We start from the raw sequence: 57,671 nt of genomic DNA on the forward strand, positions 1-57,671 counted from the left end.
GCTGGTTACCCGTCCGATCGGCTCAGGGGAGTTGGGAGCGTAGATGGCATAGCCGCTGCGGGGGATGGCCGGATGCAGCATGCGGAACCCCACCAGGTGGCGAGGGATCCCTTGCTGCCGTTGGCTTTCGATGGCGGGCTTGCCGATGTAGTCCCCTGGGTTGTTCACCAACCAGCCCAAGCCGGCTTCTAAGGGAGTGGTGCTCTCGTCCATGTCCTGCCCGTAAAGATGGAAGGCAGCCTCCAGGCGCAGGGTATCGCGGCAGCCCAGCCCACAGGGTTGTACGCCGGCCTGAATCAGTTGCTCCCAAAGGCGGATGCCGTCTTCGGGGCTGAGCATGACTTCAAAGCCATCTTCTCCGGTGTAGCCAGTGCGGGCCACGAAGATAGACTCTCCCAAGGCTCCCGCCGCTCCGGCAAACTGACCGTGCTGAAACCGGCGCAAAGCCTTCAGGGATCCCTCTAAAAAGGGCTGGAGAACCTCCTCGGCTGCCGGCCCCTGCACCGCCAACAGAACCTGAGCATCGGAGTGATCCTGCAGGTTAACTCCGGGGATCCCTTGGAAGTGGTGGTTGAGCCAATCCCAATCCTTCTGCCGGGTAGCTGCATTGACGATCACGCTCCAGTGCTCCAGCTCACCCTCCGGTGGATGCCGGTAGAAGATGACATCATCCAAAATGCCCCCCAGTGGATTGAGCAGGACGGTGTAGCGACCGGATCCCACAGGAACGGCGCTCAGATCGCTGGGAACCAGACGGCTGAGGTGGGATCCCAGCTCCGGCCCCCAGAGGGTGAACTTGCCCATGTGGGAAATGTCGAATGTCCCCACCCTCTCCCGCACTGCCCGATGTTCTGCTATCACTCCCAGATACTGCAGCGGCATTTCCCAGCCGGCAAAAGAGACAAATCGCGCCCCCAAAGCTTGATGAAGGGAGAACAAGGGGGTGCGTTGCAGAGGCGTTTGGCTCATCAAGGGATCCTCAGCGGTCTAAAGACTAAAAGGTCAAAGACTAAAATAAGTGCAGCATCGCCCATTTCTCGGAGCTTGTGCCATGCGCCTTCTCCACACCATGATCCGCGTCGGCAACCTGGAGCGCTCCCTGCGGTTTTACCGAAAAAACGCCGTAAAGCCCTGCCCTTGAGGGTAGGGATGTAAGGCGCAGACCGTTTTATCCCTTCAGGAACGCTGTTCGCGGTAGCGGTGCGTAGCACTTTAAAATAGCAATATGTTGGTCAGAGAAGCCAAGCTGCTCAACGGCACAGCAGAGCAGTACCAAGCTCTGGATGAAGCCATTCGCACTGCGCAGTTTGTGCAAAACAAGTGTCTACGGTACTGGATGGATAACCGGGGCGCGACCAAAGCGGTTCTGTATTCCCTCTGCAAGGACTTGGCCAAAGAGTTCCCCTTCGCCCGCCAGCTCAACTCTGCCGCCCGTCAAGCTAGTGCCGAAAGAGCTTGGTCTGCCCTCTCCAACTTCTACCGCCGTTGCAAGAACAAAGAGCCAAGGAAAGGCTATCCGCAGTTCAAGAAGAACTGTCGGTCGGTCGAGTACAAGCTGTCCGGCTGGAAGCTGTCTCCTGAGGGCATGTCCATCACGTTCACCGACGGCTTCAACGCAGGAACATTTGCCTTGTACTGCAATGGTGAGGCAAGACACCATATCCTAAACTCCAAAATCAATCGGGTGCGGGTGATACGCAGGGCAGATGGGTACTATGCCCAGTTCTGCTTGGATGTGGAGCGCAAGGAGCAGGGAGAATACACAGGCAATGTTATTGGCATTGACTTGGGCTGGAAGGCTTTCTACACCGACCAGAACGGCAACTCTGTAGAGTGTCCAAAGTTTCTCAGACGCAGCGAAAGGAGGTTAAAGCAGCACCAGCGCAGATTAAGTCAGTATCGGGAGGAATACACAACTTCACTTGCCTTGTGATACAATAATAACACTGCGGACACCAGAAACGGTTGTTTAAGGCACTGGTAACGGTCGATTGGGGGTGTCGTAAACCATCCCAGAGGTCCGTGGTTAGTTTACTAACTGCAGGGCTACTAAAAGCCTACTCTGTACCGCGAAGCAGTCAGGGTCGGGTAGTTTACTTGGCGGATCCCCCTACAGTCAACTGGCCCAGCACGTTGATATCAAAGGTGAAATTAATTGTCACCGAGTTGCCCTCGTAAGCCTCAGGCAGCGGCAGGAAGGGAGCTGCCCTCTGGATAGCCGTCAGCGCTGCATCGTCTGTTTGTTGGCTGCCAGACGTGCGCCCCAGGCGAATGCTCTGCAGATCGCCAGCTCGACCCACTGTAAAGATCACCACTGTGCGGCGCGAGGTACCGGTCTGCCCAGGGATCCAATTTTGCTCCACTTTCCGCTGCAAAGCGGCCAGCCAGGGGCCCCAATCCACATCGGCCCGCGCTGCCACACGGGGGGGATTGGGAGCGGATTGGGTGGGGTTGGCCAATCCACTGGCTCCACTGCCCTGGATCCCGGCTCCATTGCTGGGAGCAGAAGCACTGACCGGAGGCCCCAACTGGGAAGAGTCAGAGGGCCGCTGGGCGGGAAGAACCTCTGTCACCGGTTGCGGAGCGGGCGGAACGGGAGCCAATTGGCTGGGATCCGAAACCCGCTCGCTTGGCTGTATGGGCAAGGGCTCCGCAGTTGGCGGGGGAGTGGGCCTTGGGGAGGGAGCAGCCGCCACAGGCGGTGGAGTTTGGGTCGGAGTAGGTCTGGGGACAGGCGTGGAAGGTGGCGGGGCCGCAGTCGGGGTCGCGGTGGGCTGAGGGGGGGGGGGTGGGGGGGGGCTTGGGTGGAGGGGTTGGAGTTGGGGTTGCCAGGGCAACTGCAGCCGGGGCAGGTGGTGGTGGAACAGGGGCAGGCGGTGGCGGTGGTTGGGGTCTTGGCGGCGGCGGCGGAGGGGCCTCCTGGGGAGGGGCGGCCTGAGATTGAGGTGGACTGCCTTGAGACGGAGGGGCTTCTACCCGCTCACCCCCATCGCGGGAATCAACTTCTGAAACCAGATCTGCTTCCTCTGGGGGCTGCAGATCTTCTGGATCCAGAAGGATAAACTCAATGGCTTCTTGTTCTGGCTCGCGAGTGAGCCAAAGCCGCCCCAAGTGGAGCAATCCCAGCAGCACCAGCACATGCAGCAGCAGCGATAGCGCCACCATCCAAAAAAAGTTGCGAGATTCATCCTCGCGGCGGCGCTGCTCAATCCAGATGCTGGTCATAGCCAAGATTGCCCTTTCCTTTCTTCAACGCTCTCAACACACCGAGTTGTCTGTTGCAGACTGGGCCACGGGGGTAACACCCCAGCTAGTGTTATAGCATCCGAGCAGTTGGCACTCCTGCGCAAAGGCGTATAGTCTATCTCGGGCTCGGGAAGGGATCCCACCTTGCAGCAGCTCTAAGATCGCCTACCTTGAAAAGAGCGGGGATCCCATTAGCCGGGGAAAAGCCCCACAGCTCGGGGTGCTGGCTCTGATGTTGGCTGGTGGGGCACTTTTGGTGGCTTTTTAGGAGCGACGTTATGGAACCCATCCGCTTTCATCTGGCCTTTCCAGTTGCCGATATTGCCTTGGCCAAGGCCTACTACGGCGATGGCTTGGGCTGTGAGATCGGTCGAGAAACCTCTGCTGCCGTTATTTTTAACCTGTACGGCCATCAACTGGTGGCCCACCTCACCCACGAAGAGCTGACGCCCCAGCGGGGCATCTACCCTCGTCATTTTGGCTTGATCTTCCCTACCCAAGGGGATTGGCAGGCGCTGGCCGACCGTGCCTTGGCGCGGGCCTTGCCCTTTTATCAAGAGCCGCGCTGGCGCTTTGTTGGCACCCCCTTGGAGCATGGCACCTTCTTTTTGCAGGATCCCTTCCATAACCTGCTGGAGTTTAAGTACTACCGCAACGCTTCCGCCATTTTCGGGGAGCGGGAATTGGCCTTGGTCGGGGACAGTGCTTCCCACCGCTCGCGCGAACGATCCCCGGCCCGCTCAAGTGGCATGTAGTGCAAACAGGAGGAACCTTTGGCCACTCAACCCCTGCGTTCTGGCCCTGCGCGCGGCCCTATCTGGCAGATGGATTTCAACGCCGTCCCCCTGCGGGATGAGCAGAACCGAAGGGTTTGGGAGCTGTTGGTATGCGATCCCACCGGCCGGTTTCGCCAAGCGCAGTATTGCAGTAACCAAGAGGTGAATAGCACCTGGGTGGCACGACAGTTGCGGAGCTACCTCGAAGCGGCTCCCCAGCCTCCCTCGGCCATTCGTGTGTTTCGAGCCCGCATGAGTTCCATCCTGCAACGGGCCTGCGATGCGGTTGGGATCCCGATGCTGCCCAGTCGTCGCGTTTACACCCTCAAAGCTTGGATGCGAGAACGGGCAGAGCAGGTTTACCCTCAAGAGACTCAGTTTACCTACAGCCCCGAACCTCCTGTGGATCCGGATCCGCCGGATCCCATCCGTCTGCCGGACAAGTTGCAGGGAGAACGCTGGGCCTTCGTGACCTTGCGAGCTGAGGATCTGCGGGAAGCCGACGCCTGGCCGATAGAATTTGGCGAGCTTTTTCCGGTTGCCTGGGACACTTTGACGCCCGACACATTGGCACCAGTGGTGCGGAGCACCCTCATTCCCGGCTTGGTGATTACCTCGCAGCGGGCTTTGCCGATGGCAGCCTGGATGAGCGGTATGGAACCCGCCTACTTGAGTGTGGCAGACGGACGGCTACTGCTCGAGGCGGGCCTCAACGATTGTTATCTGTTTGCACAATTGAGAGATGAAACACTGCGAACAGAGGCAGAAGTCTTTGCCCAGCGCCAGCAGCAGGCCCAGGGGCTCCACTTTCTTGCCATTCAAACCGATCTTAGGGCCCAGTCTTTCGCCGGCTTCTGGCTGATGCAACATCCGCTGTAAGTAGCAGCCGTTACAGCCTGTTTGTAAATTACAGTCATTTCAAACTAGATTGAGACACTCCCCAAACGCTCCGCGCCGCTGCCGCGACCACCCCCAGCTCCTCTCCCAGAGGGAGAGGGGAGTTAGAGACCAATGCGACAGAAATGTTTCATTACCTGTTTAAAAAATGACTACACTACTTGAAATGACTGCGTTTTCGATTCAAACTAGGGCCCTGCATCTGCACCCAAAACCTTGAATGCGCAGGGCCAGAAGGCTTTTCAAGGACTCCGTCCCGCTGGCGCGATCAGTGGCCTAGGCGTCTCACCCTAACTTGAAACCACCATATCGCCAAAGTCGCCAAAGAGAGAAGGGATCCTCACTAGGAAAACACAGCCTCCAGCGCCTGCAAGGTCTTTTTCACCTTGGCCTGGGCTGCCTCCACCTCGGGTTGGTCATAGGCTTTGGCGGCAAAGTCTAGTTGTTCTAAGCTGCGGCCCATCTCCTTAGCCAGGCGCAGCACTTCCCGCTTTTGTTTATCTGGCAGGGTAGCCGCCAGGCCGGTCAAGGTCTTACGAGTGAGTCCCATCGGCCCGTGGATGTAGGAGCGGATCTCCAACCAGTCCTCCGCCTCCACCAGGCTTTGCAGCCGCTCTACCTGTTGCTCCAGTTGTTGCAGCTCTCGGGGCAGGCCAGCAGCCGCTTGCACAGAAAGGGATCCCAGCCACAGCCCCAATGTCAGGATGGCAACCAGCAACACACTCCGCCAGCGACAGATCATCACATACCTCCCACATGCCTGCAACAGGCTTGACTTCTTGGCCATGATTGCCATCAGCTTTTTGGCAATCATTTGGTAATCAAATGAATAGTTTACCCGCTGGCTGCACCTCAGCCCTTTGGCTGCCTCTCGAAGAGCACAGCAAATCGGTTAGGCTAGGGATGTAAAAGAATGTAAATGGCACTCTCATGCAACGCATCATCCTCATGACCGGCAAGGGTGGAGTCGGCAAAACCTCGATGGCGGCGGCGACCGGCTGGCGTTGTGCCGAGATTGGCCTGAAAACTTTGGTGCTGAGCACAGATCCGGCCCACTCTTTGGCCGATAGCTTCGATCAGCCCTTGGGCCATGAGCCGGTCGAGGTCAAACCTAACCTTTGGGGGGCGGAGCTGGACGCCCTCAACGAACTGGAGCTGAATTGGGGATCCGTCAAAACCTACATTACCCAGGTGTTGCAGGCGCGAGGGCTAGATGGGGTGCAGGCACAGGAGCTGGCGATTTTGCCAGGGATGGATGAGATCTTTGCACTAGTGCGGGTGAATCGCCATTACGACGAAGGCAAGTTCGATGTGTTGATCATCGACTCGGCCCCTACAGGCACGGCCCTGCGCCTCTTGAGCCTGCCGGATGTTTCTGGCTGGTACATGCGCAGGTTCTACAAACCCCTGCAGGGGCTGGCGCAAATGCTGCGTCCTATTGCCGAGCCGATTGTGAAGGGGCTGACCGGGATCCCGCTGCCGAATGACCAAGTGCTGGATGCTCCTTATGAGTTCTATCAGAAGATTGAGCGGCTGGAGCGCATCCTCACCAACAACCGCATCACCTCAGTGCGGCTGGTCACTAACCCCGAAAAGATGGTGATCAAAGAATCGCTGCGGGCCCACGCCTACCTCAGCCTTTACGGGGTGGCCACCGATTTGGTGATTGCCAACCGCATCTTGCCCGATGGAGTGGTGGATCCCTACTTTGCCGCCTGGAAGGCAGCCCAACAGAAATATCGCCAGGAAATCCACGAAAACTTTGCCCCCCTGCCGGTCTTCGAGATCCCGCTGTACTCCGAGGAGTTGGTGGGATGGGACGCCCTAGCCTGCCTGAAAAAAGACCTCTGGGGGGATCGCAACCCGGCGGACGTGCTCTATGCCGAGCAAACCCTGAATGTGGTAACCGACAACGGCCAGTACCGGCTGGATCTTTACTTGCCCGGGATCCCGAAAGAGCAGGTGGAATTGACCAAAACCGGGGATGAGCTGAACATCCGCATCGGCAACCACCGCCGCAACTTGGTTCTGCCCCAGACTTTAGCGGCCATGACCCCGGCCCGCGCCAAGATGGAAGAAGACTACCTGCGCATTCATTTTGCTGCTTGAGGCTGTAGCTGCTCTTGGTGGCGTCAGCTAGAAATCGCAGGAGCCCCGCACTGTACCCGTAGGGTCAGTGTCGGGAGGAATGCGGAAGTTATGATAGAACCATGACCCAAGTCCTGACCGTCTCCTGCAAGCTCAAGGTGTCCCAGTCGCAAGCCGCAAAGTTGGATGCGACAATGGATGCCTTTGTGCAGGCGTTGAACTGGGTCAACCAAAACACACCAGAAAAAGTAGTCAACGCGGTCAAACTCCAATCCCTTTGCTACTACGAGACTCGAGCCCGGTTTGGCTTGTCCAGTAACTTGGCAAGGACTACGTCCCGCTTACGCGACCAACAGGTGTGCAGACGGGTAGCGGGTTCCCGCAAAGTGGCTAAGCAGAAAAAGCGTCCCGTCAAGGAGTTTAAGAGCGGCTTTGTTACCTACGACGCTCGCATCTTTTCGTTCCGTCAAAAAGACTGGACGGTGTCGCTGACCACGGTGGAAGGGAGAGAACGCTTTGAACTGGCCATTGGCAACTACCAGCGTGGGATGCTGGCTGGTTCCAACCCCAAATCCGCCACTCTGGTCAAGCGTAAAGACGGCTCCTACTCCATTCAAATCTGTGTGGAAGCGGAGCCATCCCCACCGCAACGCACGGGCAGAGTGCTGGGGGTGGACTTGGGGAGGACGGATATTGCCCATACGTCAGAGGGGGACAACTGGAATGGACAGCAGTTGAACAAAGTCCGAGACCACTACTCCAAGCTGAGGGCGGCACTCCAACGTAAAGCCAGTAAGGGCACACGCAGTTCGCGGCGCAGATGCCGTCAACTGCTGCAACGGCTGTCTGGCAAGGAGAGGCGCTTTCAAGTGTGGGTCAATCATCGCATCTCCAAAGCCATTGTCTCTAGGGCAAAAGCTACCAACAGCGCTATCGCCCTGGAAGACCTGACAGGGATCCGGGAAAGAGTCAATCAACAACCCCGCAGCAAAGCCGAACGGCGCAGGGCCAACAGTTGGGCGTTTTATCAACTCCGTCAATTTTTGGAGTACAAGGCGAGGGTTGCAGGGGTTTCTCTGATTCTTGTGCCGCCCGCCTACACGTCGCAGGCCTGCCACAAGTGTTTACACATCCATCCCGATCCTGCGCAATCCTACCGCAGTGGAAAGAAGTTTAAGTGTGGACACTGTGGATGGGAAGGGGATGCGGATTTGAATGGTGCGAATGTGATTGCGCTTTTGGGGGCTGCCGTAAACCAGCCTAGAGGTTCGGGCCTGTTTTGTTCTCTGGTAGAGCAGAGCAGGCTCAGGGCTACTGAAAGCCCGCTCCGTACCGCTTTAGCGGTCGGAGTCGGGTAGTTTACAAGAGGATGAGATCATGCTGTTGCTTCGTATCTTCCTGGTGGCTCTGCTCATCGCTTTGACAGGTTGGTTTTCCCCTCCCGCCAGCGCCCTGCTCAACGACGACCGTTACGATGGCAACATCTTTGCCCTCTACGGGGCCAATGGCGGCATGATCCCCCCCCGCGTTTCCTTGAAGCAGGCGAAAGAGCAAGGGATCCCGGCCCTCCTCGTGTATTACATCGATGACAGTAGCGATTGCAAAAAATACGCCGCCACCATTGCCAACCTGCAGGTTCGCTACGGGCTGGGGGTCTATTTCATCCCCTATTCCGTCGATTCCCTCCTGCCCGGCGACGAGCGCGGCCAATACTACACCGGACAAGTGCCTCAAACCCTCCTCTTCGACCCAGAGGGAAATGTCGTCTATCAATCCGTCGGCAACCGCCCCATCACCGAGGTGGAAAACGCTATTCGCGCCCTCTTCAAGTTGGATCCCGTTCCCCCAGGGCTGATCAAAGCCAAACCCTTCAACGAGATCCAAACCGGATTTGCCGGATCCCGTTCTCCCCAAGCCTACCCCCCCACAAAAGCCCAGCCGTGACGGCCAATCCCGATCCCTTTGATCCTCTCGAGGCTCTGCAGGAAAAACTCCAGAGTCTCCAGGCTCGTCTTGCCGACCTCAGAGAATTGGAGCGCATAGCCCAGCTTTCCCCTGAACAATGGGCCGAAATCCAAGCTGAAGCCAGTCAACTGGAGCAACGCCTGCAGGCTTATGTGCTAGAGGTGTTTAATCCTGTCCCCGCTACCTTTTGGCAGGTGGTACGCTTCGGCGGCCTTGGCCTGCTGCTGGGCATTGCCCTGCAGCGCTGGGTGCTGAGCTAGCCAGCACACCCCTTAAGATAAAAAAGCTCTTGGATCCCGGAGCCCTTGCCCATGCGCATGCGACGCCCTAGACCATTTAGTCTTGACCGCAAGACTTCGCGCTTTCTGCCTCTGCTGGGCCTGCTTTTGGCGCTGCTGACCCTCCTGCCCCGTTGTCTGCTGGTTGTCCAACCCGGCTACGAAGCCGTCATCTTCAACCGCCTCACGGGAGTGGAAATGACTCCCCGCCGCGAGGGGATCCATCTGCTGATTCCGGTGCTGCAGTTCCCCACCCTTTACGATGTGCGCACCCAAACCTACAACATGACCAGCCGAAGTGAAGAGCGCAGCGTCAAAGCCGACGATACCCTCACTGCTCTCACTGCCGATGGGCAACGGGTGGATCTGGATGTTTCGGTGCGCTATCGCCTGGATCCGGATCGGGTTCCCGAAATCCATCGCAATGTAGGCCCCGATTACCTGAACAAAATTATTCGCCCCGCCTCCCAAGCCGTGGTGCGCAATGTTATCGCCCGCTATTCGGCCATTGGCGTTTATTCTGAGCAACGAGCTGAAATCCAAGAACAAATTGCCGCTGAGCTCTCTCGCCTAATGCAGCCAGAAGGGCTGGTGCTGCAGAGCTTGCTCTTGCGCAATGTGGAATTTTCCAAAGAGTTTCAGTCGGCCATCGAAGCCAAACAAATTGCCGAGCAAGAGAAGCAAAGAGAAGTGTTTCGCGTAGAGCAGGCTCAACTCATCAAACAACGAATGATTGTCAAAGCCAGCGGTGAGGCCCAAGCCATCGCCCTCAAAGAGGAAGCGCTGCGCAGCAACCCGAACGTCATCCAGCTCGAGTATGTCCGCAACTTGCCCGACGACATCCAAGCCATCGTCAGCGAGCAAAACACCATCCTCAATCTGGGGGACTTTCTCAACAAGTAATCGATTCGAGAGTCCCAAGTTAGGATTGGATCCATCCAGTTCAGGTGCATCCACTCCAAGCCCGTTCTCAACAGACCATCAGCCCCAGCCCCTCTCCCAGAGAAGTGTTGCTGCTGTGCCCCTTAATTTCTTGATGGGCCGTAATTCTCGGCCTTTGCATTCATTTTGCATTCATAGAGAACCCAGCACTCTCCGGTACTCCGGGGGCCAAATACCGGGCCCGACACTCAACTGGCAAGCTGACGTAGGAGCCTGGGGAGTTGACTGGGGCATCCACTCTCCGGAGCATCTGTATCAGACTAAACAGAAGGAGGCTGCCAGGATATCTAGGCTTTGTACAATTGCTCACAAAGCCCTGGGTTGATGGGAGAAAACCCTTCCCTTTCCCGGAGCAGCTCAGTGTAAAGCCTGATGCTCTTTTTTCTCTGATGGGATTACCGTAGAGGTGTTGCTACTGGGATCCTGCAGTGACCAGCTTTTCCTGTGCCCAACTCGCCAAACTCGAGATGCCCAAGATGCCCGTGACAGTTGGGATCCCTGTCACACCTTCTGCGGATGAGGCGGATGAGACAGAGATCGGTCATCTTTTGATCGTCGATGATCAGCCCAACAGCCGCCTGCTGCTGGGGGATCTGCTGCAGAGCATTGGCTATCGGGTCAGCGAGGCCGAAAGCGGCAATCAAGCCCTGCAAATGTTGAAAACCTTCCAGCCGGATCTGATCTTGCTGGATGTCATGATGCCGGGGTTAGATGGGTTCGAGGTCTGTCGACGCATCAAAGCGAATGATGAGACACGCTTGATCCCGGTGGTATTGGTTACAGCGGCCAGCGATCACAAAAATCGCGTGCGCGGTATTGAAGCTGGGGCAGATGATTTCTTGAGCAAGCCCTTTGACGAGTCGGAATTGTTGGCGCGGGTGCGTTCCCTCGTTCGCCAAAAGCACCTCAATGAAGACTTGGATCATGCTGCTCAGGTTCTGCTCGCCATTGCCCGCAGTGTGGAAAGCCGGGATCCCACCACCGGGGATCACTGTGAGCGCCTGGCACAAATGGCCAAGAGCTTCGGCGAGTTTTTGCATCTGCCCCGTCCCCTGATCAAGGTGCTGATGTGGGGAGGTTACCTGCACGACATCGGCAAAGTGGGCATACCCGATGCCATTTTGGGTAAAACAGGCAAGCATACGCCGGAAGAGTGGGAGGTGATGAAATCCCATGTCTTGATCGGGGAGCAAATCTGCCGCCCACTACGCACCATGAAAGAGGTGTTGCCCCTCATCCGTCACCACCACGAGCGTTGGGATGGCAGCGGTTATCCCGACGGCCTCAAGGGGGAAGAGATCCCTCTGGTGGCCCGTATCTTCCAGATCATCGACATCTACGACGCCCTCACCTCAGAGCGACCTTACAAGCGAGCGTTCACCGTTCAAGAGGCCATAAGCATCTTGCGGGAAGAAACAGACAGGGGTTGGCGGGATCCCCAGTTGGTGGAGTATTTCTTTGAGTTTCTGCGATCGCGGGCGCTGGATTTGGAGTAGGCTAGATAGGGCTTGCTTGTAGTGTACCAGCAGGATAGAGTCTCTTGCCGGGTGCCGATCCGCTGCGTCGTTGTGTAGGGTGTCGCCAGTTGTTTCCTCGCTCACAACTGTGGCGGCTGGTCAGACAATTTGATTCCCACCAAGTGCTTTTGGGCGGGGGTATGGGGCGCTCTGCCTATGTCTGTCGGCGGCTGGAATGTCTGCAAGCAGCCCGGCGCAAGCAACAGATAAACCGAGCCCTCAAGGCACCTGTGCCTGACTCGTTGTTCCAACGGCTGCTGGATTCTCTTGAGCAAGATTCCCAGGGACATCTCCTCCAAAAGCCTGAGCCTTAGAGGTATTCCCAATGTAGGTAAGATATTCAAAGCGCCTCTTCAGGTTCGCTAAGTTGCGAACCACACGGCAGCCCCTCTCAACTGTCAGAATGGGAGTTGGCTGGAAAACTGAGGCCAAGTGGGATGAACTGCAGAGAGGTTATTCTGGAGGCGCTGTTGACATTTGCTCGTTCTTCCTCGGTTGCTTTACTGGATGTCCCCTGTGGATGTTGCCAGAGCAGCTTCAGACCTGGGTTCCCTTCAGGCCGGATCCCCGGAGGATTGCCGAGCTGTTCTCGATGCGCCGGAGGAAGCCCCCGCAAGCCCGAAAGGTTCGGCTCAACCCAATAACTTGGTTCCCATTGAGTTTGGATAGTAAAACTGACGAGAAGTAAAGGAGCAGAGGCTAGCAGACGAATGACCGATAAAGTTCGAATTTATGATATTGCCCGTGAGATGGGGCGTGACAGTCGGGATGTGCTGGAGGTTTGTGAGCAACTGGGGATCCCTTTCAAAACCCACAGCAGCACCATTTCTCCGGAGCAAGCTGAGTTGGTGCGCAGCAAGCTGGGCGCCCCCCACATTGTGAAACCTCCTCGACCCCGGCCCAAACCCCCATCTGAAAGCCTGCCGCCGGAGCCTCCTGCTGAAGCTAAAGCCAGTGAGCGCCCTCAGCAGAAAGTTCCCGGCACCGCTAGCGCGATCGTCGGCATTCGTCGGCCCACGCCCGTTCAGCGGCAAGCCCCAGTTGGCGAGGCCAAGACGGCTGAAACTCCGCCGGCTGCCAAGCCCTCGCCATCTCGACCTGAGCGAGTCTCCCCCGAAAAGGGATCGGCTGGTGGTGCTCAGCTCATAGGCCCACCGCGGCGGCAGGTTACCCCTCTTGTCCGCTCGTCTGAGGCCACCCAAAAGCCGGAGACTGTTTCTCAACCGGCAACCCCTCCCACTCCCTCTGAGTCTGCCGCGGCCAAAGCCAGCGGCTCGGAGCCCAGTCCTGTGGCCAAGCGCCCAATCGTACTCTCGCCCCCTCAACGCGCTACCTCCGGGACAAAACCGCCGGCAGAGCGGCCTGAACCGCCGCAAAAAGCTCCCGAGCTCAGTCGCCCCAGCCCCTCAGAAGCACCATCCCCCAGCCACGCCCGCGTTCCTCAGCCTGCGGAAGAAAAAGCTCCTTCTCCTCCACCTGCGCAGCGCCCCCGTCCACAACTGGTGAGCGCACCCGTTCGCCCTGGCACGCGCTCCTCGGCAACCAAAGAAGACAGTGTCAGCAGCAGCAAAGTCGGTGAAGCTCCTCGTCCGCAGCGGCGGATGGAACTGGTGGGGCCCCCTACCCGTCCTGTGGCCAAGCCGGCTCCCCCTGAGCCAGATGCCGCCTCTCCCTTGCCAGAGAGGATCCCTGGGGAACGTCCCAGCCCAGTGTTGGCGGAGGCTCCCGTAAGACCTACCCCACCCAAGGTCAAGCGCAAAACGGAAGAAGAAGAGGACGACGAGCTACAAGCTCTCAGTCGGCGGGCTGCCCGCGTCCAAGCCAAACGCAAACGCAGTCGGAGACGGGGGGAAGGAGATGGAGATGGTTTGGATTTGGATCCCATGACCATCATTTCAGCGGTCAAGCAGGCTGAGCTAAACGCCCTCAAGCCCTTGGCTCGCCCCACCGCCAAGCCTCCTTCCTATCGCCCACCCGTGGCAACGGCTGCTCCCACCGCCCGCTCCCGCCCTGCTGCTCGTTCGCAGCAGCAACCCACCTCCGCTGAAGCTGATGCTGCCGATCGCGCCAGCGGGACAGAGCCCTTGCCCGAAGAGAAGGTGTTGCTCTTGGATGGCAGCCTCACCGTTCAGGAATTGGCCCACCGCCTGCGTGTGGCCGAAACCGAGATCATCAAAACCCTCTTTTTCAAAGGGGTGATGGTGACCATCAACCAAGTCCTGGATGAATCGCTGGCCGAGTCGGTGGCCAAAGAGTTGGGCTATGAGATTCGCCGACCCGAGGCAGAACCCAAGGCCAAAAAAACCGAAATGCTGGATGTGGAGGACATCGACCATCTGGTCTCGCGTCCGCCGGTGGTGACCATCATGGGCCATGTGGATCACGGCAAAACCACCCTCCTCGATGCCATCCGCGACACCAAAGTGGCGCAGGGAGAGGCTGGCGGGATCACCCAGCGTATCGGTGCCTACCATGTGGATGTGAACTTTGAAGGCCAGAAGCGGCGCATCGTTTTCCTGGATACTCCTGGCCACCAGGCTTTTACCGCCATGCGCGCCCGGGGAGCCCGCGTCACCGACATTGCGGTTTTGGTGGTGGCCGCCGACGATGGGGTACAACCGCAAACTCTGGAAGCGATCAGCCATGCGCGGGCGGCTCAGGTGCCGATCATCGTGGCCATCAACAAGATCGACAAGCCCGGCAGCCAGCCAGAGCGCATCAAGCAGCAGTTGGCGGAGCACGGCCTATTGCCAGAGGAGTGGGGTGGCGACACGCCCATGGTGGAGGTGAGCGCTCTCACCCGCCGTAACCTGGATGCTCTGCTGGAGATGATCCTATTGGTGGCCGATGTGGCGGAGCTGCAGGCCAACCCCAATCGTCCCGCTCGCGGCACGGTGATCGAGGCCCACCTGGACAAAGCTCGCGGGCCGGTGGCTACCCTCTTGGTGCAAAATGGCACTCTGCGGGTCGGAGACACCCTGGTGGCCGGGGCCGTTCTGGGTCGGGTCAAGGCGATGATGGACGATCGCGGCCAGCGGTTGCAAGAAGCCGGGCCGTCTTCGGCGGTACAACTGCTGGGCTTGGATGAAGTCCCGGCAGCCGGGGATGAGTTTCAGGTTTACACCGACGAAAAAGAGGCCCGTCGCATTGCCCAAGAGCGGGCGGAGGTGCTGCGGCAAACCCGTCTACAACAGGCGCTGCTGTCTCGTCGCGTGAGCTTGGGTAGCGTTTCCGCCAAAGCCCAAGAAGGCCAGCTCAAGGAGTTGAACTTGATCATCAAGACGGATGTCCAGGGATCCGCCGAGGCCATTCAGACAGCGCTGCGGGATTTGCCCCAAGAGGAAGTCCAGTTGCGGGTTCTGCTGGCGGCCCCTGGCGAGATCACGGAAACCGACGTGGATTTGGCTGCGGCCAGCGACGCCATCATCCTCGGCTTCAACACTACCCTGGCCCCCGGCGCCCGTCAGGCTGCCGATGACAAGGGTGTGGACGTGCGGGAGTACGACATCATCTACAACCTGCTGGACGATCTGCGGGCGGCCATGGAGGGCTTGCTGGAGCCGGAAGAAGTGGAGGAGCCGCTGGGTCAGGCGGAGGTGCGCATGGTGATCCCCATCGGGCGCGGTGCGGTTGCCGGCAGCTATGTGCTCTCGGGCAAGGTGCAGCGCAATGCTCTGGTGCGAGTTCGCCGCAGAGGGGAGGTAGTTTACGAGGGACGTCTAGACTCCCTGAAGCGCTTCAAGGACGATGTGCGGGAAGTGGCTGCGGGCTTCGAGTGTGGGATCGGCATCGACAAGTTCCAATCCTGGCAGGAAGGCGACATCATCGAGGTGTACCAGATGGTCACCAAGCGGCGGACGCTGGCCTCTGTCTAGCTTCATCAAGGCACTTCAGGTTGGCCTGCCGGTCAGGCCTGTGTTCTCGGGCAGAGGATCCCAAACAGGGCGGGAAAGTTTGAGCTGATCGTGCGAGCGGGAGGAGTCCTCAGAGGGAGGGAAGGGATGCAACAGAGCCAGAGACTGAGCCAGATGCTGTTTGTAACGCTGCGGGAGGATCCCGTTGAGGCCGAGCTGCCCAGCCACAAATTGCTGCTGCGGGGCTGCTTTATCCGGCGGCTCTCCCCAGGGATCTACACCTATCTGCCGCTCCTCTGGCGGGTGCTGCAAAAGATCTCGGAGATTGTCCGGGAGGAGATGAACGCCATCGGCGCTCAGGAGTGTCTTTTGCCCCAGCTGCAGCCGGCAGAGATCTGGCGGGAGTCGGGGCGATGGGATGTGTACACCCAAGCCGAGGGGATCATGTTTGCCCTTAAGGATCACCAGGGACGTGAGCAGGCCCTAGGCCCCACCCATGAGGAGGTGATCACCTTGCTGGCCCGGGATCTCATCCGCTCCTATCGCCAGTTGCCGCAGACGCTCTACCAGATCCAGACCAAGTTCCGGGATGAGATTCGACCCCGCTTTGGCCTAATGCGAGGGCGGGAATTCATCATGAAAGACGCCTACTCCTTCCATGCCAACGAGGAAAGCCTGCGCCAGACCTACCAGGATATGTACCGAGCCTATAGCCGCATCCTCAGGCGCTGTGGGCTGGAGTTTCGCGTGGTGGATGCTGATGCCGGGGCGATCGGGGGGCCATCGGCGGCCTCGCAGGAGTTTATGGTGCTGGCCTCTGCCGGAGAAGATGAGATTCTCTACACGCCCGATGGCTCCTATGCTGCCAATGTGGAGAAGGCCGTCTCCATCCCGCCGCCAGCGGCAGAGTCTCCCTACACCGCCTTCCAGGTTCTGGATACGCCGGGAACCGAAACCATCGAGAAGCTGGCCGCTTTCCTAAAAATCTCCTCTACCCTGATCGTTAAAAACGTCCTCTACCAAGCCCTCTACGACAACGGCCTGCGGGTGGCAGTGCTACTGAGCATCCGTGGGGATCAAGAAGTCAATGAGGTCAAACTGGCCAACCACCTCAGCCGCCTGGCAGAGCGCTACCAAGCCAGCAAATTGCTCAAGCTCGCCTTGGCCGATGCCGAGATCCAAAACAGTTGGCAGGGGGATCCCATCCCGGTGGGCTACATTGCCCCCGACTTGCCGGATAGCTGTCTGGGCCGGCAAAAAAACCTTGCCCCCCAGATCCTGCGCTTGGCCGACCAGACGGCAGCCCTGCTGCAGAACTTTGTGACCGGCAGCAACCAGGTGGGGCAGCACGTGGTGGGGGCCAACTGGGGCGAGCAATATCCCCTGCCGGAAGTGGTGGATGTGCGCAAGGCACAGGCGGGGGATCGGTGTTTGCTCAACCCCGACCAGATCCTGGAAACGGCCCGTGGCATCGAGATCGGCCATATCTTTCAGCTAGGCCTCAAGTTCTCGCTGCCAATGCGGGCCACCTTTACCGACGAACAGGGATCCGAGCAGCCCCTCTGGATGGGCTGTTATGGCATTGGGGTATCCCGCTTGGCCCAGGCGGCGGTGGAACAGTCCCACGATGCCAACGGGATCATCTGGCCCGTGGCCATTGCCCCCTATCACGTAGTGGTGGTGGTGCCCAACATCTCCGACCCCGAGCAGATGAGCGTGGCAGAGAAACTGGTGCAGGATCTCGCTACTGCCGGCATCGAGACCCTCTGGGATGACCGGGACGAGCGGGCCGGGGTGAAATTCAAAGATGCGGATCTGATCGGGATCCCTTACCGCATCACCACAGGGCGCAGCCTCAAACAGGGCAAGGTGGAACTCACCGAGCGGGCCAGCGGCCAAGCCACGGAAATTCCCATTGAAGAAGTGGTGACTACCCTGAAAGAGCGGATTGAAGCAGCCCTAGCTGTGCCGGACTGAGCGTGGCTTCTCCTGAACCCGATGCTGAACATCTCCATTCTTAAAGAAGACGAATCCTATACTTTTCGCTCTTATTTTGAGATGCCCTACGAGCCAGATGAAATCTTGGCTCAGTTCGGCTATCAACTGGAAATTGGGGAGTGGACATGGCCTGTTGCCCCTGCGCCGCCGCAAACCCCAGTTTTGAAAGATCGGATCCGACAATTGTTACCTTTGGTTAGCCTCACCAGCGAAACAGCGCGGCGGGAATTGCTGGTGGCTCCTGTGCTGACCGAAGTGGCTCTCCATTGTCGAGTTCCTTTGCGGCTGGAGTATCCCCTGATGGTCAACAATTGGTTGAAAGGCAGCCTCGATTATCTGTTGCGAGGGAAGAACATCCTGCTGGTGGTTGAAGCCAAAAAGGACGATCTAACGCGAGCCTTTGTGCAAATGGCTGTAGAAATGATTGCCCTGGCGCAGGTGGAGCAGCAGGCTCAGATCTACGGTGCAGTGACGATTGGGTCTATCTGGCAGTTCGGACAAATTCTTGCCGATCAGCAGGTGATCAAACAAGACTTAACGCTGTATCGGGTACCTGAGGAGCTAGAAACCATTGCCGGCATTCTCACTGCCATGGTCAGCAACCCCAGCCCATCGTGAATTTAGTGACCATAAGTCATGAATCAAAAAACAGTCTGGTTTGCCCTGAAGTTGATGCTGGCTGCCGCCGGAATCAGCATAGCCATCAAATATGGTGGCCCTTACTTGGCCTTGCCGGAGCAAATACCGGTGGTGATCGGGATGATCGTTTTGCCCACCCTGATCGTGGCCGGGCTCCTGTGGCGCTGGCAAATGCCGTCTCCTCTATCCAAAACTCCCCTGCCAGCCGACAAGGGATCCCTGGCAATGGAAAACGATAAGGCCCTCACCCCCAGCCCCTCTCCCGGAGAAGAGAGGGAAGTTTGAACTGCTGGACATGCCAGGATTTCCAGATCCCCTGATGGGTGGGGGGAAGGCTATCGGGATGGATTGGGATCCCTTGAACCCCTACTGCTGGGTAAGGCGCAGGGTTACCGTTGGGCTGGTTTGGTTGCCGGAAGTGGCCGTGAGATTCACCTGATACACCGTGCCAGAGGCCGGAATGGGAGGTCGAACGGTGATTGTGAAACGGCCCTGGGCATCTGCCTGCACAGTTTGGTTGGTCACGGTCTGTTGGGCGCTGATGATGCCGCCCAGAGAAGTAGAAGCCGTTACATTCACCCGCACCGAAGCATTGGGAGCTGTAGTGCCCTGCAGCGTAAACGAAGAGCCGGAAACCCGATCCCCATCCCGCAGGTTGGTGATCTGAGGCAAGAGTGGGCCGGGGGCGCTGACTGTAGCGGAAACCTCTTGGGTGGTCAGCCGCTGGATGCCCCCGGTGGCCCCTTCGATCAGGCGGGCCGGTTGTTCGGCGGTCATGAAGCGCACTTGGCCACCATTTTCCAGGCGGGCGACGACGATCCCTTCCCGGGTGGTATCTTTCGCCTCGATTAGGGCGTTCACTACATAGGTGCCGCTGGAAACTTCCTGAGCCGGCAAGGTTTGCACTTGCCGTCCATCCTGGATGAGGTAAACCGTTACCCGGCTGGAAGGGGTACCTTTGACGGTGACCAACAGGATTTCTCCCGCTGCCAAAGGGCGACTGCCGGCATTGTGATCCACTAAGTCGATGGAAGCGCGGACAGGGCTGCCCACAGTGAAGCTCCAAGTCACGCGGCGGGTCACCCCCTGGGTATTGGTGAACTCCAGCAGAACTTCCCGGCGCCCCGGCGGCAGGGGTTGGGCAGGGCGATAGGTGAAGAAATCGCGGGTAATCACCGACTGGGAAGTGACGTCTTGGCCATCCAGGAAAACCCTCACCGTTTCCGGACGCACGCTGACGCCATCTTGGCTGCGAAAAGAAGCCGAGATTGGCGAGGTGGGCTCAACATTGGTGGCCGCTTGAGCTGGGCTGGGATCCGTAATTTGCTGAGCCCTTGCAGGCAAGCTCGACAACCCCACAACCGCAGCGCCAATCACCAAGGCCCTGGGAAACCAGGAATACAAGTTATCGCTCATGAGACCATCCGCAAGAAAAAATATAGAGTACAGGCGGACCGCACAGGCAAACAGAGTCCAGGAGAATATCGGCCTCGATATCCTGTTCGCATCCTGTCACAGGGGATGGCCCCTGTCGATACGCCTAAACCTCTGATCGGCTCCCCAATAGAGTCAATTCCAACGTCAAAACCGGGCAAAGTCAACTGCCATCTACCGTGTGGGATCCCATGTCCATCCTGGCAAAGGCCAGAAGATGACTGTAGGTGAGGATGTAAGGGATCCCTTTGATCAACTAACTTGTGTCGTGACCGCCGATCGCCGATCGATTTATGTCAGTTTATTGATATCAATTCACAAAAATAGCCCCTGTCTCTTGCAGATCGAGGCAGTGGTCGCCGGAGACATCGTTGACCAGGCGCACTTCTACAGTGATCACGTTGAAAGAATCCACGCTCACCTGGTAGCCCACAGGAGCCAACATCGGCGTGTTGATGGCCATGCAGTTGGGGATCAGCAGGTTGCTCAGGCGCAACGTTTCGCCGGCAGGCAGTTCCGAGACCTTCTGACGGGGATCGGTAAAGCCGTATTCCAAAGGCAGACCGGTGCGATTGCGGATCACCAGCTCTGCCGGCAGGTCGGGGTTGAAGCGGGCCACTGGGCGATCAAAAACCAATTGATCGACACCCACCGGTAAGCGCGGCAACGGCACTGTCTGAAAGGTAGGCTGAGCGGCAACCCAGAGGGATCCCTGCAACAACCCTCCGCCAACCCAGCCGCCCAGCAGAGTCGCCAACGTCAAAACCATTCTTTTGCTCCGTTCTGCATAGCTCATGGCTTTCGCCTCAGGATGTGCTTCCAGACTGGTGGGAGTTGGATCCCTTGCCTGCTTGTATTGTTCCCAAAAACGGCTGGCCGGGCCAGATGGCTGCTGTTTTTTCTAGGGTATGCCCCAACCAGCTAAGATCCCGTGGGGGGGAAGTTAAGTTAGAGTTGGCAATGCAAAGGGAGGCATGGCCATGCCAGCAGAACCGAAAAAGTTCGGAGAAAAACTTCTCGTGGAAGGGCAGTGCCGACGCGGGCCGGGCGCTGACGATTTTGGCTGCCGTGGGAGCCGCGGTGATTTTACTGGCGGGGTTCCTACAGTAGGCAAACAGTAGGCAAAGCTGTTTGTGTCTGCAGCCGGCACAAGCACCTCAGCACGGCGGCGGAAGCCAAAGTTTCTTCTTCAAGGCGATTTCAAGGCGATGGTGGCAGCCTGCTCGACTTCCAACTTGCCTTCAAGGATCATCCCCGCCATGGTTGAAGATGTCCTCAAGGCAAAGGTGTTGTCTGCGGGGCAGGAAGCCGCCCTCGACTGCGTTCTCCGCCATGGCTGCCCTACAGAAAGAAGCAGATCCGGATGCTTTGGAAGTCCTGCTGATTGGTTGATGCGAGGTTCGCTACGCCTGTCCGGGTCACGCCGCTGGGCAGCAGGCTCAACAGGGAAAAAAGCCCAGCAGAGAAGGGATCCCTGCTGGGTCTAGCCCCACGAAAAGGGAAACTCAGCCCAGCAGCCGGCGGGCAGTGTTGAGCACGTTCTCCACCGTGAAGCCGAACTTCTCCATGCACACCGGGCCGGGGGCAGAGGCGCCAAAGCGGTCGATGCCAATGGCCACCCCCTCAAACCCCAGGTACTTGTGCCAGCCGAAGGTGCAGCCTGCCTCGACGGAGACGCGCTTGGTGACGTTGGGGGGCAGAACGGAATCGCGGTAGCTCTGGGGCTGGGCCTCAAACAGCTCCATACAGGGCATAGAGACCACCCGCACCGCCCGGCCTTCCTGCTTCAGTTGGGCTGCAGCTTTCACCGCCAGCTCCAGTTCAGAGCCGGTGGCGATCAAGATCAGCTCTGGATTGGGGGCATCCACCACCACATAGGCCCCTTTGGCTACGCCTTCAACAGAGGTGCCCTCCACCGGGTTGACGGCTTGCCGGGTAAACACCAGCACAGAAGGGGTGGTCTTGGCTTCTAGGGCCACCTGGTAGGATCCCACCGTTTCGCGGGCATCTGCCGGGCGCAGCACATAGAGATTGGGAATGGCCCGTAGGGAGGCCAAAGTTTCCACCGGCTGGTGAGTGGGGCCATCTTCCCCCAAGGCGACGGAGTCGTGGGTCATGACGTGCAGCACCCGCACCTGCGAGAGGGCGGACAGGCGGATGGCAGGCCGCATGTAGTCGGTGAAGATCAAAAAGGTGGCGTCGTAAGGGATGAGACCTCCATGAAGCGCCATGCCGTTGGCAATGGCTCCCATGCCGTGTTCCCGCACCCCAAAGCGGAAGTTACGCCCCTCGTAAGATCCAGCCTGAAACTCTGGGATCCCTTTTAAATAGGTCATGTTGGAGTGGGCGAGATCTGCGGATCCCCCCAGCAGTTCCGGCACCGCTTTGGCCAAGGCATTCAGACAAAACTTGGAGAGGTTGCGGGTGGATTCTCTGCCGGTTTCGGCAATGGGGGCCAGCGCTTCTTTCCAGCCCACCGGCAGCTCCCCGGCCATGATGCGCTTGAACTCGGCGGCCTCTTCGGGGTAAGCCTTCTCGTAGGCGGCGAAGCGCTCGTTCCACTCGGCCTCGGCCTTGGCCCCTTTTTCGATGGCCTGGCGGAAGTGGGCCAGCACCTCGTCGGGAATGTAAAACTCCGGCTCCAGAGGCCAACCCAGGTTTTGTTTGGTGAGCTTCACCTCTTCCGGCCCCAGGGGTGCCCCATGGACGCTCTCGCTGCCAGCCTTGTTGGGGGATCCGTAGCCGATGGTGGTCTCGACAATAATCAAGGACGGCTTGTTGGTGACTTCCTTGGCTTTCTGGATGGCCTCGGCGATCCCTTTCAAGTCGTGGTTGCCATCCTCTACTTTTTGCACATGCCAGCCGTAGGCTTCATAGCGTTTGCCCACATCTTCCGTAAAGGCGATTTCCGTTCTGCCGTCGATGGAGATGTGGTTGCTGTCGTAAAGCATGATCAGCTTGCCCAGTTGCAGGTGGCCGGCCAGAGAAGCTGCTTCAGAAGCCACCCCCTCCATGTTGCAGCCATCCCCCAAGATCACGTAGGTGTAGTGATCCACAATGGTGTGGCCGGGCTTGTTGAAGCGGGCGGCCAGATGGGCCTCGGCAATCGCCAGCCCAACCGCGTTACCCACCCCTTGCCCCAGCGGGCCGGTGGTGACCTCTACCCCCGGAGTTTCAAAGTTTTCCGGGTGGCCGGGGGTTTTGGAGCCCCACTGGCGGAACTGCTTAATGTCCTCCAGGCTTACATCGAAGCCGGTCAGGTGCAGCAGCGCGTACTGCAGCATGCAGCCATGCCCCGCCGAGAGCACAAAGCGATCCCGATCCACCCACTTGGGGTTGCGGGGGTTGAACTTCATGAACTGCTGCCACAACACATAGGCCATGGGTGCTGCTCCCATCGGCAGGCCAGGGTGGCCGGAGTTGGCCTTCTGAACAGCATCCACCGCCAAAAAGCGAATCGTGTTGATGGCAAGTTGTTCCAGAGAGGGAGGAGCAGCAACAACCATGTGGGATCCCTATCGCTCGACATTTGCTTTCCAGTATGCCGCGTTTTGGGTCGTGCTTCCGAGGCGGCAGGGATCAATTGGGCCGGGAAATTGGCTTTGTCCAAATTCCAACGGGGCCAAATGGCAGGCTAAGCTGAGTGATACCGTCGCTGCTGTTTTGTGCTGGAGCACTTCTTTGACCGTTGTTTCTTCTTCTCCTGGCGGCAAACCCTCCTGGCTGCGGGCCAAGGCCCCTCAACGGGTGGGATCCGTCAAACAACTGCTGCGGGACTTGGGCCTAAACACGGTTTGCGAAGAAGCTTCCTGTCCCAACTTGGGGGAGTGCTTCGCCAACGGCACCGCCACCTTTTTGATCATGGGCCCGGCCTGTACTCGCGCCTGCCCCTACTGCGATATCGACTTCACCAAACGCCCCCTGCCCCTGGATGCCACTGAACCCCTGCGGGTGGCAGAAGCAGTGGAACGCTTGGGATTGCGCCATGCGGTGATTACGTCGGTGAATCGGGACGACCTGCCCGATGGGGGAGCCAGCCAGTTTGTGGCCTGCATTGCGGAAATCCGCCGCCGCATGCCTCAGACCACCATCGAGGTCTTGATCCCAGACCTATGTGGTAACTGGCAGGCGCTGCAGCAGATCTTGGCCGCCCGACCGACGGTGCTCAACCACAATACCGAAACGGTGCCCCGCCTCTATCGCCGTGTACGCCCGCAAGGGAACTACGAGCGCTCCCTCAAACTGTTGGAGTTGGCACGGCAATGGGATCCCGGCCTGTACACCAAGTCGGGGGTGATGTTGGGTCTGGGAGAGACAGCCGAGGAGATCTTGCAGGTGATGCGGGATCTGCGCCGGGCAGGGTGTGACATTCTCACCTTGGGCCAGTATCTGGCTCCCAGCCCCAAGCACTTGCCGGTGGAGCGCTATGTCACCCCAGAGGAGTTCGACCATTGGCGACGGGTGGGAGAGGAACTGGGCTTTTTGCAGGTGGTGTCTTCGCCCCTAACCCGCAGCTCCTACCATGCCGAGGCTGTGCAAGAGTTGATGCAGCGCTTTCCCAGGAGAAGCTCCTGAGCGCTGGGGCCTCGCCGGCTGCCCGACCTTGTGGGTTGCGCGAGAGAAGAACCCTACTCTGAGATTGGCTCAAGGCCGGGTTTCAGGGCGGCTACAACGTCAGGGATCCCACCTTGTGCTCTATGAGCTGCGCCAGATCTTGCAAGAAGGCCGCTGCATGGGCGCCGTAGATGACACGGTGATCGCAGGTGAGGTTCACCTGCATTTGGGAACGGATGGCAATGGCTTTTTCCGGCGTCGCCACCACCGTGGGGCGAGAAGCGCCGATGGCCAAAATGGATCCCTGGTTGGGGGGCAAAATGGCATCGAAGCGATCCACCCCGAACATGCCCAGGTTGGAGAGGGTAAAGGTGCCGCTATTGTACTCTTCCGGCTGCAGTTGCTTGCGCCGCGCCCGCTCCACCAGATCCTTCCAACGGCGGGAGATCTCGTACAGATCGAGCCGGTTGGCCTGCTTCAAGACAGGAGTGATCAGCCCGCCATCCTCCATGGCCACCGCCACCGCGATGTTGATATCGGCTTTGTAGTGGATCCCGCCTTCTGTGTAGCTGGCATTCAGAAGGGGGTGCTTCTCCAGGGTCATGGCCACGGCTTTGACCAAGAGGGCCGTCAGGGTGACTCCTTTGGGCTTCACCTGTTGGTAGAGGTGATCCAGGCTATCGGTGGTGATGGTGTAGCCCACGTGGAACACCGGCACGCCAAGGCTGGCGTTCATGTTGCGCACCACCGCCGCTTGTAGGGTGCTGAGGGGAACTGTCTCTCCCAAGGGGACAGCCGCAGGAGTTGGGGACGTAGGGGCTGGGGCAGAGGGGGCAGCCACTGCAGGAGCGGAAAGGGCCGCTGCCCGCTCCACGTCTTCGGCTATGATGCGACCGTTGGGGCCAGAGCCGCGCACGGTGCGCAGATCGATCCCCAGGCTCTCCGCCAGTTTTTTCGCCCGTGGAGAAGCCACGATCCGCTGGGATCCGGCGCCATCCGATCCATTTGGCAGTGTAGAGGTGGGGGTTGCCGCAGGGGCAGGACTTGTCGGCTGAGCTGCAGAGGCGCGGTCTGCGCTAGGTGGAGCCGCAGGGGTAACGCCAGCAGCGAGGGCTTTGGCTTTTTCCTGGGCCTGGGCCACTTCTGCCTCGCTTTCGGCAATCAGGGCGATGGGCGCGCCCACCGGGGCCGATGCTCCTGCCGGAATGAGGATGCTGGCCAGGATGCCGCTGTGGAAGGACTCCACGTCCATGTCCGCTTTGTCGGACTCCACCACCAGGATGTTTTCTCCCTTCTCCACCCGGTCGCCGGGGTTTTTCAGCCAGGCGACGATCTTGCCCGTTTCCATGGTGGAGCTGAGGGCCGGCATGGAGAGTTCGTGGATCATCGATGGGGATGGGAACACAGCAGAAGAGATTGTAACCCAGGAGACGGGATCCCCGCGCACGTCCCTGGGCCGGCTTTGGGCTCACCGGGCGCCAGCCGCTTCTGCTTCGGCCACCACCAGCAGGGTTTTCAGCAGGGAATCGGGGTTGAGGCTGATGGAATCGATCCCTGCTTGCACCAGGAAGCGGGCGAAGTCGGGGTAGTCGCTGGGAGCCTGGCCACAGATGCCGATCTTGCGCCCGTGGCTTTTCACCGTCTGGATCACCTGGGCGATCATCCGCCTGACGGCCTCGTTGCGCTCGTCAAAAAGGTGGGCCACCAGGGCTGAGTCGCGGTCTAACCCCAGGGTGAGCTGGGTGAGGTCGTTGGAGCCGATGGAGAAGCCGTCGAAGATCTGGCAGAACTCGTCGGCCAGGATAACATTGCTGGGCAATTCGCACATCACGTACACCTGCAGGCCGTTTTCTTCCCGCACCAGGCCGTGGCGGGCCATCTCCTCCAGCACCCTGTGTCCCTCTTCCGGCGTGCGGCAGAAGGGGATCATCAAGATGACGTTGGTCAGGCCCATCTCATCCCGCACCTGCTTCATGGCTCGGCACTCCAGGGCAAAGCCCTCGCGGTAGCGGGGATCCGTGTAGCGGGAGGCCCCCCGCCAGCCAATCATGGGGTTTTCCTCGTGGGGTTCGTAGCGGGATCCCCCCAACAGGTGGGCATACTCGTTGCTCTTGAAATCCGACAGCCGCACGATCACCGGCTTGGGATAGAAGGCGGCGGCGATGGTACTCACCCCTTGGGCCAGCTTGTCCACAAAGTACTCCGGCTTGTCGGCATACTGGGCGGTGAGCTCTGCCAGGCGCGGCTCCTCTTTCACCGCCTGCTCGTAGTTGAGCAAAGCCAGCGGGTGGACCTGAATGTGGTTGGCAATGATGAACTCCAGCCGCGCCAGCCCCACGCCATCGCAAGGGATCCCGCTGAGGCCGAAGGCTTTTTCTGGGTTGCCCACATTCATCATCAGCTGGGTGCGGGGACGGGGCAGCTCCTCCAGCGGGATCTCCGTCACCTCATAGGGCAACAGGCCCGGGTAGACCCGCCCTTCTTCCCCTTCAGCGCAGGAGACGGTGATGGGCTCGCCGGAACGGAGCACCTGCGTGGCGTTGCCGCAGCCAACAATGGCCGGGATCCCCAGCTCGCGGGCGATGATGGCCGCATGGCAGGTTCTGCCCCCCTGGTTGGTGACGATGGCGCTGGCCTTTTTCATGATTGGCTCCCAGTCGGGATCTGTTTTCTCCGTCACCAGCACCTCGCCGGCCTGAAACTGATCCGAGCGGCGCACATCCAAAATGACGCGGGCTGTGCCCTGGCCAATGGCCTCGCCTACGGCCCGTCCCCGCACCAGAGGCTCGGGCTGCACTTCCGGCTGGGTGAAGCGATAGGTGGTCAGCCGGTTGGCCGCTTTTTGCGATTGCACCGTTTCGGGGCGGGCCTGCACGATAAACAGCTCGCCGGTGATCCCATCTTTGGCCCACTCGATGTCCATGGGGGTGAAGCGGCCCCGCAGCGCCGAGTAGTGCTCTTCGATCAGGCAGGCCCAGCGAGCCAGCTCCAGGACTTCCTCGTCCTTGAGGGCATATTGCCGGCGCAGGCTTTCGGGGACGGCCACGTTTTTGGTGGAACGGGATCCCCCCTCGTCGTAGACGAGCTTCAGGGCTTTGCTGCCCAGCTTGCGGGAGAGAAGGGGTCGCAGGCCCCGCTTGAGGGTAGGTTTGAACACCACGTATTCGTCGGGGTTGACGATCCCTTGCACCACGTTTTCCCCCAGACCATAGGCGGCGGTGATGAGCACTGCGTCTTTGAAGCCGGTTTCCGGGTCGATGGAGAACATCACCCCCGAACAGGCCAGGTCGGAGCGCACCATCTTCTGCACCCCCACCGAAAGGGCCACTTGAAAGTGGTCAAAGCCCTTGATTTGGCGGTAGGAAATGGCCCGGTCGGTAAACAAGCTGGCAAAACAGTGGTGGCAGGCGTTGAGCACCGCCCGCACCCCATGCACGTTCAGGTAGGTCTCCTGCTGGCCGGCAAAGCTGGCATCCGGCAAGTCTTCTGCCGTGGCGCTGGAGCGCACTGCCACATCGGTGTCGGGGCCGTAGCGCTCGCACAGCTTCTGGTAGGCTTCGGCGATGGCCTGCTCTAGCTGAGGGGGGAAGGGAGTTTGCAAGATCAAGGTGCGGGCAGCCTTGCCCCGCTCGCGCAAATTTTGGACATTCTCAATGTCTAAGTCTTTGAAAATCTCCTGCAACTTCTCCTCTAGGCCCGCAGAGGCGATGAACTGGCGATACGCATGGGCGGTGGTGGCAAATCCTGTCGGCACCTGGATCCCCTTTGAGGTGAGCTGCTGCAGCATTTCTCCCAAGGAGGCGTTTTTCCCGCCCACCTGGGCAACGTCCCGCAGCCCCACCTCCGTCAGGGGCAAGACCAAAGGCGGCTCTGAGCCAAGCTGGGGTTGAGAGGGTTGCTGAAGCTGGGATCCCCTGGTTGCTCCATCCGACATGCCTTACCTCCTTCTTAGATCCATTGAGCGATCCATTGAGCCAACGCCAATTGCTGGGGTGTGCTGTGTTGTCGGCTTGGGATCGCTCCCGGCTCTCCTATGCCAACACTCGGCCCAACTCATTCTTGGTGGGCCATAGCCTCACTCTAGTCAGGATTTTCTGCCCCTTAAAATTGCCCAGGGATCCCCCCAAGAAGGCTTAGAAGGCGATGAGACAAGGCAGATCCCCCCCCACCTGCCTGCGGAAGTTGCTGCAAATCTTCGACCTTTTTTACTCAGTGCAAAAGTAGCCGGGCTGCCACAATGGTCAAAGAAGGCAATTTGGGCAACAACGGCATGGAGGGCCACAAGGAGGCTGCAGCAGACATTCGCCAGATCAGGGTGACGGAAAAACAGCAGGGCTTGCGGCTGGATCGAGGATTGGCAGAGCAACTGCCGGAGCTGTCGCGGTCGCGCCTGCAGCAGCTTATCCGCCAGGGCCAGGTTTGGCTCAATGGGCAGCCCTGCCGGGATAAGGATCGCCCCCTGCAAGCTGGGGATGAAGTCGAGGTGCGGATCCCGCCAGCCACCCCGACTGCCCTGCAGCCGGAGCCGATCCCCTTGGACATTCTTTACGAAGATGACGATTTGCTTGTGATCAACAAGCCCCGCGGTTTGGTGGTGCACCCCGCCCCCGGCCACGCCAGTGGCACCCTGGTGCACGCCCTGCTGGCCCACTGCCCCCATCTTTCAGGCATCAACGGCGAGCTGCGTCCAGGTATTGTCCATCGCCTTGACAAAGACACCACTGGTGCCCTGGTGATTGCCAAACACGATCAGGCCCACCAGCACCTACAAGCCCAGATCCAGGCCAAAACCGCCCGGCGCATCTACTTGGGGGTGGTGTTTGGCCGGCCGGCCCAAAGCCAAGGCACCGTCTCTGCCCCCATTGGGAGGCACCCGGTGGATCGGCAGAAAATGGCCGTCCTGACCCCTGGCCAAGGGCGAGTGGCGGTAACCCACTGGCAAGTGTTGGAGCGGCTGGGCAACTACACCCTGATGCAGTTTGAGCTGGAGACCGGGCGCACCCATCAAATTCGGGTGCATGCTGCCCACATGCGCCTACCCATTGTCGGGGATCCCCTCTACACCCAGAGCAAAACCAGCCCTGTTAAGCTGGGCGGCCAAGCTCTCCATGCCTGGAAGCTCTCCTTTGTTCACCCGCGCACAGGCCAGCCGCTGCAGTTTACCGCTCCCCTGCCGGAGGAGTTTGAGCGGCTCTTGCGGCAGTTGCGCAGCCAGGCGGGCTAGGCAGCCTCTGGGGTTTCCCCCTTGCTTTGCCTGGTCATTGCAAACGGCTGTGGAACAGCTGGTTGGTTGATCCCCAGCTCCCCTCGCCCGCAAGGGGTGAGGGTCAGCGGCGAAGGGTCTTCATCTTGTTTGAAACGAGTATGCCCAGTTGTCCCCACACCCGTGGGGGTGAACCCGGCCAGAGAAGAGAATTAAGACAATCTCACATCTGCTGGGATCCCTTGCGTGGATGGGTAACACTGGGACTAGGTCGCAGAAGCGCCGTGGAGTGCGATCTCTAGGGAGGGGAGTATGAGCAAGAGCTTGCTGGAGCAGTTGCGAGAGATGACCGTCGTGGTGGCTGATACGGGGGATATCAATGCCATCGAGAGCTTTAAGCCGCAGGATGCCACCACCAATCCCTCTTTGATCACAGCGGCTGCCCAAATGCCCCAGTACCAGGGCATTGTCGATGAAACCTTGCTCAAGGCCCGCCAAGAACTGGGATCCAAAGCCGACATCAAAACCGTGGTGGCCCACGCCATCGATCAACTGGCCGTGGCCTTTGGCGTGCGCATTTTGTCCATCATTCCTGGCCGGGTCTCGACGGAGGTGGATGCCCGCCTCTCTTACGACACAGAAGCCACAGTTGCCAAAGCCCGCCATTTGATCGAGCTCTACAAGGCGGCAGGAGCGGATCCCAAGCGGGTGCTGATTAAAATTGCCTCGACTTGGGAAGGGATCCGGGCTGCCGAGATCCTGGAGAAAGAAGGGATCCACTGCAACCTTACCCTGTTGTTTGGCTTGCACCAAGCCATAGCCTGCGCCGAAGCGGGGGTGAAGCTGATCTCGCCCTTTGTGGGCCGCATCTTGGATTGGTACAAGAAACACACGGGCCGGGAGAGCTACCCTCCTGCCGAAGATCCGGGGGTGCAGTCGGTAACCCAGATTTACAACTACTTCCGCAAATACGATTTTCCGACGGAAGTGATGGGGGCCAGCTTCCGCAATATCGGGGAGATCATCGAGTTGGCCGGCTGCGATCTTCTCACCATCTCGCCCGCCTTGCTGGCGGAGCTGCAGAACACCGAGGGTTACCTGGAGCGCAAACTGGATCCGGAAAAAGCCAAGAAAATGGACATCCCGCGCCTGGTGATGGATCGAGCTACCTTCGACCAGATGCACCGGGAAAACCGCATGGCCTCAGAAAAGCTGGAAGAAGGGATCCAGGGCTTCTCCAAAGCGCTGGAGGTGCTGGAAAAACTGCTCACCGAGCGGCTGCAGAAGCTGGAGGGTGCCAAGGAAACCATTACCCACGCCGCCCAGGATGTCTTCCGCCTCTACGACCTGGATGGGGATGGCTTCATCACCCGCGAGGAGTGGATGGGGGCAGATCGCGTCTTCGATGCCCTCGACACCAACCAAGATGGCAAAATTACCCCCGAAGAAATGCTGGTTGGCCTAGGGGCAGCCGTTTACTTGAGAAATTAGCTCCATGGGCAAGAACTTCCGCCGCATCGGAGATGGGGTAGCTGCCCTAGAAGCTCAAGCCCGCCGCTGGATTGCCCAGCGGCTACAAGGGATCCCTTACGATCCGCCGCCGGGGCCGGCAGCCAGCCAGGTGCTGCAGTGGATAGAGAGGGACTTGCTCCCTCGCCTGCAGCAAACTCCCCAGGAGCTGGAAAATCTCCTACGCGGTCTCAATGGCGGCTATGTGCCCAGCGGCCCTTCCGGCGCTCCCACGCGGGGCCGGGTGGAGGTGTTGCCCACTGGGCGCAACTTCTACTCGGTGGACATCCGCGCCATTCCCACCCCGACAGCCTGGCAGGTTGGCTCGCTGGCTGCCGAGCGGCTGGTGGAGCGCTACGTGCAAGAGCAGGGGGAATATCCCCGCCATCTGGGCCTATCCGTGTGGGGAACTTCCACCCTGAGAACCGGTGGCGAGGACTGGGCCGAGGCGCTGGCGCTTTTGGGGGTCAGGCCCCGCTGGGATGGGGGACGGGTGGTGGATATCGAGATCCTGCCTGTAGCGGTTTTGGGCCGCCCCCGTGTGGATGTAACCTTGCGCATTTCTGGCTTCTTTCGCGATGCCTTTCCCAATCTGATTGCCCTGTTTGACCGGGCCGTGCAGGCCGTGGCTGACCTGGAGGAGCCAGAAGCCGACAATCCCCTGCGGGCCCACGTGCTGGCCGATACCCAGTACTGGCAGGAGCAAGGGATCCCAACGCAAGCAGCGGCGGAGCGGGCGCGGCTGCGCATCTTCGGTTCCAAGCCAGGGGCCTACGGGGCCGGCCTACAGGGGCTGATCGAGGCGCAAAACTGGGAAACAGAAGCGGATCTGGCCCGCGCCTACCTCAACTGGAGCAGCTACGCCTACCGGGCCGATGGCGAGGGAGAGCCGGCCCCCGAAGCCCTGCGGCGGCAATTGGCCCACCTGCAAATTGTGCTCCACAACCAAGACAACCGCGAGCACGACCTGCTGGACTCCGATGACTACTACCAGTTTCAAGGGGGGATGGTGGCGGCAGTGCGAACGCTCCAGGGCCGCAACCCGCGGATTTACTTCGGGGATCACGCCCGTCCCCACAACCCTAAGATCCGCACCCTGGCCGAAGAAATTGACCGCGTCTATCGCGCCCGCGTGATCAACCCCAAGTGGATTGCCGGCGTGATGCGCCACGGCTACAAGGGCGCCTTCGAGATGGCTGCCACCCTGGACTACCTCTTTGCCTACGACGTCACCACCCATGCTGTGCCGGATTTCATGTACGCCGGCCTGGCCCGCGCCTACCTATTGGATCCCCAAGTCCAGCAGTTCCTGCGATCCCGCAACCCCTGGGCGCTGCGGGACATGAGCGAGCGGCTGCTGGAAGCCCACCAGCGGGGCTACTGGCAAGAGCAGGCCCTGGAATTGCTGCCTCAGATCGAAGCCCTGATGCTGGAGATGGAAGCCTACCTGGAATCCCGCTCTCCCGTGGCGAGAGAAGGTTAAGTTCTGCTAAGATTTTTTCATCCAAACCAGTTGTGGAGGGATCCCAGGCCATGAGCAAATCTGAGCTGTTGCGAGAGATTCTGGGGCCACTGTTGGAGGACTACCGCTACTGGTTTGAGCGTTCTCGCCGCTTTTTGCAGGAAGAGACCCTGGAATTTATCAGCCCAGAAGAGCAGCAGTCCTTGCTGGAAGAGGTTTTGGCTGCCCAGGCGGAGCTACAGGTAGCCAAAGCGCTTTATCAGGCCTCTGATCAAGAGGTTGGCATCGACCCTGGGCTGATGGCAAAATGGCATCGCCTGCTGATGAAATGTGCCGAATTGGGCCGTCAATTTCGCCAGATTCACCCCTCCCCCGACCTGTAATGCTGCAGATTCTCTACCTCATCGCTTTTGTGGCCATTGCCTTTTTGGCCCTGCGCAACTTGGTTACCAATGTCATCACACTGGGCGTGGAAGAGCGCAAGGCCTCTCCTCGTCGTGCCCGCAAGCGGATCCCTCACCCAGAGCTGCTGGATGAAGATGGCAACCTCACCGAGGAGCCTCTACTGGTGATTCGCTCGGCCAGCTTGGAAGAAGCTCGCAGCCGTTTGGAAGATCTCTATTCCGGCTCGCCGGACGAAGATTAGGGGAGTTTCTTGGGCTTTCTCTCTTGGGCGTGGCTGCACTAGCCTGGGAAGGTACTGCGCGCCATTTGCCCGAGCGTCTGGTGGGCGAGTCAACGGAGATGGGATCCGACTTCAACGTGGAATCGGTGCTGGAGGCGGTGCTCGGCAAGCTGAAGGTTTTGGCGGAAACGGGACAAACCTTTGGCCAGCCGATCACTATTGGTGAGACGATTATTGTCCCTTACATGTCCTTGCATTTTGGCTTGGGTGGGGGAGGGGGTAACTTTGGAAAGACTGCTCCTGGCTGTCGCGGCAACGGCGGGGATCCGGCCAGTCTGTTCGGGGGAGCGGGGGGTGGGGTGCGCATCGAGCCAGTTGGCTTTCTGGTGATCCGAGGCGAGCGAGTGGAGCTGCTGACCACCGTCCAGAAGCCCGACCAGTGGAACCAACTCAGCGAGACTCTGGTGCCCCTGTTGCAGCAGTGGCTGCAAAATCGTGCCGGCAACTCCTGAAGGGACTAGCCGCGAATGGAGAGGCGGGATCCCTGGGGAGAGGGTTGTACCTCAATGCGGCGGGGGAAAGCATCCTGCAGGCTGGGGATGTGGGTAATCACCAAGATGCAGGCAAAGTCCGGGGCGATGGCGTTGATGGCAGCCAGCAGTTGGGCGCGCCCGGTGGCATCCTGGGATCCAAACCCCTCGTCGATGATTAAGGTTTGCAGGTCGGATCCCGAGCGCTGGGTGAGCAGGCGGGCCAAGGCCAGGCGAATGGCGAAGTTGATGCGGAAGGCTTCTCCACCGGAGTAAGTCTCGTAGGGGCGGGTGCCGTGGGGATCGGCAATGAGAATGTCGAGGGTGTCATAGGGACTCCGTCCCGCTACGGAGGACAGCTTGGCCGGTGAGCAATAGCGTCGCCCGGAGCGCTGGGTAACCAATTGCAGATGCAGGCGGTGTTGGGTAAGGCGGGCCAGGATCTGGTTGGCCTGGGCTTCCAGCTCCGGCAGGACATTTTCGACGATCAGGGCGGGGATGCCGTTGCGGCCGTAGGCATTGGCCAGCTCTTGGTACACCTGCTGCTGGCGGCGGGCCTGTTGCAGTTGCTGTTCCAGCTCGGCCTGTTCCGCCTGCTGTTGAACCGCCTGTTGTAGCCGTTGTTGGGCGGCCCCTATCTGAGACAGCACCTCATCCAGCTGCCGGCGGTGCTCCCGCAGGGTTTGGCGGATCCCTTCCAGCTGAGCAGGCAAAACCTCGGGATGCTCCGCCAGTTGTTGCTGAAGCCGTTCCAACTCTTGGGTGGCCTGGGCAAAGTGCTGGCGGCTTTCCTGTAGGCGTTGGGATAAGGCTTGGGTGCGGGCTGCCACCTCCGGCAGTTCCTGGCGGGCCACCTGTAGGGCTTGCAGGCGCACCGGCCAGAGTTGCGCTTGGGCCAGTTCGGCTTTCACCTGCTGGTGCAGGGATCCATCGTAGCCCAGGTGGTTTAACGCCTGTTCCACCTGAGCCAACCGCTCCGCCAGGGGAGAATCCGATCCCACTGGCGGGACGGAGTCCTTGGATACCGCCTGTTGCAGGGTTTCCAGTTGTGCCTGTAGAGATGCGATTTGCTCGCAGAGGCGAGAGCGGCGCTCTTGGGCCTTGCGGAGTTCTTGAGAGCGGCCCAGGGCCCAGCGCCAGCGCTCCAGTTCTCCCCGTTGTAGGGCGTGCTCGCGCTCGTCATAGCCCAGTTGGTGCAGGGCCTGCTGGATCTGCTGGAGCTGTTGCCGAGCTTCTTGAGCGTAAGCTTCCCGGTCGAGGATTTCCCTCAACTCTGCCGCTTCTGCTTGCCAGAGCTGGATTTGCCGGCGGCGTTCCTGCTCGGCTTCCCACTGCTGTTGCAATCGCCCTTGCAGATGCAGGCGCTCATCCCAGGTGGCCAGTTCTTGGCTGAGACGGCGGTATTCTGCTTGCAAGAGTTCGATCTCCCGGTCGGCCACCGCCAGTTGTTCGCGGATAACAAACAGTTGGCCGGCAATTTCTTCTTGACGCTCGCGGTGTTTTTTCAGCACCACATCCCGCAGGCGCAGGCTGAGGGGACGGGCGCAGAGGGGGCAAGTCCAGTTGCGACGGCGTTGCGGAGCCATAAAGCCGGATCCCTGCGGCTCTGGTGTTGGCGTTGCGGGGGATGACTCGGCAGGCTGGCCGACAGAAGATAGGGCCAGGGATCCCTTCTCTTGTTCGGCTGTCTCCTCGACAAGGGCCGTCACTCTCGCCAAAGTGGGGATGGGGCGGCGCTCTCCCTGATCTTGTTCGCCTCGCGGAGCGCTTTGAGCGGAAAACGCCTCTTGACCTTCATCCCAGCTGGTCACCAACAGGCGGCAGCGTTCTTCCTCCTGTTGCCACTGTTGCTGGAGAACCCGCTGGCGTTCCTGGAGCTTTTGCACGAACAGCCGTCGTTCTTGGACTTTTCCCAACACCTGCTGCTGGTAGAGACGCCGTCGCTCCAGCTCTGCCAAGGCGGCCTCTCCTTCGGCAATTTTCTGCTCCAGTTGCTGCTGCTGTTGGGCTAGAGTTTCCTGGCTTTGCAGTTGCTGGCTGAGAAGCTGGAGGCGGGCTTGCAGACGTTCCCGCTCGCGGCGGATTTGCTCTTGCCAATGCTGTTGCTGCTGGAGAAGGATGGCGGCTTGCGCTTGGGCTTGGTTCAAGGCCTGGAGACGCTCTTGAGCTTGCTGGTAGTGGCGCAGGCCGGTTTCGATGCGTTCCTGTTCTGCCAGCAATTGGGCATCGGCTTGGGCCTGGGCTTGGCAGGTGGCCAACTCCTGTTGCAGCCGTTGCATCTTGCGCAGTTGCTGCTGTTGCTGCTCGGCTTGCTGGGCCTGGAGCTTTTGGTGTTCTTGGAGCAGGTGTTGCTGCTGCTCGAAGAGATGGTGGAGATGGCGATCTTGGGTCATCAGGGCTTGGTAGCGTTCGTAGCCCGCCAGGATCTCCTCACTCTGGGCAATCAGCTCTTCCAACTGGAGCAGGTGCTGTCGCTGGGCACGCCACTGTTGCTCGGTGTGCTGTAGGTCGGCGCCGAGCTTCCGTAAGTGTTGGGTGAGGTGTTGGTGGCGCTCCTGCAGGATGCAGCGATGTTCGTAGAGGCGCTCTAGGGCTTGCAATTCCTGCTGTTGCTGGGCTAGGAGCTGCTGCAGATGAGTTTGCCGTTGTTGGAGTCGCTCCAGCTCGGCTTGGATTTGGCCAACGTGGGCCTGTTGTTGGTTGAGCTGCTGCAGGCGCTCTTGGAGCAGATCGGCTTTGAGCTTGGCGCTGCGTGCCCGTTCCCGACAGCGCTCGGCCAGCAGATCGTACTGCCCCAGCTTGAGCATGTCGGCCAAAATTTGCTTGCGCTCGCCGGGACGCTTCAGGGTGAAGGCATCCGCTTGTCCTTGTCGCAGATAGGCGGAGTGAATAAAGGTCTCGTAGTCGAGGCTGAGCTGACTTTGAATGGCCTGTTGGGTGGCGCGCATGCCGCGGCGGGTCAAGCTACGCCAGCGAGGTTGGCCGTCGGTTTCTCCGGTTTGAATTTGCCACTCCAGGGATCCCTCGCCCGATAGATGACGGCTGCGCAGGACACGGTAGGTTTGTCCTCGGGAGCGGTAGATCACCTCTACCCAGGCTTCGCTGGCCCCCTTGCGGATGAGATCGCTATCGTTGCTGGCCCGGCTTTGCCCCCAGAGGCCCCAGGTGAGGGCATCGAGCAGGGCGGACTTGCCTGCCCCATTGGGGCCACAGATACAGGCGGTGTGGATCCCGCGCAGATCCAAAACGGCGTGAGCGTAACAGAGAAAATTGTGCAAGGTTAGGCGAACCGGGATCACGGAAAACTCTGAGGGGCTCTGGTTGCCAGAAAAAATGGGGTTGAATTATTTAATCCAGAGTATCGCGATAGCGGTGCGGAGCATCTTGAAGTTCTTGGCAGGATCCCAAGTCTTACCTACTTTTTGGGGTCGCGTTGGTGGCGCAGAGCGCTTGGGAGATGCCCCTACTTTTGGGAATAAGCTGCTGGCCTGGGATCCGATTGCATTAGCCGCTGACACAGTTGGGCAATCTGGGTGGGGCTAGCCTCATCCAGCCAGCGGTGAAAGGCTTGGGATTCCTGAAGGCGGCCCATCAGCAGCGTGGGGATCTGCTCCGGACTGTCCAGTTCCGCCAGCCACTGCCGGGGAAAGCCGGTTGCCGCAGCCAGCTCGTCGGGATCCCGTTGGCCTGCCTGCCACTGTTGCATCAGCCAGTTGACTCGGGCGGGGATCTGCTCCCAGGGGGAGGCAGAAGCGGCCAGGATCAGGGTTCGGGGCTGTGCCTGTTGCAGCAGTTGGGCCAAGTCCGCCGGTAGCCAGGGCCAGCGGGCCAGCACCAGCTTTGCCCCTTTTGGTGGTGGAACAAGGTTCTCGGCCTCCTGCCCGTCGTAACAGATGGCCCCTTTCAGCGAATCCGGCAGGGGTTTCTGCCGAAAATCTTGGATCTCTATGGGGGGAGCAGAAAGGGTGGGTGCCTGCCACTCTCCCGAAGGGCGCACTGCCAGCACCTTGCCCTGCCAAGGCTGTTTGCCCCGGTCATCCGCTTCCAACTGGAGGGCGATGTCCAAAGCTTGGCATTTTTGCCAACGCTCCAGCTCTTCTCCGGCCTGCCAAAACCACAGAGTACGGGATCCCGGCGAGCCTTGGAGTTCAAACTTGAGGTGGCGGCCATTGCGGGAGACTCCCAGGTTGGAGCTATTGGGACGGAAGTTCATCAAGGCAACGACGGGGTTGGGATTGCCGTGCCCAAAGGGCTGCAGAAGCTGCAATTGCCGATACACCTCATCCAGCTCTGCCACCCCATCCCGATCCTGAGAGACCAGTAGCTCCCAGTCGAGGATAATCTCCACCGCCAAGGCGCGAGCCTGCTGATCCGGGCTAACCCGCGCGGCCAGCTCCCGCTGCAACGCCAGTTGCACAGCGGCCAGGCAAGCCAGATCCACTTGGATCCCGGCGGCCATGGGGTGTCCGCCTCCCCGCCGCAAGAGGGGGCGCACGGCCTCGATGGCCTCCACCAGGTTCACCCCTGGCAGGGAACGACCCGACCCATGGCCCAGCCCTGTGGCTTCGTCTTTGGCAATCAACACCGTCGGGCAGCGGTACTGCTCCACCAAGCGCGCCGCCGCGATCCCCAGAACCCCTGGGTTCCAGCCGGCTTCCGCCAGAACAATGGCTCCTTCCCGGGTCAGATCCAAGCTCTCTACCTGTTGGCTGGCCTCTTGGATCACTTGCTGGGTGAGCTGCCGGCGCTCTTCGTCAAGGGCAACAAACCGTTGCACCAGCGCCTGGGCCCGCTCTGGATCGGAGGTGGTCAGCAGCTCCACTGCTAAGCTGGCGTCTTCCAAGCGGCCAATGACGTTCAACTTGGGGGCGATGCGAAAAGCAATATCCTGGGCTGTCGGCGACCTCTGGAGCTGGCCGTTGCTAACCTGGGCCAGCAGAGCTCGCAACCCCGGGCGCTGCGTACTGGCCAGCACCGGCAGGCCCCGCTGCACCAAGTAGCGGCACTCCCGCTGCAACACCGCCACATCGGCCACAATTCCCACCGCCACCAGATCCAGGTGCTGCTCGACACCAGGGATCCCTAGGGCTTGGTAGAGTGCCTCCGCCAACTTGTAAGCCACTCCCACCCCCGGCAAGAAGCGCAGCGGATGTTCAGCCGGCAATCGCAAGGGGTTGACCACCGCATAGGCAGCGGGCAAGGGATCCGGCAGCATGTGGTGATCCGTCACGATCACGTCCACCCCCTGGGCTTGGGCCATGGCAATTTCGGCGGTATTGCCCATGCCGCAATCCACCGTCAGGATCACTTGGCAGCCCTGGGCCAGCACCTGCTGCAGCCGTTGAGGGTTGAGGCCGTGCCCTTCGGTGCTGCGCAGCGGTATGGAGAACTGGACTCGGAAGCCCAAGGGTTGTAACGCCGAGAGCAGGAGACTGGTACTGGTGACACCATCGCAGTCAAAGTCCCCCCAAATGCACAGGGTCTCTTCCCTTTCCCGTGCCTGCAGCAGCCGCGCCACCGCCCGCTCCAGATCCGGCAGGGATGCTGGTGGTGTGGGGGAATAGTGTTCGGGATCCACGAAGGCCCGCGCCTGCTCCCAGGTGTGCAGACCCCGCAGAGCCATCACCTTGGCCGCATACTTGCCATATTCCCGGCTCAGTTGCGGATTGAACTGGGGGGGAGTGGGCAGCAGCTCCCAGCGGTGCGGAGTATCTTCGCGCCAGCCGTAATCCATGCAAGCTAGGCCGACCCCTTGGCCGACAAGAGTAGAACTTCTCAGGAGCCTATCAAAAACGGCCCAGGGGGGAAATGGATCCCAGAGGAAAGGGCTGGGGATGATGGGCTACCTTGAACCCTACTGGCAGCAGTGAGAAGCCACACAGCAGGCGGAAGGGTGCTCGTGATTGTGGGTGGCACAGGCTTCGCTGCAGTAGAGTTGACCTTCGTAGCGATAGCCTTGGCTGCTCTCGAAGCTGCAGTTGCAGCGTTCACAGGCGCAACGGACAAGGGTGCTGGCAGACATGATTTTCTCTCCTTCTTTCTCGTTTTTTCCTAGGGATCCTCTTGTCGAAGATCCGCGTCTCTACACCCTAGCGGTTGCTCAGCAACGATGCTGAAACAAGAATCAGAATCATTTTTGGCACTTCACCGATTACAGCCTATGAATTAGGATACAAGTATCCAAGAGAAAAGAGAGATATATACCAACCTATTTGTTAGATTTATCCCAAAGAGTTGTGGCAGCTTATCAGGCAGGCAAGACCTCCACTCGTCAGGTAGCGGAACAGTTCATGGTAACCCAAAGAACACTGCACCACTGGGTGCATCAGTATCAACAAACTCAGGATTTATCCCCCAAGAAAGTCGGCACAAAGCGAGTAGGTATTCTGGAACAACACCGGCAAGAAGTTATGACGGTCATTGAAAGGCGCCCGAACTATTATCCGTGGTGGTATCAAGAACTGCTACGAGAGCAACTGGATACTGATGTGAGTGCTGTTACGATAGACAACTTTTTAAAAAAGCGAGGAATGACGCTAAAAAAGAATTACCGCAGTGTAAAAATCAGAGAAGAGGAGGTGCAAAGGCAACAATTAGCCTATAGTTAAGAAGTCAAGAATATACCAGTGGAAGATATAGCTATTCTAGACCAGACAAGGGTGTGAGAGGCAATGGAACGGAGGGGTATCTCGGAGTTTACGCAGTCAAAGAGCTTACAGTTACCGTCAGAGATGCAAAGGGAAAAAGCATAAGATTATTGAAGCTATTTCCTGGAGAGAGGCAGTAGGCTGTTGTGTTATCAAGGGTGGAATGCGGAAGAGCAATTTTCTGGAGTTTTTGCAAAGTGACTCATGTCCGGAACTGGATGCGCGGAAGGTGGTGATTAGAGTTCGGAAGTGGAGGGTTTGATTCAAGGAACAGGTGCGCGGATCATAGACCTGCCTGTGTATGCACCAGAGTTGAATCCGATTGAGAGGATGTGGTCGGTATTGAAGCCTTTTATCCGGCAGTTTTCCAGAGCCGGGAAGTATGGGATGGAGCAGATAGCAGAGACCTCTTGACTACTCATCAATCCATTCTGCTTCCGAAGTTGGTTTGCTAGGTGTTGCTACTGTGCCCCTTGATTCCTTAACAGCCTGTACTGCTCCATCCCTATGCACGAAGAGGGATGCCGCCGCCCTAATTACTGGGAAGAGACTCCCAGATACTTTGTCCCTCTAATGTCCCTCTAGTAAGAGGTACTGCACCACGAAGCACTCAGTGCCGCCGCAGGCGAACAAGCTGGCGGAGTTCGCAGTTACTGTATCAAGAAGCCGTCATAAAGGGCGGGGCTTGTAACCCAGTTTTCTGGTCAATGTGGCGTTGGCATCTCTTTGTGCTTTATCCTGAGGGGCGATAAGCTAAAGTACAGTAACAACACAGTCCTAAACTGGGAACTTTATTGATGCCTCCGCGCTCCTCTTCCTCCCAGAGTGGCTCTACCCCATTCCCCTTTCTGGAGGGGCGGGGTGCTGCTGACGGTGAGGCTGAGTCGAGCTTGCCGCTGGGACAGCGTCTGCTGCGGGCAGGGCTAATTTCCCAATCCCAGTTGGCTCAGGCCCTGCGAGAGCAACAGCAAAACCACCTCAAGTTGGGAGAAGTGTGTCTCGAGCGCGGCTGGCTCACCCCAGCCGCTCTCTACCGCTTCCTGCCCAGCCAGTCCCTTTCTCTAGGAGAGATTTTGGTGGCGCTGGGCCATTTGGATTTCGAGCAATTGCGGGTTGCTCTGGCTCAACAGCGTCGCTATGGGCGGAAATTGGGGGAGATTCTCACCTGGAAAGGCTGGGTACAGCCTGCCATTTTGGATCGCGCCTTGGATGTCCAGGTGCAACTGCAGCGGATGGCTTCCCCCAATGCGTGGGAGGCGCTGCAGCCTTTTTTGGCTAAGGATCCCAAACCCGAGGTTCAGCTTACCCCCCAAAGAGCGGCAACTCCTGGCCGAGAAGCTCTGGCCCAGGATTTGGCTGTACCCGAAGAGGCCAAGATCCCTTGCGAGGGAACAATTCAGCCATCGAGTCTCGAATCCGCAGTTGGGGGAGATTCCATCCCTGGAACATTAGCCGCAGCAGCCTCGGATCCCTTTGCCGATGAGCCTCAACCGGCCACCTTGGCTGACTACCGCAAGCAAGTGGAAGCCTTGCGGCTACAAATCGAGCTCCAGGAACAGGAATGGGATCGGATCCTGGCCAACATGAACCAGCAGATTGCCGATTTTCAAAGCCAGTATCAGCAGCGCATTCAAAAACTGGAAGCCACCATTCGTCTCCAGCAGGCGGAGCTCCAGCACCAGGCTACGCTGCAGCAGGATTTGCGGGTTTGGCGGGAACAACTGCAACGTCTAGAAACGGAGCTGGCTCTTGCCCGCGCTGCTGAGCAAAGGGCGCAGCGGCAGTTGCAAACCCAGCGAGATTGCTATCAGTCGGAACTGGAGCAGTTGCAAGAGCAAATCCAGATTCTGCAGAAACGCCAGTCGGAGTTGGTGCCCAGCAGCGTTGTGACTGACCTACGCGCCCAATTGGAGGCAGCGCTTCATCAAATCCAGCAGCTCCGATCGGAGCGGGATCAGTTGCAGGCCCAACTTGCCCAGCAAGCTGCAGAGCCAGAAGCTGCCCCATCCCGACATCTGGATTCCTTCTGGCCAGAGCAGGTTGCCGCTTTAGAGCAACAGATTTTGGAGCTGAGGGCCGCTTTGCAGATGTGGCAAGAGCGCTACGCCCAGCTACAGCAAGAGCACGAGGCCCAAATGGCGCGGCTTTCCGGCTATGTTCCCCCAGAGCAGGTGGAAAGCTTACAGGCGCAGCTACAACAACTGCAAGCGGAAATAGCACAGCTGATGGCAGCCAACCGTGACTACGAAGCGCACATTGCCCAACTGGAGGAGCAACTACAGCAGAGCCAAGCCCTGATCCACCAGCTCAGGGCAGAACGGGCCGAGGCCGACCAGCGCATTGTCCAACTGGAGGGATCCCTGCAAGCCCGCCAAGAAGCCTTGGAGCAAGCTCAACAACAACTGAAAACGATGGGATCCCGCCTCAGCGCCCTTCAACAGCAGCAGGCCAACTTGACGGTGGAACTGCGAGATGCGCGAGAGCTGCTAGCGGCCTACCGACAGAGCTTGGAGACTTTACAGGAGAACCTCAAGATTGAGCAGAATCGCAACCGTCTGCTGCAGGTGAGTTACGAACAGCAAAAGCTGATCGCCGAAGCAGCCCAAGCCCAGTTGAGAGCAGCCAACTTCTCTGGTTCAACCGCCAAAGATGAGCCAGCACGTTCGCGTGAGCGAAACACAGTCCTTACGAGGAGACTGGAGGAACCTGCGACCGATGCCGGGGAGCTTCCCGCCAATCCTGAGGACACGCCGACGGATCCTTTGCTGGCGGAACTCACCCCCTGGGCCAGACATCTGTTCCAAAACTTGCAGGCAGCGGGCTTGCTGGATCGGCCCCAGATCCAAGACATCCTCAGCCGCTGGCAACAGTCGGGGGGCAAGCTGACCGCGGTCATTGGCGAGTGTACCGGCCTGAAGGCAACCACGATCAAGTTCTTTGCGGATGGGGGGTATTCTGCCCGTTTGTCGGGGTGCCGCACGGTGGGAGAGTTCCTCAAGGCTGCCGACTTGTTGGCTGCTGAAGTGCTGGAGTCCTTGCCGCCGATGGATGAATCTTCGCCCCACTGGGGGGATCCCTTGGTGGAGCGGGGGTTATTGCGACCGGAGACGCTGCAGTATTTTCGCAAACATTTCCTGCCAGCTTCTGCCAGCGGATGCTGAGATATGCCAGAACTCCGTCCGAGCGCCGAGACCGTCAAGCGGATGAAGGTCTTGCCTCCACAGCACATTGTCGGGCAGGAGATGGCGGCACGACTGCTTGTGGCGGCCCTGGAGAAGGGGCGGGTGACTTCCAGCTACTGCTTCTTGGGCCCCCAAGGGGTGGGGCGGAAGCTGATGGCCCGTTGGTTTGCCCAGGCCCTCTTGTGCGAATCCAGCTCCGGGATCCCTTGCGGCAAGTGCTCCCACTGCCGTTGGCTGCTGGCGGGCAACCATCCCAATCTCCACTGGGTCAGCCCCACCTACCTGCACCAAGGCCGCCTAATTGCGGCAGACTCCCCGGAGGCGCAAACCTTGCAACGGCGCTCGCCGCCCCAAATTCGCCTGGAGCAGGTGCAGGGGGTATCCCGCTTCTGTGCCCGCAAGCCGATTCGAGCCCAGCGAAAGGGCTCCGCCCCGCTAAAGGACTCCGTCCCGCTTACGCGATCGGGAGCGGTGGTGGTGCTGGAGGGAGCCGAAACCTTGGCGGAAAGCGCTGCCAATGCTTTGTTGAAAACCCTGGAGGAGCCAGGCCCAGCCCATATTATACTCATCGCCCCCCAGGCGGCCTCGCTGTTGCCGACGCTGTTGTCCCGCTGCCAGATGGTGCCTTTTCGCCGCCTCAGCCCAGAAGAGGTCGACCGGGTGCTGAGTGGGTTGGGTTGCCCAGATCTGGCAGGGATCCCTCGATCCGAGCTGATTGCCTTGGCCCAGGGCAGCCCCGGCTTGGCCTTGCTGGCCCACCAGCACCTGCAGCAGATCCCGCCGTCGCTCCTTGAGGAACTCAAACGTTGGCCCTGGCACTCTTCTCTCCAGCAGGCGTTGGAATTGGGCAGGGCGGTGGCCGGTTTGGAGCTGCCGACCCAACTGTGGCTGATCGATTATTTGCAGCAGCATTTCTGGGCACAGGGATCCCGTCAGCCGCTCGCGTCAGGGGTACGGGGTGCCATCCAGCAATTGGAACGCATTCGCCAACAACTGCTGCAATCGGTGCAGCCACGCCTCTGTTGGGAAGTCAACCTGGCCAACGAAGGACTCCGTCCCGCTAGCGCGAACAGTCTGGGTGGGTGATGTGGTAGCTGCCGTCAGCCTGTACCCAGGCGATCTCTGGGATCCCACATTGGCAAGCATAGACTTCTATCTCTTCAGGAGCTCGATCCAGCAATTCCAGCTCCACTGCCTCCATTCGCGTCAGCGGTGCGGTTCCCGTTAGGGTGCCGTAGGCATAGCACTCTTCTCGCCAGCGGGCGGCCAAAGCCAGCGCCGCCGGGATCCCTGCCGGCACCAGGGGCACCACCAACCGTTTGCAGCCCATCTCCTCGGTTTTGGGGTCGGGGGGCAAGAGCCGGAGCAGCGTATCCGGCAGAAGGGTAAAGCCGATCCCCGGCTGTTCGACCTGCTGAGGGCTGTAGAGAGCATGCAGCCGGTCGTAGCGTCCCCCCAAGGCAATGATCTCCCCGCCTGCCACTGCCTGAAAAACGATGCCGGTGTAGTAGGCCAGGGTTTGCAACAAGCTCAGATCCAGCACCACCCGCACCCCGTGTTCCTCCAGCACCTGGCAGAGCTGCCGCAGATCCCGCAGCCGCTCAGGCGGCACAGGCAACTGAGCCAGGTCAGAAAGAACTGAGCCGGGCTGGCCCCGTAGCCCCAGAATCTGCAAGCCAATCTGGCGGGCGGCTTCCGGCAGAGGGGCCGATTCCAGGTAAACGTAGTCGAGCTGGGCAATGGCACGGCGCACTGCCGCTTGAGCCGTGGGGGCAACGGCGCTGAGCAAACTCTCGGTGAGGCTGACATCTCCCAGCAGCAGCGTCCAGGCGGCCTCCGTCCCGTTTACACAAGAAGAGATGCCGATCGAGCGAATGCAATCGGCCAGCAGCAGCAGAATCTCGGCATCTGCCAGCCATCCCCCTGCCCCGATCAGCTCCACTCCGGACTGAAAAAACTCCTGGCTACTGTAGGATCCCTCCTCCCGCCGGCTGTTGCGAAAAACGCTGCCGTGGTAGTAGAGCCGCAACGGCAAAGGCCCACCGGCTAGACGGGTGGCTGCCGCCCGCACAATGGAAGCAGTGAACTCGGGGCGCAGCCCCAGCATCGTCCCTTCGCCATCCCGCAGTTGCAGCACCGACTCAGCGCGGATGGATCCCCCCGCCAGCAGCGTTTCCAGCCGCTCTAGGGTGGGAGTGATGATGCGCTGGTAGCCATGGCGCCGGAAAACCCGGGTCAGCTGAGCCTCCAGCTTCTCCCGCCGTTGTACTTCCCGCGGCAGGAGATCCCGGGCACCGCTGGGGGGGCGCAGACTGCTGGAGACGGTGGAACTGGCCTCAGGGCGGGGATCCCAAAAGTGCTCCGCACCGCTACCGCGAGAGTGCTCCGCACCGCTACCGCGACCGTACACAGGGCTGCTCCAGCAGAGGATCCTGCTGCATCATACCGGATGTTGGAGGTCAGCTGGGATCCCGGGGAAACTCAGGCCACTCCCAGATGGGATCCGTGGAGCGCACTCGGTGCATTCCTGCTTCCGCAAAGCGGGCGAAGGCGGCCTCCGCCTGTTCGCTGAAATCCACAACGCCGGGAATCACCACCGGCGAGGTGCAGTCCTCCAGAAGGTAGACTTTCTTGGCCAAGCTGGGATCCGTGGCCTGGATCTCTTGCAGCAGGTCGCTCACCGTCCAGGCCACGCAGTGGCTTTTGGCTTGGCCAGCCACGATCAGGGCGTCAAACTGCAGCAGGTGGTGGATGAGGAGCTCATTTTTCTCGTCGATGGGATCCCCTTCCGGCCCGGTCAAGACCTCCGGGCTAAGCACGGAATAATTTTCCGTCAAGGGATTGGCTCCCTTGAGCTGCAGGCTGGGCTGGCTGCAGCGAGCCATGCCGTGAAAGAAAATCGCCTCCTCCACCGCTGGCACCAGGGCATGGCCAATCCCCCCCAGCATGGAGTGGTAGGGCCAGACGATGAGGGGATATTTTCCCCCCTGCTCCAACTGCTCGGCGTAGTGCAGAGCGTAGACCTGCAACCGCGTCAGATCCCCCTGGGTGAGGTTGGCAGCCATGGCGGGGTTAACCCGCCAGCGTCCGCAGCGGATATCGGCTGCCGAAATGGCCGTGGCCGGCTCAGGATGGGCTCCCTGCGCGTCCACCCAAAAGACGGGGTGGAAGATCTGCATGGCCGTGTGGGTGTCGAGAGTGGCAATGATCTGGGTGAGGCAGGCCAAATTGCGGTAGATGAACTGACAAAGCCGTCGATTGTCTTCCACCGCTCCCAATCCGCCGGAACCGGCCACAAACAACTCAAAGCCGGGAATGCAAAAGGTGTTCTGCACATCAATGAGCAACAAGCCCACCCGCACCCGATCCGCCTCTGCCGGCGGGATCCCTTGCTCCTTGGCCCAGAGCTCGGCTTCTGCTGCCCGCTGTTGGTAGGGCACGCGCCAAATCTCTCCCACCCGCTCCGGATCAAAGTGGGGGGGAAGGCCCGCTGGAGCCTTAACAGTTAGCTCCTGTAGAGTGGTATTCATGGCGTTCTTCCGGTGGGGGCTGGATTGACCAGGCTTGCACCCGCTCGATAGAGTTGGACGGGTAACACTTATGGTTGGTTTCACTATAAGTTGGGGGCAAGATTTTGTCCAGATGGCCGCCTGTATTTCTGGTTGAGTTTGGGTTTGGTGTCTTGTCGAGGCCGATTTTTAGGGTTTTTTGGGGTTGTGATGCTTCTGGTGGATCCCTACAAGCAGCCTTACTTATGGTAAGTTTCACTATAACCTTCGCAACAGCCCTCTGCTCGATCCCGCCGTTCCCCACTGGCTTCTGCCCCGAGGTTTTTCATGTTGAGCCCTGATTTCTCGTCGTTGCGGCCCCAAGACTATGGCCTGCTAACCGACCTGTACCAGTTCACCATGGCCGCCTGCTACGTGGGGGAAGGGCTAGAGTCTCAGCCCGCTGCCTTTGAGCTGTTTGTGCGGCGGCTGCCCACCGACTATGGCTACCTAATCGCCATGGGGCTCACTCAGGCAGTGGACTATCTGCAGCAACTGAGCTTCGCCCCCGAGGCTTTGCGAGCACTGCGGGAAACGGGCATTTTCGCCGATGCGCCGGAGCGCTTTTGGGAGCTGCTGGCCCGCTGCCGGTTTGAGGGGGATGTGTGGGCGGTGCCGGAAGGAACCGCCATTTTCGCCAACCAGCCCCTGTTGCGGGTGGAAGCCCCCCTCTGGCAAGCCCAACTGGTGGAAACTTACTTGCTGTCCACCTTTAACTACCAGACCCTGATCGCCACCAAGGCGGCCCGTATGCGAGATGCAGCAGGGGATGAGGCCATTTTGTTGGAGTTCGGCACCCGGCGAGCTTTTGGTCCCCAGGCGGGGCTGTGGGCAGCCCGGGCGGCTCTGGCGGCAGGGTTCAATGCCACCTCCAACGTCTTGGCAGCCCTGAAATTGGGGCGCAAGCCGGCAGGAACCATGGCCCATTCCCTAGTGATGGCCATTGCTGCTCTCTCGGGAGACGAAACCCGCGCCTTTCAATCCTTTCGGCGCTACTTTCCCCAAGCTGCGCTTCTAATCGATACCTACGAGATCCCATCCAAGGGGAGCGAACAGCCGCCAATCTGTTTGCGGCCAGAAGCCCAGATCAACTGGGATCCCAGGGGGAAATCGGCGGGGTGCGCATCGACTCGGGAGATTTGGAAGATCTCTCTCGCCGGGTGAAACAAATTTTGCCTCAAGGCGCCCCGGTGTTCGTCAGTGGGGATTTGGACGAATACGAGATCGAGCGCCTGCATCGCTCCCAAGCCCCCATCAGCGGTTATGGGGTGGGCACCCGCCTGGTAACTGGAGAAGGCGTAAACGGGGTGTACAAATTGGTGGAAATCAATGGGATCCCAGTGGCCAAAGCTTCCTTTGCCAAAGCCACCCTTCCCGGTCGCAAGCAGATCTTTCGCGGCCCTGAAGGAGACTTGTTGGGCCATGCTGACGAGCCCCCGCCTCCTGGCTACGAACCGCTCTTGCGCAAAGTTATGGAAAAAGGGCTGCTGCTGGATCCCTTGCCGGATCTGGAAGCCATTGCCCGCACCAGCCGCGCCTCTGTGCTGTGCCTGCCCCAGGGAGTGCGACAACTGCGCCAGCCGGATCCCTGGCCCACAGCCCTGACTGCCGCTTTGCAACGGTTGAAAGACCACACCCTTGGCCAGGAATGTGCCTCGGCGGGCCCTGCCTGAGGAGAAGGAGTCCCGCTGCACTATAATGTTCTAGCTTCAAGGTCTCCGCTTTGAGGTTTGAGTTTTGCCATTGGACTTGAGCCTCAGGCCATTTTGATTTTTGGTGTTTTCCTAGTCTTTGCCCCCAGCTCTATGACCCAACGTGCCCTAATTACCGGCATCACCGGACAGGATGGCTCCTATCTGGCCGAGCTGTTGTTGAAGAAAAACTACGAAGTTCACGGCATCATCCGCCGCGCCAGCACCTTCAACACCGACCGCATCGACCACATCTACGTGGATGCCCACAACCCCCAGGCCAGGCTGTTTCTCCACTACGGGGATCTCACGGATGGCACCACCCTGCGCAGGATTTTGGAACAGGTGCAGCCGACGGAAGTGTACAACCTGGGGGCCCAATCCCACGTGCGGGTGAGCTTTGATGCGCCGGAATACACCGTCGATGCAGTGGCCATGGGCACGCTGCGTCTTCTAGAGGCCATCCGCGACTACCAGCAGCGCACCGGGATCCGGGTGAAGTTTTACCAGGCAGGCTCCTCGGAGATGTTCGGCCTAGTGCAAGAGATCCCGCAAAAGGAAACCACCCCCTTCTACCCGCGCAGCCCCTATGCCTGTGCCAAGGTGTACGGCTACTGGCAGACGGTCAACTACCGCGAAGCCTACAACCTCTTCGCCTGCAACGGTATCTTGTTCAACCACGAAAGCCCACGGCGAGGGGAAACCTTTGTAACCCGCAAGATCACCCGCGCCGTCAGCCGCATTGTGGCCGGCAAACAGGACAAGCTCTACCTGGGCAACCTGGATGCCAAGCGGGACTGGGGCTACGCCAAAGACTACGTCGAGGGGATGTGGATGATGCTCCAACAACCCCAGCCGGATGACTATGTGCTGGCTACCGGGGAAACCCACACTGTGCGCGAGTTTGTGGAACGGGCCTTCGCGCTGGTGGGCCTGCCGATTACCTGGAAAGGCTCCGGCCAAGCCGAACAGGGGTTGTACAAAGACCAAGTGTTGATCGAGATCGATCCCCGCTACTACCGCCCAACCGAGGTGGATCTGCTGTTGGGGGATGCTTCAAAAGCCAAGCGAGTCCTAGGATGGGAGCCCAAGGTGAGCTTCCCGCAGTTGGTGGAGCTGATGGTGCTGGCCGACTTGGAAGCCATCGGCCTGGATCCGGATCCCATCTTGGGGGAACGGCGCACCCTCAACGGCTTGCTTAGCGAAGATCGCGCTTTCATCCGCACCCAGCTGGGGGTTCACTACGACTGACAGGGTGAATACAACGGTGGAGACGGGATCCCAAAAGACAGCCTTGACCCCTTGTCCAAAGCAGGAACTAAACGCTTAATATAGTAGATCGCCGATTCTTTTGGTGCCTCGTCCTCTTGCTCCCCAGCTGACCATCTCTTGCTGACTTTGTTTGCTGATTTCGGAGAAATGCCCGCATGTCCCGCTACACAGGCCCCCGCCTAAAAATTATTCGTCGCTTCGGGGGACTTGATCTGCCCGGCTTGACGCGCAAGCGCCCCAAAAATACCAACCCGCCCGGTATGCATGGCGCCGAGCGCAAGAAAAAATCCGAATATGCCATTCGCTTAGAAGAAAAGCAGAAGGTGCGCTTCAACTACGGGCTGAGCGAGCGGCAGATGATCCGCTACATGCGCAAGGCACGGCGCTCCAAGGGATCCACCGGTTTGGCCTTGCTGCAAATGCTGGAAATGCGGTTGGATTGCATCGTGTTTCGTCTGGGCATGGCTCCAACCATTCCGGCAGCTCGGCAGCTCGTGAGCCACGGCCACATAGAGGTTAACGGCCAAAAGGTAACCATTCCCAGCTATGGCTGCAAAGTGGGGGATGTGATTACAGTAAAAAATAAGGAATCTTCCCGCAAGCTGGTGGCCGCCTACGCGGAGTATCCGGGGTTGTTTTTGCCGGACTACCTGGAGTTTGACAAAGAAAAGCTGCGCGGACGCATCAAGGAATTGCCCCCCCGCGAGCAAATTTGCGCCCCGGTCAACGAGCTTTTGGTGGTTGAGTTCTATTCCCGCAAGCTCTAGGGATCCCCTTTTGTGGCCATTGCAAATTGCAGGGGAATTTTGGGCAGTTTGACGTTCTCCTCACCCTTGAGGCCGGGGGATTTTTCACGGTTTGTTTTTTGTAGCGTTTCCCCTGCTCATCGCTCCTGTTGGCGATGCGTAGCGTTAGCTAGACCGCCGGGAAGCCCTGCCCTCTGTTAGTGACTAGTGGCTAGTCACTATCCACTCACCACTATCCAGGGTGAAGGTCGGGATGAGAGGCGGGGACACTTTGGTTTTCAATGGACTGGCCTAAAACCGAGACGGTAACCCCACCGCATGAAGCAATAAGGTAGGATTCATTCCAGTAGATTACCCTTGCCTCAATGAGAACTGCTTACCAGTACCGTTTGCGACCTACGCCCAGCCAGATTGCTTTGATGAGCGAGTGGCTAGACTTGTTACGGAAGCAGTACAACTACCGCTTGGCAGAGCACTTTGCGTGGTGGGAACACAATAGCTGTGATATCAATGCTTGTCCCTTAATCTGTCACTTGCCTGAGCTGAAAGACAGTCCCGGTTTCTACTCCCAAAAACGGGACTTGGTGAGCACGAAAGCCCTGTTTCCGGAGTACAGAGCAGTCCATTCGCAAGTCCTGCAAAACTGCATAGAGCGAGTGCACAAAGCATTCGACCGCTGGCTGAAGGGCGACTGTAACGGCAAGCGGGCAGGGAAACCCAGATTCAAGGGAGTTGGGCGGTATCGCTCCTTCAGTTTCCCCCCGATGCAACAGGACTGCATTTGCGGGCAGTTTATCCATCTGCCCAAAATCGGTGCTGTTCGGATAATTCAGCACCGTCCTTTGCCTGAGGGCTTTGTGATTAAGACCGCTACCATCAGCCGCAAGGCAGACGGGTGGTATGTGACCTTGAGCCTGCAAGATTCGTCCGTCCCTGAGTTTACTCCTGAGCCTGCAACACTGGAGAACACGATGGGGATCGACGTGGGACTGAACTCCTTTTTGGTGACCGATGCGGGGGAGTCTGTTCCAGTTCCCCAGTACTATCGCAAGGCAGAGCTCAGGCTCAAGAGGTTGCAGCGAGCCTTGTCTCGCGAGAAGAAGGGGTCAAACCGCCTATGGCTAGTGACTAGTGGATAGTGACCAGTGGATAGTGAATAGTGACTATCCACTAACCACTATCTCAGCGCAAAGATTTTCATGACAAAACAGCGAACTGGCTGGTAAGCAAGGGCAAACATATTGGGTACGAAGCCCTGAATATCAAAGGTATTGCGAGGACGAAGCTAGCAAAATCTGCCTATGATGCTGGTTGGGGACAATTTCTGCGAATTCTGGCAGTCAAGGCTGAAAGAGCTGGGCTGAGGGCGATTGCAGTGAATCCCAACGGCAGCAGTCAAAACTGCTCTCGGTGCGGTCAAAGAGTACCGAAGGCGGTTCAAGACAGGTGGCATTCTTGTTCCCATTGTGGGCTAGAACTAGAGCGCGACCACCATGCGGCCATCAACATCAAGCACAGGGCGGTGGGGCATCCCGTTCTTTTCGCGTCAGCGGGACGTAGTCCTCAAGCGCAGGAAACGTCCTTTTCGCGCTAGCGGCGCGGAGCGCTAACCGGAGTCACTGTTCGCGTCAGCGGGACGGAGTCCTTGAAGCCCGCACTCTCTCGCTTTGGCGGCGCGGAGCGCTTTGCGTCAGCATGAGTGTGGGAGTATGTCACGCTGAAGAAATCTACAGGGATCCAGTTGGGGACATGTCGAATCCTGCTGCTGTCCGAGACTTGTCTGCTAGCCTGAAGATCGGCCAGGTGGCTCTAGCAGCCGGCTTGCCTGTACGCACGGTGCGCTACTACGAATCGATAGGCCTGCTGAAGCCAACGGTGGAACGGGCGGAGTCCAGCTATCGGCTGTTCGACCCTTCGGTTTTGGTTCGTCTGGCCTTTATCCGCCGCTGCCAGAGCCTGGGCCTGAGCTTAGAAGAAATCCGCCAAATCCTGGATGTCCACGACCGAGGGGAGCAGCCTTGTCCAGAAATTCGCCAGCATCTGCAAGGCAAGCTGCAGGAGATTGAACAGCGAATTGCCGATCTGCAAGCGCTGAAAAGCCAAATTCAAGGTCTCCTCTCCGATTGGCAGATCCCCCCTGCGGCTGCTGATGAAAAAGAGGTGATCTGCCCGATTTTGCAAAAACCAGGGGCTGGCGGTGGCAAGAGCGACAGCCGTTACTCCACTGTTACCGACTTAGCCAAGTTGCGCGGCTGATCCACATCGGCTCCGCGGCGCAAAGCCATGGCGTAGGCGAACAACTGCAGGGGGATCACGTTCAGAACCGCCGACAACAGGGGTGTCGTGCTGGGCACCTCGATGATGTGGTCGGCTTTCTCCCGCACCTGGGTGTCTTCGGGGTTGATGAGGGCGATCACCCGTCCCCCCCGCGCCCGCACCTGTTCGATGTTGGAGAGCATTTTTTCGTAGACGGGATCCCGGGTGGCAATGCACACCACCGGCACCCGCTCGTCGATGAGGGCGATAGGGCCATGCTTCATCTCCCCTGCCGGGTAGCCTTCGGCGTGGATATAGCTCACCTCTTTCATCTTCAAGGCTCCTTCCAAGGCAATCGGGGCGTTAACCCAGCGGCCCAGGTAGAGCATGTTGGCAACATGATGGTACTGCTCCGCCAGTTGGTCGTAGAGGGCGGCGTCCTTCAGCAGCAGGCTGATCTTGCCCGGCAGCTCAATCAAGGCTTGCAGGTGGGCTTGGATCTGGGCCGGGCTGAGGATCCCTTTGGCCTGGGCCAGTTGCAAGGCCAGCAAGTACCCTGCCACCAACATGCCGGTAAACACTTTGGTGGAAGCCACGGCAATCTCCGGCCCGGCATGGATGTAGAGGACTCCAGCATCCGCCAGACGGCTGGCCTGGGATCCGATGGCGTTGACAATCGCCAGAGTCGGGATCCCTTGGGTGCGGGCCTCGCTCATGGCTGCCAGCGTATCGACGGTTTCTCCCGACTGGGTTAGAGCCAGCAACAGGTGGTTGGGGCGCAACACCGGCTGGCGGTAGCGAAACTCAGAGGCATAGTCCACCTCCACGGGGGTACGGGCCAAGCTCTCGATGAAGTACTTGAGCACCCAGCAGGCGTGCCAGGCAGTACCACAGGCTACGGCGTGGATGTGCTCAATGTGGGCCAGTTGTGCTTCAGAAAGCGTTAGCCCCTCCAGTGTCACCCGGCCCTGTTCCAGATCCACCCGCCCCCGTAGCGTATCGGTGGTGGTGCGGGGCTGCTCAAAGATCTCCTTTTGCATGAAGTGCTTGTAGCCTCCCTTGGCGGCTGAGACGGGATCCCAGGCCACGGTGATGCTGGATTTGGGCAGCTCCTCGCCGGTAATGCGCAGGTAGCGCACTTGAGACTCCGTGAGAACCGCCATTTCCCCATCTTCTAAGAACACCACCTTGCGGGTATGGCGGACAATGGCAGGCAGATCGGAGGCGACGAAGTTTTCTCCTTCTCCCTCTCCCACCACCACGGCTCCGGCATTGCCCAAACGGGCTGCGATCAGCCGATCCGGCGCCTCCCGATCCAGAGCCACTACGGCGTTTCCTCCCCGCAGTTGCCCCATGACCTGGCCAAAGGCCGCCTCAAAGGAGCCCAGCTCTTCGGTGTAGAGACCCAGCAGTTGGGCGATCACTTCCGTATCGGTTTGGGAGCGAAATGGGATCCCCCGCTCCAAGAGGCGCTCCTTTAGCTCCAGGTAGTTTTCCACAATGCCGTTTTGGATCACCACAATGCGCCCGCGCTCGTCGCACTGGGGGTGAGCATTTTCTTCGGTCACGCCGCCGTGGGTGGCCCAGCGGGTATGTCCGATCCCTACCTTGGCCGTGGGCATGTTGGCCGTCAGCTTCACCAGCAGGTTGTGCAGCTTGCCGGTAGCGCGAACAATCCTCAATCCCTCTTCGGGATCCACCGTGGCGATGCCGGCAGAATCATAGCCCCGATACTCCAAGGTGCGCAGGCCCTCCAACAGGATGGGGGCAGCCCACTGAAAACCCACGTAGCCGACAATGCCACACATTCCTCACACCTCAACCTCAGTCGCATCAGCGTTGCGTAGCAATACAGGCAACACCTTATCCGCAAAGCCTACCCCAGCTTCGGGATCCCTTCAACGGCTTTGGCCGCCGTTGTTACCTCAGCGGGTCATCTCAGGGATCCCAGACTCCCGCTAGAGAGAGGGGAAAGGCAGCCAACTTATGGGGAAGTCTGCGGCTGCCATCCTTGGGATCCAGAGACAATCCCCTGGGCAAAAGAGACGGGCGCAAAATGGAACTGATAACCTTCGGCCACCGCGGGCTGGATCCCATCTTCCCCAGGGACGCTGGAGACCAAGTTGCTCAGCCCCAACACCAACTCTCGAATGCCGCGGCGAAACTGGGGATCCCCGGTCAGCTCGTCGATGTCGGCGGTAATTTTTTGCATATTCTGAAAGGTGATGCGGGCGGAATCGAGGGTTTGGCGCAGAGTAGCTAAAGTGCCCGGATCGTTGAGGCTGGCGGCAATCTGCTGCAGATCTTCGGTAGCTTGGGCCACGTTCTCCGCAGCCGCTCGCACCTCGGCCAGGATCTGGCGCACATCGGCCTGGAGTTGTGGATCGGTAACCAGCGGGCGCACCGCGCTCGACATGGCCTGTAGATCGGCGCTCACCTGCTGAATGTTCTCCAGGACGGCGTTAAGGGAAGTGCGGTTTTGATCCACCAGGGCGGTGAATTGATCGGCAGCCGCTTGAAAACTGCGGGCAGTTCCCCTCACAGCCCCAGCCGCGTCTTGGATGGCTGTGGCAGCGGTCGTGAATTGCGACAAGTCCAGATCTTCGGTGCGCAGGGCAGCTACTCGCTCTTCTACGGTTTCTGAAAGACTGGCTACGCTATTGGCGACGCGGGTGATCCCCTCCAGAGTGGTGTTAAGGGTATCGAAGAGCTCGTCCTCGTTGACCCGTGTGAGCAATCGATCCAGCCTAATCAATAGCTGGCCAAAATCCACTCCAGGGGTTCCCTCCACCACATCTCCATTGCAGATGATTTGACTGCTGTCGCAATCCGCTGCCAGAGGGGATCCCGTTGCCGCCTGACCCCTCCCCTGGGGCAGGATGTCCATCACCGTTTCCCCCACCAACCCCGTCTGTTTGGTAAGAAACAGGGAATCGCGGGGGATGACTAGGGGCTGATCAATGGTCACCTGTACTTCTACTTGGCTGGGTTGAGGCACAATCCGCTCCACTCGACCTATGGTTACCCCCCGCAGCCGCACGCTGGATCCCTCTGTCAGGCCGACCACGTTGGTATAGGTGACGGTAAATTGAAAGCCGCGACTGCCAAAGCGCAGGTTGTAGATCCACAAAAACAGGCCGGCAAAGCCCAGCGCCCCCGCCAGGATCAACAGGCCCACTGCCCCTTCTCGCACTGCTCGCGAACGCATCACACCTGCCCCGCCACTTGAATTGGCCCTTCTACGCTACCGCTGAAAAACTGCCGCACAAAGGGGTTATCGCACGTTTCAATCTGCTGCACGGATCCCTCCCACTGCACCCGCCCCTGGGCCAACAACACAATGCGGTCGGTGGCGCGGTAAATGGTGCTGTGTTGGTGGGTCACCACAATGTAGCTCTCACAGGCTTTTTTCACCTGCTGCAGCTCCCGGATGAGATCTTCAATTACCGTGGAGGCAATGGGATCCAAGCCCGCAGTGGGCTCGTCGTACAGCAGCAATTGGGGCTCATCCTGGGGCAGAGAAGGATCCTCCATAATGGCGCGGGCGAAGCTGGCCCGTTTGCGCATCCCCCCCGAGAGTTCTTCTGGCAGGTTGTGCTCTTTGCCCGCCAGTCCCACCGCCTCCAGCTTGGCGGCCACCAATTCCTGAATACGGGAGCGGGGCAACTGCGAGTGCTCGTAGAGCAAAAACCCCACGTTTTCTTCCACCGTCAGGGAGTCGAAGAGGGCGGCCTGCTGAAACACCATCCCTACTCGCAAAGGGGGAGTTGCATGATGGGCTTGAATCTCCGGGAGCGGGATCCCGCACCAGAGCACTTCTCCGGCGTCTGGCTCCGTTAGGCCGGCAATGATGCGTAGCAGCGTCGACTTCCCGGTGCCCGAAGGCCCCACCAGACCCAGGGCCTCACCCCGGTACACCTTCAGATCCACGTGGTCAAGCACCACCGTCGAGCCGAAGCGCTTGGAAACTTGGCGCAGCTCCACCAAGGGGGCAGTGCTCTGCACTGCTGGCATGCTCAGAACCTCCGCCCTCGCCAAAGGCTGGAGCCTATTTTCCGCGGCCTTCTGCTCCTTTGGGCTGTCTATGCTGCTTCTGAAGCACTTGACCAATGATTTCAAGCAAAACTGGGGGCTCAGGATGCTTCCCTCCTTGAGTCGGCTTCACTGCTAGTTTAGGAGTCGGCAGGGGCCAAGGCAATGAAGCAGCCCACAGCCCTATCAAGGCAGATCAGGGATCCCTGGCGATAGGCCCAAGCCGTACCTCTCCTCTCCATTCTCTCTGCTCTGCAGCTCAGGGGCGAGGTCTTCCTCAAGGGCAGCCACCCAACCGGAGGGGACGATCTCCATCTCGTCTGTAACCCCTGCTCTTTTCTCTTCCCTCTTCTCTCCGTCAGCCAGCTCCGGCTGTTCATCCTGCTCCGAATTGAGTTTCACGCGCCGCGAGAAACCCCAGACAAATAGGGGGATCACAGCCACCACCATCCCCCACTCCGGGATCTCGATTTGGGGGAAAAACACCTCCAACAACATGGTGCTCCCCACCAGGGCAATGATGGCAAAAGCGGCATCTTCCAGGTGAGAGAACTCATCCAACCAACGCAAAAACAGAGAAGCCATGTAGCGCATCAGGGTAATGCCGAGAATGCCGCCGAGGATGATTACCCAAGCCTTGCGGGAGACACCCACCGAAGCAGCGATGCTGTCGAAAGAAAACACCAGATCCGTCAGTTCCACCATCACCAGGGTCTGCCAAAAATTGGCGTGGCGGGTGATGTCCTGTTCTTGGCCTTCTTCCTCGCCCCGAAAGTGCTG

General features: G+C 59.4%; 47 protein-coding genes and 2 pseudogenes (2 of these 49 running past the window's edge). 31 read left to right on the top strand and 18 right to left on the bottom strand.

What is annotated here, in order from left to right; all coding sequences use genetic code 11:
• Positions 1-969, bottom strand: partial view of a glycine cleavage system aminomethyltransferase GcvT gene (gene gcvT / locus NW805_RS04950; RefSeq protein ID WP_414421836.1) — the 5' portion only. 156 nt of this gene lie to the left of the window's left edge; only the first 969 of its 1,125 coding nucleotides appear in the window; it begins with the start codon at positions 967-969; its stop codon lies off the left edge, out of view.
• Positions 970-1,225: 256 nt separating this feature from the next.
• Here gcvT and NW805_RS04955 point away from each other — a divergent pair, with 256 nt between their 5' ends.
• Positions 1,226-1,933: an RNA-guided endonuclease InsQ/TnpB family protein gene (locus NW805_RS04955; protein WP_414421837.1), complete on the top strand. Its 708-nt coding sequence runs from the start codon at positions 1,226-1,228 to the stop codon at positions 1,931-1,933.
• 160 nt (positions 1,934-2,093) lie between these two features.
• On the opposite strand, the gene NW805_RS04960 is transcribed toward NW805_RS04955, so the two are convergent.
• Positions 2,094-2,573 carry an energy transducer TonB gene (locus NW805_RS04960; RefSeq protein ID WP_414421838.1) on the bottom strand — a complete coding sequence of 160 codons (480 nt, stop codon included), beginning with the start codon at positions 2,571-2,573 and terminating at the stop codon, positions 2,094-2,096.
• Entirely contained in the window at positions 2,539-3,225 is a 687-nt protein-coding gene (locus NW805_RS04965) for a hypothetical protein (protein ID WP_414421839.1), read from the bottom strand. Before NW805_RS04965 ends, NW805_RS04960 begins: the two co-directional genes overlap by 35 nt.
• Before the next feature lie 299 nt (positions 3,226-3,524).
• On the opposite strand from NW805_RS04965, the gene NW805_RS04970 reads away from it, so the two are divergent.
• Positions 3,525-4,001 carry a VOC family protein gene (locus tag NW805_RS04970; RefSeq protein ID WP_414382198.1) on the top strand — a complete coding sequence of 159 codons (477 nt, stop codon included), beginning with the start codon at positions 3,525-3,527 and terminating at the stop codon, positions 3,999-4,001.
• Positions 4,002-4,019: 18 nt separating this feature from the next.
• Positions 4,020-4,901: a Tab2/Atab2 family RNA-binding protein gene (locus tag NW805_RS04975; RefSeq protein WP_011432767.1), complete on the top strand. Its 882-nt coding sequence runs from the start codon at positions 4,020-4,022 to the stop codon at positions 4,899-4,901.
• Positions 4,902-5,262: 361 nt separating this feature from the next.
• Here the strand turns inward: NW805_RS04975 and psbQ are convergent, their stop codons facing one another.
• Positions 5,263-5,706, bottom strand: a complete 444-nt coding sequence (gene psbQ, locus NW805_RS04980) for a photosystem II protein PsbQ (RefSeq protein WP_414349863.1) — start codon at positions 5,704-5,706, stop codon at positions 5,263-5,265.
• Between the two features lie 143 nt (positions 5,707-5,849).
• Here psbQ and NW805_RS04985 point away from each other — a divergent pair, with 143 nt between their 5' ends.
• From NW805_RS04985 to NW805_RS05035, 11 genes are all read left to right on the top strand, one after another.
• Entirely contained in the window at positions 5,850-7,028 is a 1,179-nt protein-coding gene (locus NW805_RS04985) for a TRC40/GET3/ArsA family transport-energizing ATPase (RefSeq protein WP_414421840.1), read from the top strand.
• 101 nt (positions 7,029-7,129) lie between these two features.
• Positions 7,130-8,365, top strand: coding sequence for an RNA-guided endonuclease InsQ/TnpB family protein (locus NW805_RS04990; RefSeq protein ID WP_414421841.1), 1,236 nt, complete (start codon positions 7,130-7,132; stop codon positions 8,363-8,365).
• 19 nt (positions 8,366-8,384) lie between these two features.
• Entirely contained in the window at positions 8,385-8,951 is a 567-nt protein-coding gene (locus NW805_RS04995) for a thylakoid membrane photosystem I accumulation factor (RefSeq protein ID WP_414421842.1), read from the top strand.
• Entirely contained in the window at positions 8,948-9,232 is a 285-nt protein-coding gene (locus tag NW805_RS05000) for a hypothetical protein (protein WP_041436379.1), read from the top strand. Before NW805_RS04995 ends, NW805_RS05000 begins: the two co-directional genes overlap by 4 nt.
• A 51-nt stretch (positions 9,233-9,283) precedes the next feature.
• On the top strand, positions 9,284-10,153 hold the full coding sequence (locus NW805_RS05005; protein ID WP_414421843.1) for a prohibitin family protein: 870 nt from the start codon (positions 9,284-9,286) through the stop codon (positions 10,151-10,153).
• A 515-nt stretch (positions 10,154-10,668) separates the two neighbouring features.
• Entirely contained in the window at positions 10,669-11,688 is a 1,020-nt protein-coding gene (locus NW805_RS05010; RefSeq protein ID WP_414421844.1) for an HD domain-containing phosphohydrolase, read from the top strand.
• A gap of 44 nt (positions 11,689-11,732) precedes the next feature.
• A complete protein-coding gene (locus NW805_RS05015; protein ID WP_011432759.1) occupies positions 11,733-12,023 on the top strand; it encodes a YlxR family protein in 291 nt (96 codons plus the stop codon).
• Positions 12,024-12,419: 396 nt separating this feature from the next.
• Entirely contained in the window at positions 12,420-15,584 is a 3,165-nt protein-coding gene (gene infB / locus NW805_RS05020) for a translation initiation factor IF-2 (RefSeq protein WP_414421845.1), read from the top strand.
• Positions 15,585-15,710: 126 nt separating this feature from the next.
• The gene (locus tag NW805_RS05025) at positions 15,711-17,540 is read left to right on the top strand and encodes a proline--tRNA ligase (RefSeq protein ID WP_414421846.1); all 1,830 of its coding nucleotides are present in this window, start codon (positions 15,711-15,713) and stop codon (positions 17,538-17,540) included.
• A gap of 21 nt (positions 17,541-17,561) precedes the next feature.
• Positions 17,562-18,179 carry a hypothetical protein gene (locus NW805_RS05030; RefSeq protein WP_414421847.1) on the top strand — a complete coding sequence of 206 codons (618 nt, stop codon included), beginning with the start codon at positions 17,562-17,564 and terminating at the stop codon, positions 18,177-18,179.
• Between the two features lie 18 nt (positions 18,180-18,197).
• Positions 18,198-18,485 carry a hypothetical protein gene (locus tag NW805_RS05035; protein ID WP_414421848.1) on the top strand — a complete coding sequence of 96 codons (288 nt, stop codon included), beginning with the start codon at positions 18,198-18,200 and terminating at the stop codon, positions 18,483-18,485.
• 81 nt (positions 18,486-18,566) lie between these two features.
• Here the strand turns inward: NW805_RS05035 and NW805_RS05040 are convergent, their stop codons facing one another.
• From NW805_RS05040 to tkt, 3 genes are all read right to left on the bottom strand, one after another.
• The gene (locus NW805_RS05040) at positions 18,567-19,616 is read right to left on the bottom strand and encodes a hypothetical protein (protein WP_414344338.1); all 1,050 of its coding nucleotides are present in this window, start codon (positions 19,614-19,616) and stop codon (positions 18,567-18,569) included.
• Between the two features lie 328 nt (positions 19,617-19,944).
• Entirely contained in the window at positions 19,945-20,403 is a 459-nt protein-coding gene (locus tag NW805_RS05045; protein WP_414421849.1) for a hypothetical protein, read from the bottom strand.
• A 736-nt stretch (positions 20,404-21,139) separates the two neighbouring features.
• The gene (gene tkt, locus NW805_RS05050; RefSeq protein WP_414421850.1) at positions 21,140-23,140 is read right to left on the bottom strand and encodes a transketolase; all 2,001 of its coding nucleotides are present in this window, start codon (positions 23,138-23,140) and stop codon (positions 21,140-21,142) included.
• 175 nt (positions 23,141-23,315) lie between these two features.
• On the opposite strand from tkt, the gene lipA reads away from it, so the two are divergent.
• The gene (gene lipA / locus NW805_RS05055; RefSeq protein WP_414421851.1) at positions 23,316-24,209 is read left to right on the top strand and encodes a lipoyl synthase; all 894 of its coding nucleotides are present in this window, start codon (positions 23,316-23,318) and stop codon (positions 24,207-24,209) included.
• Positions 24,210-24,300: 91 nt separating this feature from the next.
• Here the strand turns inward: lipA and NW805_RS05060 are convergent, their stop codons facing one another.
• Complete coding sequence (locus NW805_RS05060) at positions 24,301-25,575, bottom strand: dihydrolipoamide acetyltransferase family protein (RefSeq protein ID WP_414421852.1); 1,275 nt, start codon at positions 25,573-25,575, stop codon at positions 24,301-24,303.
• Between the two features lie 81 nt (positions 25,576-25,656).
• Positions 25,657-28,122, bottom strand: coding sequence for a phosphoenolpyruvate synthase (gene ppsA, locus NW805_RS05065; protein WP_414421853.1), 2,466 nt, complete (start codon positions 28,120-28,122; stop codon positions 25,657-25,659).
• A 336-nt stretch (positions 28,123-28,458) separates the two neighbouring features.
• Between ppsA and NW805_RS05070 the strand changes: the two genes are divergently transcribed.
• From NW805_RS05070 to NW805_RS05095, 6 genes and pseudogenes are all read left to right on the top strand, one after another.
• Positions 28,459-29,412, top strand: coding sequence for an RluA family pseudouridine synthase (locus tag NW805_RS05070; RefSeq protein WP_414331111.1), 954 nt, complete (start codon positions 28,459-28,461; stop codon positions 29,410-29,412).
• Between the two features lie 291 nt (positions 29,413-29,703).
• Complete coding sequence (locus tag NW805_RS05075) at positions 29,704-30,882, top strand: transaldolase (protein WP_414421854.1); 1,179 nt, start codon at positions 29,704-29,706, stop codon at positions 30,880-30,882.
• Between the two features lie 19 nt (positions 30,883-30,901).
• Positions 30,902-32,383: pseudogene (locus NW805_RS05080) on the top strand (cobaltochelatase subunit CobN); the annotation flags it as partial.
• Positions 32,384-32,433: 50 nt separating this feature from the next.
• Positions 32,434-32,745 carry a DUF2605 domain-containing protein gene (locus NW805_RS05085; protein ID WP_414382240.1) on the top strand — a complete coding sequence of 104 codons (312 nt, stop codon included), beginning with the start codon at positions 32,434-32,436 and terminating at the stop codon, positions 32,743-32,745.
• Positions 32,745-33,008 carry a DUF2973 domain-containing protein gene (locus NW805_RS05090; protein WP_414344596.1) on the top strand — a complete coding sequence of 88 codons (264 nt, stop codon included), beginning with the start codon at positions 32,745-32,747 and terminating at the stop codon, positions 33,006-33,008. Before NW805_RS05085 ends, NW805_RS05090 begins: the two co-directional genes overlap by 1 nt.
• A 65-nt stretch (positions 33,009-33,073) precedes the next feature.
• Positions 33,074-33,499: a GerW family sporulation protein gene (locus tag NW805_RS05095; RefSeq protein ID WP_414344594.1), complete on the top strand. Its 426-nt coding sequence runs from the start codon at positions 33,074-33,076 to the stop codon at positions 33,497-33,499.
• A 5-nt stretch (positions 33,500-33,504) separates the two neighbouring features.
• Here the strand turns inward: NW805_RS05095 and NW805_RS05100 are convergent, their stop codons facing one another.
• From NW805_RS05100 to NW805_RS05110, 3 genes are all read right to left on the bottom strand, one after another.
• Positions 33,505-36,816: an AAA family ATPase gene (locus NW805_RS05100; RefSeq protein WP_414421855.1), complete on the bottom strand. Its 3,312-nt coding sequence runs from the start codon at positions 36,814-36,816 to the stop codon at positions 33,505-33,507.
• A 164-nt stretch (positions 36,817-36,980) separates the two neighbouring features.
• On the bottom strand, positions 36,981-39,251 hold the full coding sequence (recJ, locus tag NW805_RS05105; protein WP_414421856.1) for a single-stranded-DNA-specific exonuclease RecJ: 2,271 nt from the start codon (positions 39,249-39,251) through the stop codon (positions 36,981-36,983).
• A 120-nt stretch (positions 39,252-39,371) separates the two neighbouring features.
• The gene (locus tag NW805_RS05110) at positions 39,372-39,539 is read right to left on the bottom strand and encodes a hypothetical protein (RefSeq protein ID WP_414421857.1); all 168 of its coding nucleotides are present in this window, start codon (positions 39,537-39,539) and stop codon (positions 39,372-39,374) included.
• 178 nt (positions 39,540-39,717) lie between these two features.
• Between NW805_RS05110 and NW805_RS05115 the strand changes: the two are divergent.
• The 3 genes and pseudogenes from NW805_RS05115 (at position 39,718) to NW805_RS05125 (ending at position 44,432) form a co-directional block, all read left to right on the top strand.
• Positions 39,718-40,641 (top strand): annotated as a pseudogene (locus NW805_RS05115) (IS630 family transposase).
• Positions 40,642-40,961: 320 nt separating this feature from the next.
• Positions 40,962-43,325, top strand: coding sequence for a hypothetical protein (locus tag NW805_RS05120; protein ID WP_414421858.1), 2,364 nt, complete (start codon positions 40,962-40,964; stop codon positions 43,323-43,325).
• 3 nt (positions 43,326-43,328) lie between these two features.
• On the top strand, positions 43,329-44,432 hold the full coding sequence (locus NW805_RS05125; RefSeq protein WP_414421859.1) for a DNA polymerase III subunit delta': 1,104 nt from the start codon (positions 43,329-43,331) through the stop codon (positions 44,430-44,432).
• On the opposite strand, the gene NW805_RS05130 is transcribed toward NW805_RS05125, so the two are convergent.
• Together NW805_RS05130 and NW805_RS05135 are read right to left on the bottom strand one after the other, a co-directional pair.
• Positions 44,407-45,756, bottom strand: coding sequence for an ATP phosphoribosyltransferase regulatory subunit (locus NW805_RS05130; RefSeq protein ID WP_414421860.1), 1,350 nt, complete (start codon positions 45,754-45,756; stop codon positions 44,407-44,409). The genes NW805_RS05125 and NW805_RS05130 overlap by 26 nt on opposite strands.
• Before the next feature lie 49 nt (positions 45,757-45,805).
• Complete coding sequence (locus tag NW805_RS05135) at positions 45,806-46,876, bottom strand: isochorismatase (protein ID WP_414416919.1); 1,071 nt, start codon at positions 46,874-46,876, stop codon at positions 45,806-45,808.
• A 306-nt stretch (positions 46,877-47,182) separates the two neighbouring features.
• On the opposite strand from NW805_RS05135, the gene NW805_RS05140 reads away from it, so the two are divergent.
• The 7 genes from NW805_RS05140 (at position 47,183) to NW805_RS05170 (ending at position 52,859) form a co-directional block, all read left to right on the top strand.
• Positions 47,183-48,058 (top strand): hypothetical protein, encoded by an 876-nt coding sequence (locus tag NW805_RS05140; RefSeq protein WP_414421861.1) that lies wholly within the window; start codon positions 47,183-47,185, stop codon positions 48,056-48,058.
• A complete protein-coding gene (locus tag NW805_RS05145) occupies positions 48,013-48,567 on the top strand; it encodes a hypothetical protein (protein ID WP_414421862.1) in 555 nt (184 codons plus the stop codon). The genes NW805_RS05140 and NW805_RS05145 overlap by 46 nt, the downstream gene beginning before the upstream one ends.
• A 132-nt stretch (positions 48,568-48,699) precedes the next feature.
• Positions 48,700-49,836: a GDP-mannose 4,6-dehydratase gene (gene gmd, locus NW805_RS05150; RefSeq protein ID WP_414344822.1), complete on the top strand. Its 1,137-nt coding sequence runs from the start codon at positions 48,700-48,702 to the stop codon at positions 49,834-49,836.
• A 176-nt stretch (positions 49,837-50,012) separates the two neighbouring features.
• Entirely contained in the window at positions 50,013-50,624 is a 612-nt protein-coding gene (gene rpsD, locus NW805_RS05155; RefSeq protein ID WP_011432724.1) for a 30S ribosomal protein S4, read from the top strand.
• Between the two features lie 344 nt (positions 50,625-50,968).
• Positions 50,969-51,742, top strand: coding sequence for an RNA-guided endonuclease InsQ/TnpB family protein (locus NW805_RS05160; protein WP_414421863.1), 774 nt, complete (start codon positions 50,969-50,971; stop codon positions 51,740-51,742).
• A gap of 101 nt (positions 51,743-51,843) precedes the next feature.
• On the top strand, positions 51,844-52,197 hold the full coding sequence (locus tag NW805_RS05165; RefSeq protein WP_414421905.1) for an RNA-guided endonuclease InsQ/TnpB family protein: 354 nt from the start codon (positions 51,844-51,846) through the stop codon (positions 52,195-52,197).
• 155 nt (positions 52,198-52,352) lie between these two features.
• On the top strand, positions 52,353-52,859 hold the full coding sequence (locus NW805_RS05170) for a heavy metal-responsive transcriptional regulator (RefSeq protein WP_414421864.1): 507 nt from the start codon (positions 52,353-52,355) through the stop codon (positions 52,857-52,859).
• Here NW805_RS05170 and glmS read toward each other — a convergent pair.
• The 4 genes from glmS to NW805_RS05190 all read right to left on the bottom strand — a co-directional run.
• Positions 52,820-54,667, bottom strand: coding sequence for a glutamine--fructose-6-phosphate transaminase (isomerizing) (glmS, locus tag NW805_RS05175; RefSeq protein WP_414421865.1), 1,848 nt, complete (start codon positions 54,665-54,667; stop codon positions 52,820-52,822). The genes NW805_RS05170 and glmS overlap by 40 nt on opposite strands.
• A gap of 176 nt (positions 54,668-54,843) precedes the next feature.
• Positions 54,844-56,067 carry an MlaD family protein gene (locus tag NW805_RS05180; RefSeq protein WP_414421866.1) on the bottom strand — a complete coding sequence of 408 codons (1,224 nt, stop codon included), beginning with the start codon at positions 56,065-56,067 and terminating at the stop codon, positions 54,844-54,846.
• Entirely contained in the window at positions 56,067-56,873 is an 807-nt protein-coding gene (locus NW805_RS05185) for an ABC transporter ATP-binding protein (RefSeq protein ID WP_414355855.1), read from the bottom strand. The genes NW805_RS05180 and NW805_RS05185 overlap by 1 nt, the downstream gene beginning before the upstream one ends.
• Before the next feature lie 204 nt (positions 56,874-57,077).
• On the bottom strand, positions 57,078-57,671 hold the 3' portion of the coding sequence (locus NW805_RS05190) for a TerC family protein (RefSeq protein WP_414421867.1). It continues 336 nt past the right edge of the window; only the last 594 of its 930 coding nucleotides appear in the window; its start codon lies off the right edge, out of view — the gene reads right to left on this strand; its stop codon occupies positions 57,078-57,080.

The sequence above is a fragment of the Synechococcus sp. W60.1 genome (assembly GCF_047461575.1).
Lineage (GTDB): Bacteria > Cyanobacteriota > Cyanobacteriia > Thermostichales > Thermostichaceae > Thermostichus.

Bases quoted from the DNA above. Each gene is read 5' to 3' on its own strand.
- NW805_RS04955 (WP_414421837.1), top strand. From the start codon at position 1,226: ATGTTGGTCAGAGAAGCCAAGCTGCTCAACGGCACAGCAGAGCAGTAC.
- NW805_RS04965 (WP_414421839.1), bottom strand. From the start codon at position 3,225: ATGACCAGCATCTGGATTGAGCAGCGCCGCCGCGAGGATGAATCTCGC.
- NW805_RS04970 (WP_414382198.1), top strand. From the start codon at position 3,525: ATGGAACCCATCCGCTTTCATCTGGCCTTTCCAGTTGCCGATATTGCC.
- psbQ (WP_414349863.1), bottom strand. From the start codon at position 5,706: ATGGCCAAGAAGTCAAGCCTGTTGCAGGCATGTGGGAGGTATGTGATG.
- NW805_RS04985 (WP_414421840.1), top strand. From the start codon at position 5,850: ATGCAACGCATCATCCTCATGACCGGCAAGGGTGGAGTCGGCAAAACC.
- NW805_RS04990 (WP_414421841.1), top strand. From the start codon at position 7,130: ATGACCCAAGTCCTGACCGTCTCCTGCAAGCTCAAGGTGTCCCAGTCG.
- NW805_RS04995 (WP_414421842.1), top strand. From the start codon at position 8,385: ATGCTGTTGCTTCGTATCTTCCTGGTGGCTCTGCTCATCGCTTTGACA.
- NW805_RS05005 (WP_414421843.1), top strand. From the start codon at position 9,284: ATGCGCATGCGACGCCCTAGACCATTTAGTCTTGACCGCAAGACTTCG.
- NW805_RS05010 (WP_414421844.1), top strand. From the start codon at position 10,669: ATGCCCGTGACAGTTGGGATCCCTGTCACACCTTCTGCGGATGAGGCG.
- infB (WP_414421845.1), top strand. From the start codon at position 12,420: ATGACCGATAAAGTTCGAATTTATGATATTGCCCGTGAGATGGGGCGT.
- NW805_RS05025 (WP_414421846.1), top strand. From the start codon at position 15,711: ATGCAACAGAGCCAGAGACTGAGCCAGATGCTGTTTGTAACGCTGCGG.
- NW805_RS05030 (WP_414421847.1), top strand. From the start codon at position 17,562: ATGCTGAACATCTCCATTCTTAAAGAAGACGAATCCTATACTTTTCGC.
- NW805_RS05035 (WP_414421848.1), top strand. From the start codon at position 18,198: ATGAATCAAAAAACAGTCTGGTTTGCCCTGAAGTTGATGCTGGCTGCC.
- NW805_RS05040 (WP_414344338.1), bottom strand. From the start codon at position 19,616: ATGAGCGATAACTTGTATTCCTGGTTTCCCAGGGCCTTGGTGATTGGC.
- NW805_RS05045 (WP_414421849.1), bottom strand. From the start codon at position 20,403: ATGGTTTTGACGTTGGCGACTCTGCTGGGCGGCTGGGTTGGCGGAGGG.
- tkt (WP_414421850.1), bottom strand. From the start codon at position 23,140: ATGGTTGTTGCTGCTCCTCCCTCTCTGGAACAACTTGCCATCAACACG.
- NW805_RS05060 (WP_414421852.1), bottom strand. From the start codon at position 25,575: ATGATCCACGAACTCTCCATGCCGGCCCTCAGCTCCACCATGGAAACG.
- ppsA (WP_414421853.1), bottom strand. From the start codon at position 28,122: ATGTCGGATGGAGCAACCAGGGGATCCCAGCTTCAGCAACCCTCTCAA.
- NW805_RS05070 (WP_414331111.1), top strand. From the start codon at position 28,459: ATGGAGGGCCACAAGGAGGCTGCAGCAGACATTCGCCAGATCAGGGTG.
- NW805_RS05075 (WP_414421854.1), top strand. From the start codon at position 29,704: ATGAGCAAGAGCTTGCTGGAGCAGTTGCGAGAGATGACCGTCGTGGTG.
- NW805_RS05085 (WP_414382240.1), top strand. From the start codon at position 32,434: ATGAGCAAATCTGAGCTGTTGCGAGAGATTCTGGGGCCACTGTTGGAG.
- NW805_RS05090 (WP_414344596.1), top strand. From the start codon at position 32,745: ATGCTGCAGATTCTCTACCTCATCGCTTTTGTGGCCATTGCCTTTTTG.
- recJ (WP_414421856.1), bottom strand. From the start codon at position 39,251: ATGGATTACGGCTGGCGCGAAGATACTCCGCACCGCTGGGAGCTGCTG.
- NW805_RS05110 (WP_414421857.1), bottom strand. From the start codon at position 39,539: ATGTCTGCCAGCACCCTTGTCCGTTGCGCCTGTGAACGCTGCAACTGC.
- NW805_RS05120 (WP_414421858.1), top strand. From the start codon at position 40,962: ATGCCTCCGCGCTCCTCTTCCTCCCAGAGTGGCTCTACCCCATTCCCC.
- NW805_RS05125 (WP_414421859.1), top strand. From the start codon at position 43,329: ATGCCAGAACTCCGTCCGAGCGCCGAGACCGTCAAGCGGATGAAGGTC.
- NW805_RS05135 (WP_414416919.1), bottom strand. From the start codon at position 46,876: ATGAATACCACTCTACAGGAGCTAACTGTTAAGGCTCCAGCGGGCCTT.
- NW805_RS05140 (WP_414421861.1), top strand. From the start codon at position 47,183: ATGTTGAGCCCTGATTTCTCGTCGTTGCGGCCCCAAGACTATGGCCTG.
- gmd (WP_414344822.1), top strand. From the start codon at position 48,700: ATGACCCAACGTGCCCTAATTACCGGCATCACCGGACAGGATGGCTCC.
- rpsD (WP_011432724.1), top strand. From the start codon at position 50,013: ATGTCCCGCTACACAGGCCCCCGCCTAAAAATTATTCGTCGCTTCGGG.
- NW805_RS05160 (WP_414421863.1), top strand. From the start codon at position 50,969: ATGAGAACTGCTTACCAGTACCGTTTGCGACCTACGCCCAGCCAGATT.
- NW805_RS05170 (WP_414421864.1), top strand. From the start codon at position 52,353: ATGTCGAATCCTGCTGCTGTCCGAGACTTGTCTGCTAGCCTGAAGATC.
- glmS (WP_414421865.1), bottom strand. From the start codon at position 54,667: ATGTGTGGCATTGTCGGCTACGTGGGTTTTCAGTGGGCTGCCCCCATC.
- NW805_RS05180 (WP_414421866.1), bottom strand. From the start codon at position 56,067: ATGCGTTCGCGAGCAGTGCGAGAAGGGGCAGTGGGCCTGTTGATCCTG.
- NW805_RS05185 (WP_414355855.1), bottom strand. From the start codon at position 56,873: ATGCCAGCAGTGCAGAGCACTGCCCCCTTGGTGGAGCTGCGCCAAGTT.